Annotated in this window: 37 protein-coding genes and 1 pseudogene (1 of these 38 only partly in view); 19 read left to right on the top strand and 19 right to left on the bottom strand. The window is 55.4% G+C overall.

Annotated features, from left to right (window positions below):
* Positions 1–208: pseudogene (locus tag UF64_RS20495) on the top strand (IS110 family transposase); the annotation flags it as partial.
* Here the strand turns inward: UF64_RS20495 and UF64_RS04955 are convergent.
* Positions 205–1,323 carry an anhydro-N-acetylmuramic acid kinase gene (locus UF64_RS04955; RefSeq protein ID WP_044827506.1) on the bottom strand — a complete coding sequence of 373 codons (1,119 nt, stop codon included), beginning with the start codon at positions 1,321–1,323 and terminating at the stop codon, positions 205–207. The pseudogene UF64_RS20495 and the gene UF64_RS04955 overlap by 4 nt on opposite strands.
* Before the next feature lie 188 nt (positions 1,324–1,511).
* On the opposite strand from UF64_RS04955, the gene tyrS reads away from it, so the two are divergent.
* Positions 1,512–2,765 (top strand): tyrosine--tRNA ligase, encoded by a 1,254-nt coding sequence (tyrS, locus tag UF64_RS04950; RefSeq protein ID WP_044827505.1) that lies wholly within the window; start codon positions 1,512–1,514, stop codon positions 2,763–2,765.
* 78 nt (positions 2,766–2,843) lie between these two features.
* On the opposite strand, the gene UF64_RS04945 is transcribed toward tyrS, so the two are convergent.
* Positions 2,844–6,380: an AsmA-like C-terminal domain-containing protein gene (locus tag UF64_RS04945; RefSeq protein ID WP_044827504.1), complete on the bottom strand. Its 3,537-nt coding sequence runs from the start codon at positions 6,378–6,380 to the stop codon at positions 2,844–2,846.
* Positions 6,381–6,654: 274 nt separating this feature from the next.
* On the opposite strand from UF64_RS04945, the gene UF64_RS04940 reads away from it, so the two are divergent.
* Together UF64_RS04940 and bcp are read left to right on the top strand one after the other, a co-directional pair.
* Complete coding sequence (locus tag UF64_RS04940) at positions 6,655–9,630, top strand: bifunctional [glutamine synthetase] adenylyltransferase/[glutamine synthetase]-adenylyl-L-tyrosine phosphorylase (RefSeq protein WP_044827503.1); 2,976 nt, start codon at positions 6,655–6,657, stop codon at positions 9,628–9,630.
* 101 nt (positions 9,631–9,731) lie between these two features.
* Positions 9,732–10,196: a thioredoxin-dependent thiol peroxidase gene (gene bcp / locus UF64_RS04935; RefSeq protein WP_044827502.1), complete on the top strand. Its 465-nt coding sequence runs from the start codon at positions 9,732–9,734 to the stop codon at positions 10,194–10,196.
* Here bcp and UF64_RS20135 read toward each other — a convergent pair.
* Positions 10,183–10,368, bottom strand: coding sequence for a hypothetical protein (locus tag UF64_RS20135; protein WP_152630607.1), 186 nt, complete (start codon positions 10,366–10,368; stop codon positions 10,183–10,185). The two genes, bcp and UF64_RS20135, sit on opposite strands and share 14 nt — an antisense overlap.
* Before the next feature lie 55 nt (positions 10,369–10,423).
* Between UF64_RS20135 and UF64_RS04930 the strand changes: the two genes are divergently transcribed.
* From UF64_RS04930 to adhP, 3 genes are all read left to right on the top strand, one after another.
* A complete protein-coding gene (locus tag UF64_RS04930; protein WP_044827530.1) occupies positions 10,424–11,194 on the top strand; it encodes a response regulator in 771 nt (256 codons plus the stop codon).
* 136 nt (positions 11,195–11,330) lie between these two features.
* Entirely contained in the window at positions 11,331–12,158 is an 828-nt protein-coding gene (locus UF64_RS04925) for a ferritin-like domain-containing protein (RefSeq protein ID WP_044827529.1), read from the top strand.
* 138 nt (positions 12,159–12,296) lie between these two features.
* Positions 12,297–13,319 carry an alcohol dehydrogenase AdhP gene (adhP, locus tag UF64_RS04920; RefSeq protein ID WP_044827501.1) on the top strand — a complete coding sequence of 341 codons (1,023 nt, stop codon included), beginning with the start codon at positions 12,297–12,299 and terminating at the stop codon, positions 13,317–13,319.
* Positions 13,320–13,383: 64 nt separating this feature from the next.
* On the opposite strand, the gene UF64_RS04915 is transcribed toward adhP, so the two are convergent.
* The 3 genes from UF64_RS04915 to UF64_RS04905 form a co-directional block, all read right to left on the bottom strand.
* Positions 13,384–14,016, bottom strand: coding sequence for a glutathione S-transferase family protein (locus tag UF64_RS04915; protein ID WP_200892638.1), 633 nt, complete (start codon positions 14,014–14,016; stop codon positions 13,384–13,386).
* 113 nt (positions 14,017–14,129) lie between these two features.
* Complete coding sequence (locus UF64_RS04910; RefSeq protein WP_235284966.1) at positions 14,130–14,651, bottom strand: methylated-DNA--[protein]-cysteine S-methyltransferase; 522 nt, start codon at positions 14,649–14,651, stop codon at positions 14,130–14,132.
* Between the two features lie 2 nt (positions 14,652–14,653).
* Positions 14,654–16,171: a DNA-3-methyladenine glycosylase 2 family protein gene (locus tag UF64_RS04905; RefSeq protein WP_235284965.1), complete on the bottom strand. Its 1,518-nt coding sequence runs from the start codon at positions 16,169–16,171 to the stop codon at positions 14,654–14,656.
* Between the two features lie 243 nt (positions 16,172–16,414).
* On the opposite strand from UF64_RS04905, the gene UF64_RS19870 reads away from it, so the two are divergent.
* Positions 16,415–18,553 carry a methyl-accepting chemotaxis protein gene (locus UF64_RS19870; RefSeq protein WP_082049532.1) on the top strand — a complete coding sequence of 713 codons (2,139 nt, stop codon included), beginning with the start codon at positions 16,415–16,417 and terminating at the stop codon, positions 18,551–18,553.
* 63 nt (positions 18,554–18,616) lie between these two features.
* On the opposite strand, the gene UF64_RS04895 is transcribed toward UF64_RS19870, so the two are convergent.
* From UF64_RS04895 to UF64_RS04875, 5 genes are all read right to left on the bottom strand, one after another.
* Entirely contained in the window at positions 18,617–19,222 is a 606-nt protein-coding gene (locus UF64_RS04895) for a nucleoside deaminase (RefSeq protein WP_044827527.1), read from the bottom strand.
* 118 nt (positions 19,223–19,340) lie between these two features.
* A complete protein-coding gene (locus tag UF64_RS04890) occupies positions 19,341–19,595 on the bottom strand; it encodes a hypothetical protein (protein ID WP_044827497.1) in 255 nt (84 codons plus the stop codon).
* A 254-nt stretch (positions 19,596–19,849) separates the two neighbouring features.
* A protein-coding gene (gene prfB / locus UF64_RS04885) for a peptide chain release factor 2 (RefSeq protein WP_152630606.1) occupies positions 19,850–20,978 on the bottom strand; the annotation gives its coding sequence in 2 pieces (ribosomal slippage) (positions 19,850–20,908 and positions 20,910–20,978; 1,128 coding nt in all).
* Positions 20,979–21,163: 185 nt separating this feature from the next.
* Positions 21,164–23,587, bottom strand: coding sequence for a penicillin-binding protein 1A (locus UF64_RS04880; RefSeq protein ID WP_044827495.1), 2,424 nt, complete (start codon positions 23,585–23,587; stop codon positions 21,164–21,166).
* Positions 23,588–23,855: 268 nt separating this feature from the next.
* The gene (locus UF64_RS04875) at positions 23,856–25,109 is read right to left on the bottom strand and encodes an N-acetylmuramoyl-L-alanine amidase (RefSeq protein ID WP_052657454.1); all 1,254 of its coding nucleotides are present in this window, start codon (positions 25,107–25,109) and stop codon (positions 23,856–23,858) included.
* 682 nt (positions 25,110–25,791) lie between these two features.
* Between UF64_RS04875 and UF64_RS04870 the strand changes: the two genes are divergently transcribed.
* A complete protein-coding gene (locus UF64_RS04870) occupies positions 25,792–28,785 on the top strand; it encodes a ribonuclease E/G (RefSeq protein WP_044827494.1) in 2,994 nt (997 codons plus the stop codon).
* A 117-nt stretch (positions 28,786–28,902) separates the two neighbouring features.
* Positions 28,903–29,265, top strand: a complete 363-nt coding sequence (locus tag UF64_RS04865; RefSeq protein ID WP_044827493.1) for a hypothetical protein — start codon at positions 28,903–28,905, stop codon at positions 29,263–29,265.
* 14 nt (positions 29,266–29,279) lie between these two features.
* Here UF64_RS04865 and UF64_RS04860 read toward each other — a convergent pair whose 3' ends face one another.
* Together UF64_RS04860 and UF64_RS04855 are read right to left on the bottom strand one after the other, a co-directional pair.
* Complete coding sequence (locus tag UF64_RS04860; protein ID WP_044827492.1) at positions 29,280–30,431, bottom strand: pyridoxal phosphate-dependent aminotransferase; 1,152 nt, start codon at positions 30,429–30,431, stop codon at positions 29,280–29,282.
* 70 nt (positions 30,432–30,501) lie between these two features.
* Positions 30,502–31,890: a gamma-glutamyltransferase gene (locus UF64_RS04855; RefSeq protein ID WP_044827491.1), complete on the bottom strand. Its 1,389-nt coding sequence runs from the start codon at positions 31,888–31,890 to the stop codon at positions 30,502–30,504.
* Here UF64_RS04855 and UF64_RS04850 point away from each other — a divergent pair.
* From UF64_RS04850 to UF64_RS04840, 3 genes are all read left to right on the top strand, one after another.
* On the top strand, positions 31,823–33,250 hold the full coding sequence (locus UF64_RS04850; RefSeq protein ID WP_369792938.1) for a M48 family metalloprotease: 1,428 nt from the start codon (positions 31,823–31,825) through the stop codon (positions 33,248–33,250). The genes UF64_RS04855 and UF64_RS04850 overlap by 68 nt on opposite strands.
* Before the next feature lie 107 nt (positions 33,251–33,357).
* Positions 33,358–33,954: a hypothetical protein gene (locus UF64_RS04845; RefSeq protein ID WP_044827489.1), complete on the top strand. Its 597-nt coding sequence runs from the start codon at positions 33,358–33,360 to the stop codon at positions 33,952–33,954.
* Between the two features lie 88 nt (positions 33,955–34,042).
* Positions 34,043–34,804: a DsbA family protein gene (locus tag UF64_RS04840; protein WP_044827488.1), complete on the top strand. Its 762-nt coding sequence runs from the start codon at positions 34,043–34,045 to the stop codon at positions 34,802–34,804.
* A 135-nt stretch (positions 34,805–34,939) separates the two neighbouring features.
* Here the strand turns inward: UF64_RS04840 and thiS are convergent, their stop codons facing one another.
* Positions 34,940–35,935 (bottom strand): sulfur carrier protein ThiS, encoded by a 996-nt coding sequence (thiS, locus tag UF64_RS04835; RefSeq protein WP_044827487.1) that lies wholly within the window; start codon positions 35,933–35,935, stop codon positions 34,940–34,942.
* A 286-nt stretch (positions 35,936–36,221) separates the two neighbouring features.
* Between thiS and UF64_RS04830 the strand changes: the two genes are divergently transcribed.
* The 5 genes from UF64_RS04830 (at position 36,222) to UF64_RS04810 (ending at position 39,732) form a co-directional block, all read left to right on the top strand.
* Positions 36,222–36,509, top strand: coding sequence for a type II 3-dehydroquinate dehydratase (locus UF64_RS04830; RefSeq protein ID WP_161794595.1), 288 nt, complete (start codon positions 36,222–36,224; stop codon positions 36,507–36,509).
* 10 nt (positions 36,510–36,519) lie between these two features.
* Positions 36,520–36,969, top strand: coding sequence for an acetyl-CoA carboxylase biotin carboxyl carrier protein (gene accB, locus UF64_RS04825; RefSeq protein WP_044827486.1), 450 nt, complete (start codon positions 36,520–36,522; stop codon positions 36,967–36,969).
* 17 nt (positions 36,970–36,986) lie between these two features.
* Positions 36,987–38,336, top strand: coding sequence for an acetyl-CoA carboxylase biotin carboxylase subunit (accC, locus tag UF64_RS04820; RefSeq protein WP_044827485.1), 1,350 nt, complete (start codon positions 36,987–36,989; stop codon positions 38,334–38,336).
* Positions 38,337–38,538: 202 nt separating this feature from the next.
* Positions 38,539–39,204 (top strand): leucyl/phenylalanyl-tRNA--protein transferase, encoded by a 666-nt coding sequence (gene aat / locus UF64_RS04815; RefSeq protein ID WP_044827484.1) that lies wholly within the window; start codon positions 38,539–38,541, stop codon positions 39,202–39,204.
* Positions 39,205–39,249: 45 nt separating this feature from the next.
* Positions 39,250–39,732 (top strand): GNAT family N-acetyltransferase, encoded by a 483-nt coding sequence (locus UF64_RS04810; RefSeq protein ID WP_044827483.1) that lies wholly within the window; start codon positions 39,250–39,252, stop codon positions 39,730–39,732.
* 80 nt (positions 39,733–39,812) lie between these two features.
* On the opposite strand, the gene serA is transcribed toward UF64_RS04810, so the two are convergent.
* Positions 39,813–41,054, bottom strand: coding sequence for a phosphoglycerate dehydrogenase (serA, locus tag UF64_RS04805; RefSeq protein WP_044827482.1), 1,242 nt, complete (start codon positions 41,052–41,054; stop codon positions 39,813–39,815).
* A 244-nt stretch (positions 41,055–41,298) separates the two neighbouring features.
* Here serA and UF64_RS04800 point away from each other — a divergent pair, with 244 nt between their 5' ends.
* Positions 41,299–42,459: a GNAT family N-acetyltransferase gene (locus UF64_RS04800; RefSeq protein WP_044827524.1), complete on the top strand. Its 1,161-nt coding sequence runs from the start codon at positions 41,299–41,301 to the stop codon at positions 42,457–42,459.
* A 78-nt stretch (positions 42,460–42,537) separates the two neighbouring features.
* Here the strand turns inward: UF64_RS04800 and UF64_RS04795 are convergent, their stop codons facing one another.
* The 4 genes from UF64_RS04795 to clpA all read right to left on the bottom strand — a co-directional run.
* The gene (locus UF64_RS04795; RefSeq protein WP_044827481.1) at positions 42,538–44,220 is read right to left on the bottom strand and encodes a methyl-accepting chemotaxis protein; all 1,683 of its coding nucleotides are present in this window, start codon (positions 44,218–44,220) and stop codon (positions 42,538–42,540) included.
* A gap of 11 nt (positions 44,221–44,231) precedes the next feature.
* Entirely contained in the window at positions 44,232–44,849 is a 618-nt protein-coding gene (locus tag UF64_RS04790; protein ID WP_044827480.1) for a hypothetical protein, read from the bottom strand.
* A gap of 555 nt (positions 44,850–45,404) precedes the next feature.
* Complete coding sequence (locus tag UF64_RS04785; RefSeq protein WP_044827479.1) at positions 45,405–45,947, bottom strand: hypothetical protein; 543 nt, start codon at positions 45,945–45,947, stop codon at positions 45,405–45,407.
* A gap of 105 nt (positions 45,948–46,052) precedes the next feature.
* A protein-coding gene (gene clpA, locus UF64_RS04780) for an ATP-dependent Clp protease ATP-binding subunit ClpA (RefSeq protein WP_044827478.1) crosses the window boundary here: on the bottom strand, positions 46,053–46,074 show its final stretch. Its footprint extends 2,297 nt past the window's final position; 22 of the gene's 2,319 nt are visible here — the last part of the coding sequence; the start codon falls outside the window, past its right edge; the stop codon is at positions 46,053–46,055.

Genomic DNA, 46,074 nt, shown 5'->3' with positions numbered 1-46,074 from the left:
TGGCGGCGGACGTTTGGAAGTGCGCAATGCTCTTTACTATGCTGCATTACCGGCAATACGCTTCGATCCTCTGCTACGCGACTTCTACAAACGCCTGACTGAAAACGGAAAACCCGGCAAGGTTGCTGTGATTGCTGTCGTCAGAAAAATGGTCACCATCCTCAATGCGAGAATGCGTGACCATTATGCTTTAATACTTGACGGCTAATACCGCTGCTTTTTTGTGGGGTAAAGCTTGCCACCGCAACAGGGCTCCGGAACGCCTGTGGTTCCAGGGAAGCTGAGCGGCAAGTCACGCAAATGGCGGACCGCCAGGAAACCGAAACATTCCGCCTCAACCGCGTCACCATCCCAATCCAGTTCATCAACAGATCGCACCGGCACGCCAAGACGGCTACCAAGCGTTTCCATGATGTAATCGTTATGACGTCCGCCCCCACATACAAACCAGCTTTGCGGTGCCGCCGGCAGATGGTTTACCCCGGCCACAATGGCCGCCACCGTGCAATTGGCCAGTGTCGCCGCCCCATCCGGGACATTCAGCTTGGCTTCAACCACCAGACCGTCAATGCGTGCGGCCATATCTTCGCGATCAAGAGATTTGGGCGGGATGCGATCAAAGTATGGGTCTTCAAGGAATTTGACCTCGACCATCGGATCGCCGGTGCCGGATGCCGCCGTCGCCCCGTTGAGATCAACCGGATTACCGGTATGGCGCAGCATCCAGTCATCAAGGCGCGCATTACCCGGCCCACAATCAAAGGCCAGCAGTTGGTCATCGGCATCAATATAGGTCAAGTTGGATACCCCGCCGATATTCAGAACCGCCACAGGCAAATCCACACCGGCACTTTTGATCAGGGCAGCGTGATAGACAGGGGCCAGCGGTGCGCCCTCCCCACCGGCCGCAACATCGGCCAGTCTGAAATCGGCAACCACCGGGATACCGGTTTTTTCCGCCAACATATGCGGCGTTCCGATCTGGCGCGTGATGCCATTGCCCGGTTCGTGAAAGACGGTCTGTCCATGAAAACCGATCACGCCAATTTTGCCCACTGCAACACCGGCCTTATCAAGCAGGATATTAACAGCATCAACATGGACCTGAGTGAGGTCATCGGCAACGACATGCTCGCTGTTGGTCGCACTGCGATTACCAAAACAGGCCCGCATGCGTTCGCGGAGTTCCGGTGCATAGGGCACAAAGACAGACTGGCCGGTCCGGCGCACCTCGATGCCATCGGTTTCAATCAGTGCCGCATCCACCCCGTCAAGAGAGGTGCCGCTCATCATGCCGATTGCCGTGATCCAGCCTTGTGTCATGTTGTGCTCCGTACCGCGAAAATTGTTGGTTTGGCGCAGCCTAACGGGAAATTATCGCGAATTCGTTACCCGGATGGCAGATCTGCTCGCCGATGCGTTGCCGAGCGGATGTTTTCTGTGCTAGATCATCGCCTCCGCACATAAAGGCGGGTCGAATTATCTATCACAACCAACATAGCGCAAAAACCATGACTGAACTGAAGTCTGATTTTCTCCGCGTCATGAATGACCGCGGTTACATCCACCAATGTACTGATCTTGAAGGCCTTGATGCCTATGCATCGGATAACACGGTGGTGTGCTATGTGGGCTATGATTGCACTGCAGACAGCCTGCATGTCGGATCGCTTGTGTCGATCATGATGCTGCGCTGGTTGCAGAAAACCGGCCATAAGCCGATCGTCCTGATGGGCGGCGGCACAACGCGCGTTGGTGACCCGACCGGTCGTGACGATGCGCGCCCGGTTCTGACTGACGAAATCATTGGCGCCAACATGGCTGGCATCAAAAAGGTCTTCCAGCAGTTCCTGACGTTTGGCGATGGCCCGACCGATGCGGTCATGGTCAACAATGCCGACTGGCTGGACAAGCTGAACTATATCGAGTTCCTGCGGGATTTCGGTCGCCATTTCTCGGTCAACCGCATGCTGGCCTTTGACTCGGTGAAGCTGCGCCTGGAACGTGAACAGTCGCTGAGCTTCCTTGAATTCAACTACATGATCCTGCAGGCCTATGACTTTGTTGAGCTGAACCGCAACTATGGCTGCACGCTGCAGATGGGCGGATCGGACCAGTGGGGCAACATCGTCAATGGTGTCGAACTGGGGCGCCGTGTTGATGAAAAATCGCTGTTTGGTCTGACCACACCGCTGATGACCACCGCGTCGGGTGCCAAGATGGGCAAGACCGCGGCCGGTGCCGTGTGGCTCAACGAAGAACGCCTGTCGTCCTATGACTACTACCAGTTCTGGCGTAACACCGAAGATGCCGACGTGATTAAGTTCATGCGTCTGTTCACCGAAATGTCGCTTGAACAGATTGCCGAATACGCCAAGCTTGAAGGATCGCAGATCAACGAAGCCAAAAAGGTTCTGGCATTCGAGGCCGTTAAGCTTTGCCGCGGCGAAGAAGCTGCCCTTGCAGCGGCCGAGACCGCCCGCAAAACCTTTGAAGAAGGTGTTCTGGCGGATGACCTGCCGACCGTCGAAGTCGCCAAGGCCGATCTTGATGCTGGTATCCCGGCCTTTGATCTGTTCCGTCGCGCCGACCTTGCCAAATCGGGTGGCGACGCGCGCCGCCTGATCAAGGGTGGTGGTGCCAAGATCAATGACGAGAAAGTCAGCGATGAAAACGCAAACATCACGTCGGATGCGCTCAATTCTGATGGCGTGATCAAGGTTTCGGCGGGTAAGAAACGTCACGTTCTGATCAAGCCGGTCTGATCACATCTGCTCCAAACAAAAGCAAAAGCCCCGCCGATCATCGTGCGGGGCTTTTTTGTGTTTGCTTGGATGCCTCGACTAGCCCGGTTCAGCACCGGTAATCAGGTTTCGGAAGACACCCGGCACAAAGGTCGAGAGCGGATTGACCGTAATGTCCGGTTCATCCAGATCGCCCTCAATCGTGTAGGTCGGGGCAAAGATACCACCGCCTTCTTCACCGACCAGAATATCCCCAAGGATCGGGATGGCACCAAGGGCGGAATTCAGCGCATAGATCGGCACGATCGATCCTGCCAGGCGGATTTCCGATTTCGCCAGATCAATCGATCCGTTCGCCGTAACACCTACAGCCGACCCGTTTGCCGCGACCTTGGAAAGTGCGAGCACATCATTCACATAGGTGAATTCACCATTCAGCTCGTTAAAGGAAATGCCATTGCCCTGCAAAACATCACCAAGTCCGGTGAGTGAGGCAGCACTCAGCACACGGGCTGCAATCGGTGCGTTGACGACGCGGAATTCGGCAATGCTGGCCTGACCGCTAAAGGGTTGGGCGAAGTCGCGCTCATCGACCGTTCCTTCAATCGTCATGCGCCCGCCCAGAAGGTTGTCATACTTATCCACCGCACGCAGGAAACGACCGGCATCTTCGCTGGTGAGTGTGACCTTGCGGGTCTGGAAATCTTCGCGGGTGACTTGCGCAAACACATTGGCCCGATCACCAAATGCCCCGTTCAGAACAAGGCGGTCCCATTCCTGTCCGACCGTATGGATGGAACCACGCACATCGGCCAGCAGCTCGCCATTGGCCATGACCATCTGTTCGATATTCAGAAACACCTCGGTGCTGCCACCGCTGCGCTCTGCGCGCTCGCCAATGCCGCCGGTGTTGGCCCCTGAAAGATCGTTGCCCGCGTCATCATCGCCTGCCCCGTCGTCAACGATCCAAGGGGTCGCGATCAATTGGCGGGCGGTGATTTCAAGTTCGCGTTTATCTGTTTCCTGACGCAAAGTGATCTTGCCATCATTCAAAAGCGGCGGCTCACCTTCCTTCAGAAGGAAACCACCCGCCTCAAGCGCGACGAGATAGTGCTGATCAGAAGGTGCTGTGTCCTCGGCAGCATCATCCGCCCCGACACTTTCGATAAAGGGACGCAGATCAAATTGCGCACCGCTCAGATCGACGACCAGCCGGTCGCCTTCTTCCATGCGCACAGAACCCGAGACATCGATATTTTCGCGAAAACGGGTGTTTTCGAGTTCAACAAACCATTTATCGGCCATGGCGTTATCACCGCGCCAGTTGCCATGCCCCTTGGCCTCAAGTGCCGGGGCTGTCACGGCAAAACTGTTCACCGTACCACCGCCATCAAACTGAACGGCGACGTCAAACTTGGCGGACGCCGCCAACCCCGGTTCCTTGCGATAACCAACCGTTTCTATGGGCACGGAAAGCCCGACATTGGCCAGATCGACATCCCCAACGATACGAACGCGATCAGACGCCACACGGATATCAAGATCGCCCTTGGCCATCCCGTTCAGATACGGTCCCGGATCAAGTTCGATATCGGGCAACACGGCAAGATCAAGGTCGCCAGACAGCTTGTAATGGCTTGTCACCGCAGCATTGGCATCAAAGGTCTCGACCCAATTGATGTTGGTTTTTCCCTTGCCGACGGTTGCCGCACCAGCGAGTTCGAGACCCTTGGTGTTGACCTGCAGTTCGAAGCTGCCATCGGCGATATCCATGCCACGAAACGCACCGTCAATCGCTGCATTTTCGATGCGTGAGGCCGCCGCCACATCGACATCATCAAAAGTCACATCACGCAGAAGCGGAAAATGCAGCCGCACACGCGTCGCCTGGTCGCCGCTTATCTTGGCCGGATCAATGCCAAGCCGGGTGGCAAAGCCAAGTGGTTTGGCCTCGATCAGTTCAAGCGCCTTGCGTGCGCTGCCCTGTGCGACGATTTCGATGTCGGCATCAGGTTTCGGTTCATCAAGCTTGGTAAAGATGATGCTGGCATCGGTGACCTGAATGCCTTCGGCCTCGCCGCTATTAACAAAGATGCTGAAACTGGTTTCGTCAAACTCTGCACGTCCGGCAGCATTCAGAACATCGGGCATCTCACCCAGATAATGCACCGTGATGCCTGACATCGTCATCTGACCACCAAGGTCATCAAGAACGACCTCGCCGGCATCATCCTGATGCAGTTCTGTGTGCATGGTCGCCTGATGGACAATACCCTCGGACAGGTTGGTGACAACCCATGTGCGGGCATCATCGCCAACACCTTCGGGCCACAGGCGATCCAGCTCATTGGTCGGAACATCAGTCGCCGACAGGTCAAGATTGACCTGCCACTGCCCGAACGGGTCAAGCACCACGCCCTGCAGTTTCGCCGATGCATCACCGACATTCAGAACAACATCATCAAGGCTGAACCGGCCGGGCACATAGCTTGTGACGATCTGCCCGTCAGTCACGCGATAGGTTGCGCGTATTTCTTCCGGGAATGTAATGACGCCACTTCCAACCGTCAGATCGGTCGATGCCGATATCAGCCCGCCCGTGGCATCAAGGCGGGCATTAAGCTTGCCCGATACCGGTACATAAGCATCATGCAGCTTCTCAAACAGGTCGGAGATGCTGACAAGATCGGCAAGCTCGATCTCGCCAATATCGGCTTCAAGATCAACATCGCCAGTTTCAATGCTGTAATCGCCGGTCACACGAACCTGGGTGGAGATATCCCCCGCACTGACCTGCATGGAGGCCTCTGCCCCGATCCCGAACGCGCGTCGCGACAACAGGATATCGGCCTGCGGTGCGGCCCAGACAATACCGATTTTCTCGTCACGGACTTCAAGGTCAGCATTAACAATCCCGAAGCTTTCGAAATAGGCCGCAGCCGGAATGTCGGTGCGTTCGCCCGACAGAATGGCAAAGATATCATGGAGGACCGGATTGCCAGACCGCTCGACTGGTTCGGCGTCATTCCCCGAAGTTTCGGGATCAGCAATTTGCTGTTCCGCGACAGAATTTGCGGCATCTGGCGCGTCTGGCAGTTCGATCACGACGGACGATCCACGCCCCTTTTCATAGGCTTCGTCAGCGGGTGTGGTTGCACCGTCCCCAACGCCTTCGGTATCTGCGAGTGTCGCGACATCTTCGGCGGCCTCTTCGGCGATGTAGCCGACATCAATGGTGCCATCGGCACTGCGTTCAAGCCGGATGCGCGGGCCGATCAGATTGAGTTCACGAAGCGCCAGCACGCCTTCAAACAGCGCCTTGCTGGAAAACACGACATCGGCTTCGGGAACGTGGAGGATTTCCTGATTATCGGGGCCAAAGATGCTGACCCGGCGCAGGCCGACGTCAAACTTTTCATCCCAACCGCGCCAACGCAAAACGACATCGTCGACCGCCAGCCGGTTATTGCCCATCGATTGATTAAGATGATCGACCAGATACGGGGTCAGCCGGTGCAAAGACACAGGTTCCTGGGACAGTCGCCAGATCGTGACTGCCGCGAACACGCCGACAAACAGGACGATGGCTGATAAAGTCAGCGCCAGCCATCCGGCAAAGGTCTTAACGTGGCGCACTCATTTTACCTTGTGTTCCCGATGTCATATGCAGCGATATCAATAACTTCTATCTTCTGGTGTGGTTGTCGATACGTTACTGACAACCATATTACCTGAAAGTACCAGACCGCTATTGATCTATACCCCTTTTTGTCCGATCACAGAAAAGCTAGAAACAGATAGGTCATCCTGTTGATCAGGACGTCCAACTCCTTGCAGAGATTATGCAATCAGGTGCAACCCTTTGCATAGCGCGGTTTGTGACCATTTCGCAATACAAGGAACGCAAAAAGTGTCTCTTTCCTGGATTTCACAGGATCTGCCCAAAGCCTTCGATTCCGACCGTGTCGCCAACGCGTTCGAACGCTGGAACACACTGGCGGACCGACCGGTATTTGAAAGCCTGTCAGATAAAATTGGCGAGATTGCGTCCAATCCCCAAAAACGCGCGGTTCTTGAGGCGCTGTTTGGCAACAGCCCCTATCTGACCAACCTGTGCCTGCGCGATCCCGACACGGTCTGCGATGTTTTTGACAACGGTCTTGATCAGGCCTTTGCCAATGCACTCGAACCGGTCCATATCAGCGCCGATGCCCGCGACCTTGATCAGGCCACCACCATGGCAACCGTGCGCCGGGCCAAACGCAGGGCGGCACTTGTGATTGCAATGGCCGATATCTGCAAGGCTTGGCCGCTGGATAAAATCACCTCGGCAATCAGTGACACGGCCGAGCAAACGCTTGATTTCACCATGGCGCATTGCCTGTCGGCCATGGCGCGCCTGCGCAAATATGACCTGCCCAATCCGGAAAACCCGCTGGAAGGATCGGGAATCTTTGCCATTGGCATGGGAAAGCTTGGTGCTGGCGAGCTTAACTATTCATCGGATATCGACTTGATCTTCCTGTATGATCAGGATGTCGTGACCTACCTTGATCCTGACCGCATTCAGCAGGACCTGGTGCGCATGGTGCGCGACATCACACGGATCATGGAAGAACGCACCGGTGATGGATATGTCTTCCGCACCGACTTGCGCCTGCGTCCCGACCCGGCATCAACCCCGCCAATCCTGTCGATGATTGCTGCCGAAACATATTACGAAACCGTCGGGCAGAACTGGGAACGTGCGGCCATGATCAAGGCGCGTATCGTTGGAGGGGATCGCAAATCAGGTAACGAATTTCTTGAAATCCTGCGCCCGTTTGTCTGGCGCAAGCATCTTGACTTCATTGCCATTCAGGACATTCATTCGATCAAACGCCAGATCAACGCGCTTAAGGGCGGCAGCAAGATCAACATTCCGGGCCATAACGTTAAACTTGGCCGTGGCGGCATCCGCGAGATCGAATTTTTTGCCCAGACCCAGCAACTGATCTGGGGCGGGCGCGAGATAGCGCTCCGTGGCAAGGCGACCTGCGACACGCTCCGCACCCTGACCAAATTTGGTCAGGTGTCCGAGGAAGTCCGCGATGAAATGGTGGCGGCCTATGAATTCCTGCGCACCGTCGAACACCGCCTGCAAATGATCAATGATCAGCAGACCCAAACCCTGCCCGATACCGATCAGGGCTTGCTGGCACTGGCGACCTTCCTTGGTTATGAAACGCTTGATGCCTTCAAGGCGGACTTGCTGCTTCATCTGCGCAATGTCGAAAACAACTATGCCGAACTGTTCGAGGATGACGTTCCGTTGGCCGGAAGCACGGGAAACCTTGTTTTCACCGGCACTGAGGACGATCCCGACACGCTTGAAAACCTGCGTCAGATGGGCTTTGAAAATGCCGAGAATGTCTCGGTCACGGTGCGCGGATGGCATCATGGGCGTTATCGCGCAACGCGGTCGCGTCGGGCGCGCGAAATCCTGACCGAACTGATGCCGACCCTTTTGGGGGCACTTGGCAAAACCACCAACCCGGATATGGCGTTTCGCGCCTTTGATGATTTCCTCAAAGGTTTGCCGGCTGGGGTGCAGCTGTTCTCGCTGTTTACCGCCAATCCGCAATTGCTGGAACTTCTGGCCCAGATTGCCGGCACCGCTCCGCGCATGGCGAAATATATCGGCCGCAATGCGGCGGTGCTTGATTTCGTTTTGATGGCGGGCTTCCACGAAGAACTGCCCAATGCCGATGCGATGCTGGCAGAACTTGACGCCCGTCTGTCGCGCGAGGACATGGTCGAAGACTGGCTTGATGCCGCACGGCGCTGGGCCAATGACCAGAAATTCCAAATTGATGTCCAAACAATCGAAAACCGTCATACCCCGCATGAGGCTGGCCGCGCCTTGGCCGATGTGGCCGACGTTGCCATTCGCGCGCTTTTCCCGCGCATTGCCGATGACTTTGCCGCCAAACACGGCAAGTTTTCTGACGGCGGGCTTGCGGTCTTTGCGCTCGGCAAACATGGGGGGCAGGAACTTTCGCCCGGTTCGGACCTTGATATGGTGTTTATCTATGAGGCCCTCGAAGACGCCGAAGAGTCCGATGGCGAAAAGCCGCTGACACCCGGGCATTATTACATCCGGCTCAGCCAGCGCTATATCAATGCCCTGTCCGCACCGACGGCCGAAGGGGTTCTGTTTGAAACCGACCTCCGCCTGCGCCCCAGCGGATCCAAGGGGCCGCTTGCCACCCACTTCAAGAGCTTTGAGACCTATCAGAACAACGAAGCCTGGACGTGGGAACATATGGCGCTGACCCGTCTGCGGGCTGTTTACGGGCCCAAGGCGCTGTGTGACAAGGTGCTGGCGACCACCAATGACGTGCTGTGTAAAAAGCGCGATCCCGACCAACTAGTCCGTGCGGTCTATGACATGCGCAACCGCATGGAAGCGGGCAAAGGCGATAATCATCCTTGGGCGATCAAGATGCGCCGCGGCGGGTTGGTCGATCTGGAATTCATTGCGCAATATCTGCAGCTGCGTCATGCCCATGACCATCCCGAAATCCTGTCCCCGACCACGCGGGTGGTTTTCAAAAACCTCGCGACGGCGGGTATTCTTAAATCCGACGAAGCCGAATTTCTTGCCAACTCCTCGTCCTTCTGGCTCGCCTTGCAGGCCATGTTGCGCCTGACCACCGAAGGCCCGTTTGATCCAGAAAAAGCCAGCGAGGATTTGCAAAAAATGCTGGCCAATGCCGGGAAGTGCGACGATTTCGCAAGCCTGCAGGACAAGATGGAAAGCACCGCCACCCGGATCAAAGAGATCTATGACCTCGTGATTGCGGCGCCGGCCGAAAAGATCGCCCCCTCGGATGCACCACAATGATCCAACAGCACTTGCCAAGCTTATAAGGGTTTGTATTTTCAGTATCCCGGTTTGGATGCGGATCGGATCACAAACCAGAACGAATAGACAGAGGATAGACCATGACAGTTGATGTTGGTGACAAGGCCCCGGATTTCGAACTGCCAACCGATGGCAATGGCAGCGTGAAACTGTCTGATCTGGCAGGCAAGCCGGTGGTGATCTATTTCTATCCCAAGGACATGACCCCGGGCTGCACGACCGAGTCCTGTGAATTCCGCGACGCTGAACCTGATTTCAGCGCGGTTGATACTCAGATCATCGGCATTTCCAAAGACAGCGCCGAACGTCACGACAAATTCAAGGCCAAGCATGATCTGAACTTCATTCTCGCCTCCGACGAGAACGGCACCACCTGCGAGGATTATGGTGTCTGGAAGGAAAAGAACATGTATGGCAAAAAATTCATGGGCATCGAGCGATCCACCTTTGTCATTGATGGCAACGGTGTCATTCGCAATGCCTGGCGCAAGGTAAAGGTCAAAGGCCATGTCACCGAGGTTCTTGAGGCCGTCAAAGCCCTTTGAGTTCAACATTTTTCAGCAACAAGGCCCGGCGTTTCAGTGCCGGGCCTTTGTTTTTTTCAGCACAAAAAATGTTTTCTTTCAGGCTTCTGGCAATATCGCAATTTGCTGATTTTGTTGCCATCCCTTGTTTGTCGGGATAAAAATTCGGATATGGGAGTGATGGGTGATGCATTGTCCTCACCTGTTTGATGAAAACTCACCGGCATGCCGGCAAAGCGGGTAATTCAATGAGTAACAATGTTGTCGATCTCGACGATCAGATGCTTTCGGACTTTCGCGATGAAGCCCATGACATCATCAATTCCATCGATGTGATTTTGCAAAACGCGCGCAGCAAGGGTGAGCCGGGTCATCTGACTGCCATCCAGCGCGAAGTTTTCAATCTGCGATACAAGGGCAAGTCCGTTGCCGCACCGCTGATCAACCTGACCAGCCATCGCCTTGCCGACTATGTCACGACGTGCAAGGAACTGAACGAAGGCTCGATCAACGATATTCAGGCCTTTGTCGACAAGATCGAAAACCTGCTTGAAGGCGATATGAGTGCCGGTGGTCAGGACACAGCAGAATTCGTGCGTGAACTCCCGTCCAAACGCGCCCCTGATATCGATCCGAACTGGCTGGCCAAGGCCAATGTCGAAGCGCTTCTGGTCATTCCGCAGCGTTCGATGGCAACCATTCTGGAACGCGAACTAGCTGCTTGCGGTTATCGCAGCTCAGTCACGCAGACCTCGTTCGAGGCGATCGAACTTGCCGTGCGCACCCGCCCGGATTTCATCATCGTTGCCAAAACCATCGATGAGCTGAGCGGTGTTGATCTGGCCAACGCCCTGCAGGCGATGCCAAAAACCCGTGGCATTCCGACCGCCGTTCTGACCTCGGATGCACCGAACCATCCGTCGCTTCAGGATCTGCCATGCCGTACCGCGATCATCCGCAAGGGCAATGCCTTTGGCGAGGATCTGGCAGAGGCACTGGCACGCTTTAACATCACCTAATCGCGCGTTCGATAACTGATTACAAAGGGCGGTCCGGGTTTGAGTAAGGGCCGCCCTTTTTGTTTGCCAATTGACCCGCAGGCGCGCAGATGGCAGACAAAGTGCAGATTTTGCCATCAACACAGACCAGACGATCATGACCAAGCTGACCCTTGCCGAAGCCGCGAAAAAGGCCCTTCTGACCGAAGACGCCACAAAGAAGGCCGATGTCACTGCCGAAATGGCTGCCATGTGGCGCAGTGGCGAGATCAGCGAAGTCGGATCAACCGACCTGCCCGATCGTCCCGGCCGTCCGGCAAAGCCGGAACTACTTCCGCCCAACAAGATGCCCAAGCGCAAAAAGGGCAGCGTTCAGGGCCGTATCGGACTTTTGCATGCACTGGCCCATATTGAGCTCAATGCGATTGATCTGGCGTGGGATCTGTGTGTCCGCTTTCCCGAGGCTGACATGCCGCGCGATTTTCATGATGCCTGGGTTCAGGTGGCCGATGACGAAGCCCGCCATTTCAAAATGATCAGCAAGCGTCTTGGCGAACTTGGCGCGGTCTATGGCGATTTGCCAGCCCACGATGGTCTGTGGCAAACATCGATGGATACGTCCTATGACATTTTGCCGCGTCTGGCCGTCGTACCGATGGTGTTTGAGGCGCGCGGCCTTGATGCCACCCCGCCGACCATTGAACGGCTTTTGGCGCATGGGGATACGGAAAGTGCGCGTATTCTTAAAATCATTGCCCATGATGAAATCGCCCATGTCGCGGCGGGTCGAAAATATTACGAATACATCTGCGATCAGCGCGACCTACCCTATTACACCACCTGGCATGACATGCTGCGCAAGCATTTCCGTGGGCCGCTCAAACCGCCCTTTAATGACGAAGCACGTTATGAGGCCGGCATGCCGCCCGACTATTATCAGGACTATGTCCTTGAACTGCCTGACATTGATGGCGAAAGCGCATAAACAGCGCACAGTCAAAATTAAATCATCAGACAATTGACACACCTCATGGTGGTAGCGCCTTAAATCATCGACACTCCTTGGCGCGATATTTGACGAAAAGCATGATCTTTTCACCGTCATCAGCAAGGAGTTGTCACCATGCCCTCCACCATGAAAGCCGCCGTTGTTCGCGCTTTCGGCGATCCCCTGTCGATTGAAGAAGTCACCGTCCCCAAGGTCACGCCGGGAAAAATCCTGGTCAAGATCGAGGCATCCGGTGTCTGCCACACCGACCTTCACGCCGCCGAAGGCGACTGGCCGGTCAAACCGAACCCGCCCTTTATCCCCGGTCACGAAGGGGTCGGCATTGTTGCCGAAGTTGGCGAAGGCGTTAAATCCGTCAAGGAAGGCGATCGCGTGGGCGTGCCGTGGCTGCATTCGGCCTGTGGTCATTGCCATCACTGCATCACCGGCTGGGAAACCCTGTGCGGTGAGCAGCTTAATACCGGTTATTCCGTCAATGGCGGCTTTGCCGAATATGTTCTGGCTGATCCGGATTATGTCGGCCATCTGCCCGACCCGCTTGAATTCGGCAATGCCGCCCCGGTCCTGTGCGCTGGTGTGACGGTTTATAAGGGGCTCAAGGAAACCGAATGCAAACCCGGCGAGACCGTGGTGATTTCCGGTGTCGGCGGGCTGGGTCATATGGCCGTGCAATATGCCAAGGCCATGGGCATGAAAGTTATCGCCGTTGACATTGCCGACGAGAAACTGAAGCTCGCCAAGGATCTTGGTGCGGACTGGACCCTGAATGCGGCCGAGGCAGATGTTGTCTCCGAAGTCCAAAAGCAGATGGGTGGCGCCAACGGCGTTCTGGTCACCGCTGTTTCGCGCGCGGCCTTCAAACAGGGCGTTGGCATGCTGGGCCGTGGTGGCACCATGGCGCTGTGCGGCCTGCCGCCGGGAACGTTCGAACTTGATATCTTCGATACCGTCCTGTCGCGCAAAACCATCCGTGGATCGATTGTCGGTACCCGTGCGGATCTGCAGGAAGCCCTTGATTTCGCAGGCGACGGCAAAGTGCATTCCCACTTCACGACCGAGCCGATGGAAAACATCAACTCGATCTTTGATCGCATGCGCGATGGCAAGATCGATGGCCGTATCGTCATGTCGATCTGACATTGCCTTTAGGTCCATCAAAATACTCAACACGGGCTTCTGAACGGAAGCCCGTGTTGTTTTTTCAAAGATCATTCGTGCTGTGAGGGTCTTCTGCGTAATAGCGCACCGGCACCTGATTACCGACAATCTTACGGATACGATCAATCCACCCAGTTACCGCCGGAAAAGCGGTCATATCCAGATCAGCTTCGTGGGCGAGATGGGTATAGGCATAAACAGCAATATCAGCGACTGAGTAGAGGTCATTGGCCAAAAACCGCTTGCCGGTCAGATAGCGGTCGAGATTCCCCAAGACACCGCGTGCAGAGGCCCGGCGTTTTTCAAGCTGTCCCTGATTGCGGTCATTCTTTCCTGTCAGGTTCCAATGGCGCAGTGTCGCAATCGTCGACTGGACATAATCAGCTTCGAAAAACAGCCACTGGCTGACCTTGGCACGCTCATAAGGATCATCTGGCAAATAGTCGCTACCTTCCGCCAAATAAATCAGGATGGCATTCGACTCTGCGATGCAACGACCATCATCAAGCTCAAGAACCGGCACCGCCCCCGCCGGGTTCCGTTCAAAGAATGCGTCGGTATGACTTTCGCCTTCAAAGATCGACAGCCATTCAGTGTCGTAGCTGATGCCGAGATGAGCGCAAAGTTGTCGGACCTTCCAAGCATTTTGTGAACCGGGGTAATCATAAAGCTTCACGGCAGTTCCTTTCATAAGACAAAGGGGTTGCGTTCCAGCCCTATCCCTGGCTGGTTGGCAAACTCGGATTTTTGGAATACAGCAGTCAGATTTGATGCTGTGATCGCAAGGTTTCAGGCAGCGTTGGCAAGCATCGTTGCTTCATGATCCAGCAGCCATTTCTTGCGCTCAAGCCCGCCGGCATAACCGGTCAGGGTGCCGTTTGATCCGATCACCCGATGGCACGGCACAATAATCGAAACCGGATTAAGGGCATTGGCCCGGGCCACAGCCCGCACCGCTTTGGGATTGCCCAACTGATCAGCTAATCCTGCATAAGACAGGCTCTGACCACTCGGTATCGAGATCAGCGCATCCCAAACCAATTTCTGAAACGCGGTGCCGACCATATTGATTGAGCCCATCGGCAACGGCCCGACAACGCCTTCGAAATAACTATCGAGCCACTTGATCACTGGTGCGGGTGCTGCTCCGCCCTCCTCCCATTCAAGGTTTTTGAAATGGCGGTTCTGGATGGTGTGCAGGCGGTCATCATTGTCTTCGAAATCGAGATGCACCAGCTTGCAGCCAATGCTCGCGAGCGAAAGTTTGCCGATCGGGCTGGCATAACGCATGACGTTAATCTGGGTGGACATCATCATTCTCCTTCCAATGCGGACCAAAGATACTGCGCGGCGTAGGCCCGCCATGGCCGCCAGTTTTCCGAAATGCTTTCCAGTGCCTTGGGTTTGTCCGGCCCGCCGCCCATGCCTGATGCCTTAAGGATGCCAAGATCGGCGGCCGGAAAAGCATCCGGATCACCAAGCCCACGCAGACCAAAGTAATTCAGCGTCCATGGACCAATCCCCTTGATCGCCGTCATGGTGGCAATCAGCTCATCGCCGGATTTCTGATCGCAGTCCGGGCGGGCAAAAAGCTCAATCACATCCGCAAGGGTTTGCGCCCTGCGCGTGGTCAGGCCAATCGGCATCAGTTCCTGCCCGATCAGGCTTTGCGGCGTCGGGAAGACATGCGTAATGCCGGTTCCGACCACCAGGTCATCTGGTAGGGCTTCACCAAATCGTGCCACCAGCCGCCCCGCCAAAGTCCGCGCTGCCGCGACCGAAACCTGCTGTCCCAAAACCGCCCGCAGGGCCAGTTCAAACCGATCCCAGCATCCCGGCACCCGAAGGCCGGGACGTTTTTCCACCAAGGGGGCAAGCAAGGCATCCTCGGCAAATTGGGCGGTGATTGATGGCACATCGGCATCAAGATCAAAAAGCCTGCGGACCCGTGCGCCGATTTCAAGCACCGCTTCGCGCGCAGGGCCGCGCAGGATGACATCCACGCCACTTTGATCGGCACTGAAATGGCAGATCATCAAGCCAACCCGCCCGTCAAACTTGAACCCGCGTACATAGATGCGGTCACGCACCGTCTCAAGGCCTGGAATGGCACGTGCGCGGAAGAAGGTCAGAAGATAGTCGGCATCAAACGGTTGGCGGGCGCGCAGACGTAAAATCAGATCGTCATTGCGCGCAGCAAACGGATCATCCGTGATGGGCTTGTCCAATGCCTTGGTTTTGACGCCCCGGCGAAATGCGGTTGGCGCCTGCCCATAGGCCTGCTTCATCGCATCATTAAACCGGCGCAAACTGCCAAAACCGGCAATATCGGCGATTTCGGTCATGGTCAGATTACTATCGACAATCAACTGACGGGCACGGAGCAATCGCCGTGCCTTGGCATGTTCCTGCGGGGTGACACCGGTATGGTCCTTGAAGATGCGGCGCAAATGCCGGTCGCCAACACCAAGCCGGTCTGCCAGATCGGCGATCGAGCCATCTTCAAGCGCGCCCTGATCAATCAGGCGCACCGCACGGGCCACGGTTGCATGCACACCGGCACTTGCCGGGCTGCCCGGTGCGGCTTCTGGCCGGCAGCGCAGACAGGGGCGAAAGCCATGGGCAATGGCGGCCTCGGCACTGGGATAGAATTCGACATTGTCGCGCTTGGGCGTGACGGCCGGGCAGATCGGGCGACAGAAAATCCCGGTGGTCCGAACGGCGGTGTAAAACCGCCCGTCAAACCGACGGTCCCGGGTTTTGAGTGCCTGATAGCAGATATCGTTATTGAGCTGTTCCATGCCACGCAGTTTAGCAGAACCGGCAAACAAAACTCGCCAGATTCGGACTCAGACGTTTCAACTTTATTTTGCACGCAGAACCATCAAACTCTTCAACTTTTGCGTTTAGTCACCAAATACTCAACAAACAAGCATTATCCCTAAATGGGGATGTTTTGGCGTCGTCAACAGAACTAAAAACTATACCAACGGTTAATTTTGACGCTGTCGAAACCTGGGCGAAAGCCCCCCAGAGTTCGGAAACGGGCGACGGGCACTGCGAGAGGAAATGTCATGAAACGTATTTCGGTGAAGCTGCCGACAATTATTGCGTGCCTGATCCTGCTAACCGCGCTGAGCGCGGGTGGCATCCTGTCTTTTGAACTCTGGGTGACCCAGAAAACCGAGGTTCACAACAAACTTCTGGCACTGACAGATGCTCGTAAAAACGCTATTCAGTCCTATCTGCAGGCGATTGAGGAAGACCTGATCGTCGAAGCAGACAGTGGTTATACGCGTGATGCTCTTAAGGCATTTACCCAAGGTTGGGATCGCCTGGATGGCAACCCGATGACAGCGCTTCAGAAGCTTTACATCTCGGACAACAGCCATCCGCTTGGAGAAAAGCACCTTCTGACCGACGCTGGCGACGGATCGGACTGGAGCCAGGCACACCGAACCTATCACCCGCATTTTCGCGAGTTCCTTGAGCTCAAGGGATACTACGACATCTTCCTGATCCGTGCTGATGGGGAACTTGTTTATTCCGTCTTCAAGGAAGCTGACTTTGCCACCAACCTTAATGACGGCAAATGGGCGGATACCGATCTTGGTCGCGTGTTTCGCGATACGATGGCGCTGAGTTCCGCAACAGACATCGCCTTTACCGATTTCAGCCCCTATGCGCCCAGTGCAGACGCACCGGCGAGCTTCATCGGACATCAGGTCCGCAGCGAAGCGGGTGAGTTGCTGGGGGCCATGGTCTTCCAGATGCCGATTTCGCGCATCAACAACATCATGAATGTCTCGGTCGGCATGGGCGAAAGTGGCGAGACCTATATCGTTGGCCAAAACGGCTTGATGCGCAGTGATTCGCGCTTTTCCGAGGAAAGCACCATCCTGAAAATCCGGGTGAACGATGCTGCCATGCGGGACGCATTGTCTGGCAATAGCGGCATTCACGAAATTCTTGATTATCGCGGCATCCCGGTCATCTCTGCCTATATGCCGATCCACTTCAATGGTGTCGACTGGATTGTTTTGGGTGAAATCGATACGGCCGAAGCATTCGGTCCGGTTTATAGCGCCCTGATGATTGCCGCCGTGATCGTCGCCATTGTGACAGCACTTGGCGTTGCCGGCAGCATCCTGTTTGCCCGTTCGGTCACCAAACCGATTGAGAAGATTGTCGGCAACCTCGGCCAGCTTGCCGATGGCAAACTTGATACCGAGGTCTTTGGCACCAGCCGTGCCGATGAAATTGGCGACATTGCCAAGGCAACCGAAGTCTTTAAAAAGAACATGATCCGGGCCAAGGAACTCGAAAGCGAGGCCGAAAAGGCCAAGGAACGTGCGGCGGCAGAAAAGCGTGAGCAGATGAACAAGCTTGCCGATGCCTTCCAGGACAATGTTGGCTCCATCGTCAGGGTTGTGGCGTCTGCCGCGACCGAGCTTGAAGCAACCGCCCAGAGCCTGACCGCGATGATGGAACAGACCAACACACAGGCAACCTCGGTCTCAAATGCCTCTGGCCTTGCCAGTGCCAATGTCGAAACCGTGGCGTCCGCCTGCGAAGAGATGGCCACATCTATTCGTGAAATCAGTGCGCAGGTTCAAAATGCCACCCATATCACGACGCGTGCGACCGAAACCGCGACCTCGACGCGCGAAACCGCGACCGGCCTTGCCGACTCTGTGCGCGAAATTTCCAGTGTGGTGGAACTGATCCAGGACATCGCCGAGCAAACCAATCTTCTGGCACTCAACGCCACGATCGAAGCCGCACGTGCAGGCGATGCCGGCAAGGGATTTGTGGTTGTCGCGCAGGAAGTCAAAAACCTCGCCAGCCAGACGGCCCGTGCGACCGAAAACATCACAGCACAAATCGAAAAGGTTCAACGCATTACCAACACCATGGTAACTGCGGTCGACGAGATCAGTGATGTTATTGAAAACAACAAGCAAAGCTCGACCGTGATTTCGGCTGCTGTGGAGCAACAAGACGCCACCACGAACGAAATCACCCATAACATTGCCCTTGCCGCCAACGGCACGCAGGAAGTCGCCAACGCGATTACCGATGTCACCAAGGCCGCAACCGAAGGCAGCCATTCCGCTGCCCAGGTTCTTGCCAGCGCGCAGGAGCTTTCGCAATCGGCAAGCAGGCTTGGCAAGGAAGTCGACAGCTTCATCGCAACTGTCCGGGCAGCCTGATCAAATCGCTCGACCAAGTCAAAACGTGCTCCGTTTAATCACGGAGCACGTTTTTTTTAGGGATTAGTTCAACGGGATATCGTTATCCGCCTTGGTGTCCTGATACTGGGCAGAGAGCCGATCATATTCGTCCGAGATCTCTTTGGCCCGCGCGAGATAGGCGGTCTTCTGATCACTTGGCATCTCTGCGACCATACCCATCATCGAATGGCTGTCCCAGAACGCGTTGGATTTGTTGTATTCGCCGTCTTCAAGGGTGAAGACCTCCTTCATGATTTTCAGATCATGGGGGATGGCAAAGGCATCGCGCGAATCTTCATACGAGAAGAAGTAATAGAAATTATCAAACCCGGCCCAGGTAATGGCCGAAAGGCACATTGAGCACGGCTCGTGCGTTGATAGAAAGATCAGCTCCGAAGTCGCAGGGCGCTGATCAGAGGGCATTTCATAGAACCGCTTCAGGCAATGGACTTCACCATGCCACAGCGGATTTTCGGTTTCATTGTTGGTTTCAGCAATCACCAGCGACAAATCATCCTTGCGCAGGATCGCCGCCCCGAAAAGCTTGTTACCGCCCGATACCCCCGCGCGTGTTTTCGGCAAGATATCGTCTTCGAGGACAGAAAACAGGCGGTCGAGGATTTTCTGATCAGTCTTGGTATCGGTCATGTTGGCGGCCCCGGATGGCGATGAATGCGTATCATGCCATTTCATCGCGTCCGGGCCGCCAAGCCAACCTGTTTTTCGCTTTTAATCGCGCTAAACAGCGTATTGATCCGTTTGACAATCAAAGACCGCGCAAGATGCCGTCACTGTCAGGTAGCTGCCGACTTTCCGGCGGAACCGGGATATAGAAATCACGATCAAGCAGTGTGTTGATCGAAATCAGGGTTGGGGATTTGGTATCACGCACCTTGGTAATCAGCGCATGATCAACCGGTGCCATTTCGCGGATTTTGATGACTTCGAAAATCGGACCGTTGGGTGTAGCGAGTTTGAACTGGTCGCCGACCGCGACCGGACCATGGGACTGATGGGCCATTTGGATCTTCCCGTGAGAGTATGGATGTTTGCTCCGCACAACCCGCCAGTGCCCCGTGCTATGCCGGTGATTTGTTGTTTTTGACAGGCCGCGCTTGACCGTACTCTTGCAGAGCTATTCGGCAATTCTGTGACAGAAATGGGATTTTTGCGGACTTTGGTCGGTTTTCTTGTCGTTTTGATCCGCGCAAAGAAAAACACCCCACCGAATGATCAGCGGGGTGTTTGCAAATTCAGGCAGGATCAAAAGACCGATCAATCGATATCTTCGATTTCCCCGGCAGAACCCGTGACCTTGGCGGCAAGGGCTGCTGCCATAAAGGCATCAAGATCGCCGTTCAGAACACCCTGGGTATCAGACGTTTCAGTCCCCGTACGCAGATCCTTGATCATCTGATAAGGCTGCAGGACATAGGATCTGATCTGATGGCCCCAACCGATGTCGGTTTTGCTGTCTTCGACTGCCTGTGCTTCGGCTTCGCGCTTTTTCAGCTCAGCCTCATACAGACGGGCTTTCAGCATCTTCATCGCCGTTTCGCGGTTTTTATGCTGCGAACGGTCGTTCTGACACTGGGCAACAATACCGGTCGGAATATGGGTCATACGCACAGCAGAATCGGTTCTGTTAACGTGCTGACCACCGGCACCCGATGCGCGATAGGTATCGACACGAAGATCCTTATCCAGGATTTCGATTTCGATATCGTCGTCAATCACAGGATAAACCCAAACAGACGAGAAGCTGGTATGGCGACGCGCAGAACTGTCATAGGGTGAAATTCGCACCAGACGATGCACACCCACCTCGTTCTTGAGCCAGCCATAGGCATTATGACCGGTGATCTTGTAGGTCACCGATTTGATGCCGGCTTCCTCGCCATCACTTTCTTCAAGCATCTCGAGTTTGTAACCCTTGGACTCTGCCCAACGGTAATACATGCGCGCCATCATTGATGCCCAATCCTGTGCCTCTGTCCCGCCGGCACCGGCATGGATTTCGAGATAGGCATCATTGGAATCGGCTTCGCCCGAAAGCAGGCTTTCAAGTTCGCGCTTTGCGGCGATCTCGCGGATCGAACGCAGGGCTGCTTCGCCCTCCTCGACCGTTTCGCTGTCGTCCTCGGCCTCGCCAAGTTCGATCAGTTCGATACTGTCTTCAAGCTCCTGGGCGAGCTTTTTATAGCCATTGATGGCGTCATCAAGCTGGGTACGTTCACGCATGACTTTCTGCGCGTTCGCCGCATTGTCCCAAAGGGTCGGGTCTTCGGCGAGTGCGTTCAGTTCGTCGAGGCGTCTAAGAGCGTTATCCCAGTCAAAGATGCCTCCTCAGCAGTGCCATCGACTGCTTGATTTCATCGACCAATGCCTGTGCTTCAGCGCGCATTGATGTCTCCGTTATTCGTCTGAAAATCTGTTTCGTCGCATCGATGATGCGGCAATGTCGGCGTGGCTTATAACAGTTTTTGTCCCGGTTGAAACCCCTGCAACCATGCAAAAACCCGGCGCGGTTGATGCGCCGGGTTCATGTCGTTTCCATCAGGAAAAACTGATCGATCCGGGAATGGCGGCTTAGTAAATGCCGCCCGGCCCGGCAACGGCACCGCCGCTGCTGTCCGATGCGCCCGAACCGCTATAGCCACCGTCAATGACGCTGTCATTTGAAGCCGGGATGGTGCCGGGTTTGAACGCTTCCCAGATCACATCCTGATCGCCCGGACGGGCAGGAAGACCGGTGCGGGCCTCAACCCGGACCATGCGGATGCCCGGCGGGGTACGGAACGGAATGGCCTTGGTGCCTTCAAGTGCACCGCGCATGAATTCCTTCCAGATCGGGGCTGCGGCACTGGCACCCTGTTCCTTGTCACCAAGGGATCGGTTGTCATCAAAGCCGACATAAACACCAACCGCCAAGTCAGGCGAGAAACCGACAAACCAGGCATCGCGTGAATCATTGGTCGTGCCGGTCTTGCCGGCCAATGGATAGCCAAGCTCTGCAATGCGCCGCCCGGTCCCGCGCGACACAACACCTTCCATGATATGCACCATCTGGAACGCACTGGCCGGATCGGTCAGCTGTTCGCGGGTATCGGGAAGGTCCGGCGGCATCTGATTACGGAATGCCACGTCCTGACACTGGGCACACTCGCGCTCGTCCCGGCGGTAAATCACATTGCCGCGACGGTCCTGAATACGGTCAATCAGGGTCGGCGTAATTTCCTTGCCGCCATTGACCAGTTCGGCATAGGCAGCGGTCAGGCGCATGACGGTGGTTTCGGCCGCACCAAGCGACATCGAAAGAACATCTGGCATTTCATCAACAATGCCAAACCGTTCGGCGTAATCGACCACAGTCGGCATGCCGATGGTCTGGGCCAAACGCACGGTCATCAGGTTACGCGATTTTTCAATCCCCAGACGCATGGTCGAAGGACCATAGAACTGGCCGCTATAGTTACCCGGCTTCCACTTGCCAAGTCCCGGCCCCTGATCGATCACGAACGGCGCATCAAGCACCAGTGTCGATGGGGTAAAGCCCTTATCAAGGGCGGCGAGATAAACAAACGGCTTGAAGGCCGAGCCCGGCTGACGACGGGCCTGGGTTGCACGGTTGAATTTCGAAAGGTCATGCGAAAAACCACCCGACATCGCCAGAACACGGCCGGTATGCGGGTCCATCGCCACCAGACCACCATTCACATTCGGGATTTGACGCAGGCCATAGGTATTGGGCGGCAGTTGTTCGCCATCAAGCTCGGCGAAATGTTTGACGTAAATGACATCGCCGGGTTTAAGGACATCCGACGGGCTATTCACAACAGCACCCAGCGTCTGCCCCTTTTGCCACGGGCGCGCCCATGTCAGGAAGCGCAGCGGAATGCGGCCCTGCTCGCCATTCAGAAGGCCGAGTTTTGCTTCATTGGCGTCGGTATCAAGGACAACCGCGCGATCCCACGGGATATCAGCCGGTGTTTCGACTTCGCGCAGAGTCTGCTGCCAGTTGCCGGACAGATCAATATTGGTGATCGGACCGCGCCAGCCATGACGACGGTCATATTCGACCAACCCGTCAAACAGCGCCTTGTCCGCGATATCCTGCAAACGTGGAACCACGGTGGACCGCACCGAAAGGCCGCCATCATAAAGCATGCCCTCGCCATAGCGATCAACAAGCTGGCGACGGACTTCCTCTGCAAAGAAATCGGCCTGATAGGTATCAACCGATTCACGACTTTTACCAACGAGCGGGGATGACCACGCCGCCTGTGCCTCAGCCTCGGTGATGTATTTTTCTTCCAGCATCCGGCCAATCACCCAGTTACGGCGCGCCTTGGCTTCATCATGGTTACGGACCGGGTGATAGTTCGAAGGTGCCTTTGGCAGGGCGGCAAGATAGGCCGCTTCTTCGACATTCAGCTCATCAAGCGACTTGTCGAAATAACGCAAGGCTGCTGCAGCCACGCCATAGCTGCCACTGCCGAGGTAAATCTCGTTCAGATACAACTCAAGGATATGTTCCTTGGAAAAGGCCCGCTCGATCCTGAAGGACAGGATGGCTTCCTTGATTTTACGCTCATACGAAACTTCGTTGGTCAGAAGGAAGTTCTTGGCGACCTGCTGGGTGATCGTCGATGCGCCAACCGGGCGTTTGCCTGTCCCCAAATTGACAACGTTGGTGACAGCGGCGCGCAGGACAGACGCAAAATCGATACCCGGGTGGGAAAAGAAGTTCTTGTCCTCGGCCGCGACAAAGGCATCAACAACCTTGTGCGGGATAGCCGAAATCGGCACGAAAACGCGCTTTTCACGGGCATATTCGGCAATCAGTGCCCCGTCAGATGCATGAACGCGTGTCATGACCTCGGGCTCGTAATTTTCAAGCTGGGTGTAATCGGGAAGTCCCTGACCAAAATGCCAGAAGATCGCCAGCATACCGGCACCGCCCGCAACCGCCATCAAGAACAGAAAGCCGAAAATACTAAGTAAAATACGCATGTAAGCAGGTCTTTTTCATTTTGTTGGCCTGATCCGACAAGGGGGCATATTCATGCACTCTTATCGGAAATGCAATGTCCCGGCAGACATTTCGCCCGTCTGTGCCGAAAACCCGGATTTGCCCGCATTATAGCGGCAAAATAATGACGAGGTTGTGACAGCCGCCACGCCCGGCAGCTTTTATTTCAGAAACAGCGCGCACAACCACCCTCAATCAACGCCGCAAAGGCCGGATTGATCCCAAAGGCAGCAAACGCGAACCCAGCTTTTAGAACTTGTGCTTCTCGAAATAGATATCAATTGCCCGCATGACGGCATCGGCAATCTTTTTGCGATGGGCCGGGCTTTGCAACAGCTTGGCATCCGTCGCGTTTGACAAATATCCCATTTCAAACAGGGCGGAGGGGATATCAGGTGCCTTCAGAACCGCAAAACCGGCAAATCGATGGGTGCGGCGTTGCAATTCAATGCTTTGGGCAAGCTGGGTGACCATGTTGGCCGCCAAGGTTGCCGACAGGTTCATGGTTTCCCGCTGTGCCAGATCAATCAGGATGCTCTGCACCAGCGTGTTTTCATCAGAAAGATCAATACCGGCGATGACGTCGGCCTTGTTTTCCTTTGATGCCAAGGCGGCGGCCTCTTTATCCGATGCGTTTTCAGACAGGGTATAGACCGATGCGCCGCGATGCTTGGGATTGCCGATGGAATCTGCATGCAGGGAAATGAACAGATCCGCCCCGGCCTTGCGCGCGATGTCCACGCGTTGACGGAGTTTCAGGAACACATCCTTGTCGCGCGTCAAAAGCACGCGATAGCGCCCCGATGCTGTCAATGTTTCGGCAAGCTGGCGGGCAGCAGCAAGGGTCAGGTCCTTTTCATAGACATTACCCACCCCGATGGCACCGGGATCAACCCCGCCATGGCCGGCATCAATCGCAATCAACGGCTTTTCATCGCCACCCCGGCCGGATTGAACAGCGACATCCACACTTTGTTCGGTGGCGCTGGTGTCGTTACGGCTGCGTGCGGAATAGGCTTCCATGCTTTGGCGCGAAGCCGTCAGGAAGGCGTCACGTTGTGTCGGTTTAATATCCACGACTAGTCGGTTGGGCTTCCCGCCACCGGGCGGCAGGGAGAAAATCTTGGACACCAGTGACGGCTGCGCAATATCGAGAACGACACGGAACGTGCCCGGTTTAAACAGACCATAGCGCAGACCGGAAATAAGCCCACCACCCGACGTCACCTTACCCGGAGGCGCATTCCAGTCAATTTCAGGCATATCGATGATGATGCGATACGGATCGGGCAGCAGGAAATAGGTAAAGTCGACATCCTGATCAAGGTCGATCACAAAGCGGGTGTAATCAGGATAAACGCCCAAACGCGCGCCAAGCACCTTGGCCGGTTGGGCCGATGCCGTTGATGCGATCATCTGGGCTGCAAACACCAGCGCAAACAGCACCATCATCGACCTGCCGATTTTGGCCAGGATCGATCGCGATGATGCGTTTTTCGTCATGGAAAGTGAATTCGCGTGCTGTGAATGCATGTGTCGTTTCAGCGCCTGTTACCCTGCAAGAGTATCTGTTCACCGCTTATAGCAATGCGTTGGTTAACGGGCAATTGACCAACACCAGAACTTGGTGATCGCGTCTTTCAACTTTCCGCGATGACAAAGGCAAATGATGACACGGCAAAAACAGTGTCTTTTCATATATTTGCCGGAAATAAATCGCCAAAAGGAAAATGGCGCGGATTTCTGTGTGTTTTTACAAGTTACTGTCAGAAAGTCGTCACATCGCGCAACAAAACTGTTTGTAGCATACGCATAAAAGAGATATGTTGCACCCGAGATTCCTAATAGCTTTGTGGTAAGTAATCAAAATGCCACCAGGCTGAGGACGCGACGAGTGCAGTTCTTACGGTCGGTGTCTCGGTGACGCGGCAATTCCCGCTCCCGATAGAGCCCTCCTCAAAAAGGCTGTCTTGGCGCGCTCGAAAAGACACGCAATCTAATTCTTTTGTTTCAACACCAAAACCAGGTCCAACCGGAAGAGCAGCCGACACGCGATGACCCAGATACATACAGGACATATCGCGACCTTTATGGGCGGCGCCTCCGGACACGCCGGTTTGTTTGCATATCAGCGCAATTGCGCCCGTAGCATTGAACTGGCGGGGCCTACAGGAACAGGTTCCGAATGGTCAAACGCATGCTTATTGATGCAACGCACGCGGAAGAAAGCCGCGTCGTTGTTATTAACGGAAATCGCCTAGAAGAATACGACGTCGAAACTTCGACGAAAAAACAGATCAAGGGTAATATCTACCTCGCGAAAGTCACGCGGGTAGAACCGTCGCTTCAGGCGGCCTTTGTTGACTACGGCGGAAACCGTCACGGGTTCCTTGCCTTTAGCGAAATCCATTCCGACTATTACCAAATTCCGGTTGCCGACCGCGAGGCGATTGCTCAAAGCAACGCACAGGTCAAGGACGCCGAGATCGTCGAAGACAATATCGGCGATGGCGAAGACAGCCCGAAAAAAGAAAAGAAACCGTCGCGTTCCCGTTCGCGCCGCAAACCGCGCGCAAAGGATAAGGACGAAGCATCCGACACGTCTGATGCAGAAGCCCAAGACGCCGGCGCAACGACCGAGGCCCCTGCCCAGTCTGATGCAACTTCCGACGCACCTTCTGACGCCGCAGCCGACAATGCCGGTTCTGGCGAGGAAGAAGAAGCCAAGCCGCGCCGTCGTCGTCCGCGCAACCGTCGCAAGAAAAGCGACGAGGTCGAAGCAGCCGGTTCGGACGCAGATGCAAGCACCACTTCCGAAGGCAGCGACGATAACGGATCAGATGGTGATGACACCCCGACCGGCGGCAACGCTGCGATGTCGGCAGAGATCGCCGAACTTGACGTTGATGTCGATGCCGAAGGCGATGATGCCAACGAAGTGACCGCACTTGATGCGACCGCCGATGTTGAAGAAGACATCGAAGACCTTGGCGGTGACGACAGCGACGAATTCGTCGAATCGCACAGCCGTCAGCTTCAGAAACGCTACAAGATCCAGGAAGTCATCAAACGCCGCCAGATCATTCTGGTTCAGGTCGTCAAGGAAGAGCGCGGCAACAAGGGTGCTGCTCTTTCGACCTTCCTGTCGCTGGCCGGTCGTTATTGTGTCCTTATGCCAAACACCCCGCGTGGTGGCGGCATTTCGCGCAAGATCACCAATGCCAAGGACCGCAAGCGTCTGAAATCCATTCTGGCAGAGCTTGAGATTCCTGATGGCATGGCGGTTATCGTTCGTACCGCCGGTGCCGAACGGACCAAAGCCGAAATCAAGCGCGACTTCGATTATCTGATGCGTCTGTGGGATCGTATCCGCGAAACCACCCTTCAGAGCCAGGCACCATGCCTGATTTACGAAGAAGCCGATCTGATCAAACGTTCCATCCGTGACCTTTATGCACGTGATGTCGATGAAGTGCTGGTCGAAGGTGACGAAGGTTACCGGGTTGCCAAAGACTTCATGAAAATGCTGATGCCGTCGCATGCCAAGCGTGTGCAGCCCTACAAGGATCAGGGCGTACCGCTGTTCCACCGTTTCCAGGTGGAAAGCCAGCTTGATGCGATGCTCAACCCGGTCGTACAGCTTAAATCCGGTGGTTATCTTGTTATCAACCCGACCGAAGCACTGGTCGCGGTTGACGTTAACTCCGGCCGTTCGACCCGCGAACGCAACATCGAAGAAACTGCTTACAAGACCAACCTTGAAGCGGCCGAAGAACTGGCACGCCAGCTGCGCCTACGTGACCTTGCTGGTCTGATCGTTGTCGACTTCATCGACATGGAAGACCACCGCAACCAGGCATCCGTCGAGCGCAAGCTGAAAGAAGCAATGCGCAACGACCGTGCCCGTCTGCAGATCGGTCGCATCAGCCCGTTTGGTCTGCTTGAAATGTCGCGTCAGCGCCTGCGTCCGTCGCTGGTCGAAAGCGCGTTTGAAGTTTGCACCCACTGTCGTGGTGTCGGCCTTGTCCGTTCGATCGAAAGTGCAGCCCTTCATCTGCTGCGCGTGATCGAGGAAGAAGGCATGCGTCGCCGTTCCGGCGCGCTGACCGTCCATGTCGCAAGTGAAGTCGCGCTTTATATCCTGAACCGCAAACGTGACTCGCTTGGTGAAATCGAAAGCCGTTATGGCTTCAGCGTCATGATCTTTGGTGATGACAGCCTGATTTCGCCGGACCACCGGATCGAGCGCACCCGTGCGAAAAAGGGTGACGAAGTCGAAGAAACCTCGGCCGTCCTCAATACAGACAGCGTTTCGCTAACCGCGATTGAAAATCCGGTTGATACGGATGACGAAGAAGATGACATCGAACGCAGCGAAGATGACGATCAGGGCGGCAAGCGCCGTCGTCGTCGCCGTCGCCGCCGTGGCCGCAACGATGACCGCGATGATCGCAATAACGATCACCAGCAGGATGCATCGGGCGACAGTGATGATGCGTCTGACAACAATGATCGCAACAGTAATGACGACGACGATGATGATGATGACAGCAACCGCAAGCGCCGCCGTCGCGGCAAACGTGGTGGTCGCCGTCGTTCGCGCCGTCAGGACTTTGATGGCAACCGTACCCGTTCGCCTGCTGATGATCCGGCCCTGACGGCTGCTCGCCGCAACCGCGATCACGAAGCACCGGACGGTGCCGCCGAAGACACCGTGATCGACGCCGACAGCGAAGGTCAGGATGCAGACAGCTTCGATCAGGAAGGCGTTCGCACCGGACGTTCGCGCAGCACCACTGCCCCGGCCCCGGCCCGTCCGCGTCGTGATCGCAATGACAACCGTCGCAATCGTCGTGACCGCAACACCCGTTCGGATCGCAATGACGAGGGCAACGAACGCGATGTAAAAAACATCCCGATCCAGTCTGGCCCGGCCCCGGAAGCACAGTCGGAAGCACCGAGCGAAGCAAAACCGGAAGCGGCAAGCACTCCGGCCGCTGCCCCGGCAGAAGTCAGCACCCCGGCTCCAAAAAAGGAAGCTCCGAAGGCAGAAGCCCCGGCAGAAAAAGCTGCTGAACCGGCTCCTGCCCCGGCACCGGAAGCAGCCCCTGCTGCGGAACCGGCAAAGGATGAAAAGCCGAAGCCGAAAAAGCGCGGCTGGTGGAGCCTTGGTCGCTGATTTCGTTCGATCAAAAAAAGAAAAAAGACCGCTGAAATTCAGCGGTCTTTTTTTTGTTTAAAGCTTCAGCGCTTTTGGGGATGATTTACAGCAGATTGGCGCAAGAGGCAGAGAGTTATGGAAAAGAAGATATTTCATCCTCAGATGACGTTCAAAAGATGGGGCAAACTCCTTGGCGCAATTATCGCCTTGGATATAGCCGCCGCTTTCGTCTTCTACGCCCTTACGTTGCTCAAAATATTGGACATAGACGCACTTCACCAATTTTCATTGCCAATCATAATTCTTGTTTGTGCGACAATTTTTTCCGCGTTCTGCTGCCTTGGTTCGATACTGCATAGCTATTTTTATGCGTCCTTCGCCAAACGCGGCAGTTACTCTATGACGGACAAAGTTCGGCAAACACCCCTCACCCTATACCTCATCAAAGAGGTCGTCGAAAAAGCTGACAGCCAGGGACTAGAGGGGCGTTACCGATAAGTCTGGAAGAGAATTTACCGCTTCCAGTTCTGAAGCGCCTTGACCGCGCCGATCATGGTTTCTTCGCTGTGCGCAAACGAGAAGCGGACATAGCCCTTGCCGCGCATCCGGTCGAAATCGGTGCCGGGCGTCGTCGCAACACCGGTTTCTTCAAGCATCTGTTTGCAGAAGGCTTCGCTGTCGCTGGTCAGTTCGCGGACATCGGCATAAAGGTAAAACGCACCATCGGCCGGGGCAAATTTGGTGAAACCGGCCTTGGGCAAACCTTCGAGCAGGATTTCACGATTGCGCGCATAGGCCGCGATATTGGCCTGTAGCTCGTCCTCACAATCAAATGCCGCCACCGCGGCCAGCTGTGACAATGCCGGGGCCGAGATAAACAGGTTCTGCTGCAGGCATTCGACCGCACGCATCAGATCAGGTGGCACAATCGCCCAACCCAGACGCCAGCCGGTCATGGAAAAGTATTTCGAGAAGCTGTTGATGATGATCGCCTCATCACCGAATTCAAGGGCGGTGCATTCCGCCACATCGCCAAATGAAATACCCTGATAGATCTCGTCACTGATCAGGCGAATGCCGTTATCACGGCAATAGGTCGCCAGTTCGCGGTAGGTCTCGACATCAATCATGCTGCCAGCCGGGTTGGACGGGCTGGCAACGATCAGGCCATCGACCGGCTCATCAAGATCACGCAGCATCTGAACGGTCGGCTGATAATGGGTATCCGGTCCTGCGGGCAGATTGACGGTATCAATGCCAAGCGCGCTCAGGATGTTGTGATAGGCGGGATAACCGGGGGCAGCCATCGCAACCCGGTCACCCGCGTCAAAGGCCGCCAAAAACGCCAGCACAAAGATAGAGGAAGACCCACTGGCGACACAAACCCGCGCCGGATCGACCGAAACACCAAACTTGGTCTTGTAATGCCCGGCAATCGCTTCGCGCAGCGGGTCAATGCCCATGGCATTGGTATAGCCAATCAGATCAGACTCAAGCGCCTTGGCTGCGGCTTCGCGCACCTTGCGCGGTGCCGGGGTTCCGGGCTGGCCGACTTCGAGGTGATAGACAGCCTTGCCTTCCTTTTCGCGCGCATTGGCCGCGCGCATGACATCCATCACGATAAAGGGCGAAATTGCGCCGCGAAGGGATTGTTTCAATGCCATTTGTGGGGTCCTGACATGGGTTCAAGAACAACAGGGCAGGTTGTTCCCTGCCCTGTTGGTTGATCTTTGATTAGCGGGTTCCGGCCATGCCGCCACCAGCCGGATCGGCAAGGAACTGGCAGCTTTCCGGATGAGGTGGCGTACCTTCAAGGCACTTGATGACATTAACCGAAGACGCCCCATTGGAATTAAGCGCGACACCGGATGCGGCACCACTACCAATCAGGTCTTCGGCCATGGTGGCAATCTGTTTGGTTGCACCGGCTGGCGTGCCTGTTCCGGCAATGCCGTAATAGTATTCCCAGACAAACGGGTTCACCATCAGTGCCGGGCCCATCAGCGGGGGCGAAACCATCGCAGCATCGCCAGCGGCAAGGTTAAGACCAAAGGCGTCTGCGCCAAGCCCCGCACCAAACGGCTTGTTCATGGTCGTCACACAGGCAACTGCATTGGCCGCCCGATCCACCACGACAAAGCCACTGCGTCCGGCATTGGCCTGAGCTGCCTCGGTCCCCGATGCGATATCCGCGAGATACCGGTTGAGGATATCGGCAAGCTCACCGCCCTCGCTGATCACCGAGGCGCCGGAATTGGCGCGCGGCGGATAGGCAAGATAAAGCGTTTCGTTGCCAACCTTGACCTCGGTCGCGGTTTTCCATTGCGGACGATAGGTGCGCATGTCTTCGGCGGTAAGCGTGCCACCCGCCGCAGTCACGGCATTGGCGATATCGGCACCCAATGCACCATTATAAAACTCGCCCGGTCCCTTGACGCGAAGCGAAGTCAGAAGGGCTGCAAGGTTGACCGCACGAATACGATCGCCGACTTCCAACATTTTGCCATCAGGCATGAAGGTGGCGCGCAGTGCCGGGCTGGCTTCGATCCGAGCCCGGTTGGCTTCGATATCATTAACCAGCGAGCGCGAGACCGGCACACCCAGGCGAGCATATTGTTCAGCCGCACTGATCAGCGAGCCCCACTGCAAACGACCATAACGGGCACTCAGCGCGTAAAGGCCGCGCGGTACGGTCGGGACCGTGGTTGCGGTTTGATCAGAGCCGGTGCGGGTCCCCGGACGCGGCCAGAAATCAAGGACTTCGACCTTCTTGGTCGCACGGTCATGCACGACACAAACCCCGCCGCCACCGATACCGGCAACAGATGGCTTGGTCACGGTCATAGTGGCATAAAGTGCAACGGCCGCGTCCGCCGCCGTCCCGCCAGCCGACAAAACATCGCGGGCATTGCGCACTGCGCGCGGCTCGTCGGCAACCACGCCACCGAAGTAGCCAGAGACTGCCCCTATTTGACCAATATTTTCTGTTTCATTAGCACTACATGCAGCAAGACCGGCAGTCATTGCGATTGCGAACGCGATCCGCCATGATGGCTTGCGCGTCGGCACGGAACCGACATCAATCGAACGAAAATATGGAACGCACATTTTGCTCAGACGCATTATTACTCTCACTGCCATTTTCCTTGTTGCCCTGCCTAGCACGGTTTTCGCGCAGGGTCGCTCTTTTATCCGCGATACAGAGATCGAGGAAACCCTCCGAATGTATGCCACGCCCATTTTCAGGGCGGCTGGCCTCGATCCGAATGGCGTGTCAGTTTATATCGTTTCCGACAACAGCTTGAACGCATTTGTTGCCGGGGGCCAAAAGCTTTTTATCAATACTGGGCTGCTGTTAAAAGCAGAGACTCCAGAACAGGTTATCGGGGTGATGGCCCACGAGACCGGTCACATTGCCGGCGGCCATCTTTCGCGTGTTCATGACCAGCTGCGCAACGCGTCTGCGATCTCCATTCTGTCCACCATTGCCGGTGTTGCTGCAGGTGTTGCTGCAGGCCGTTCTGACGTTGGCACGGCCGCCATTCTGGGTGGTCAGAACGTCGCAACCCGTAACTTCCTTGCCTATTCCCGTACCCAGGAAAGCAGTGCTGACCAAGCCGGTGTGAAGTTCCTCACCAATGCGGGAATTTCATCGCGCGGGATGCTCGAATTCATGCAAACCCTTGAAGGTCAGGAATTGCTGAGTACCGCCAGCCAGGACCCGTATCTGCGAAGCCACCCGCTGACCGTCGAGCGTGTCGATTTCCTTAAAAATTACGTCAACAACTCACCGCTCAAGGACACCAAGGTCAGCCCGGAACTTTACGAGCGCCATGCCCGCATGCGCGCCAAGCTGTTTGCCTTTACCAACCACATCCAGAATACGATGCGCACCTACCCGGAAAGCGATACAAGCATTCCGGCGCGCTATGCACGTTCCATCGCCTATTACCGCGACTCACAGCTTGAACCAGCACTTGAGATCATCGAAGGCCTGATCGCCGAAGAACCATCGAACCCGTATTTCGAGGAACTGAAAGGTCAGATTCTTCTGGAATTCGGTCGTGCACGCGATGCCATCCCGCCATTGCAGCAGGCAACTGATCTTTCCAATGGCGCACCGTTGATCCGGTTGCTTCTGGCACATGCGATGATCGAAACCGGTGACGAAGCCTATCTTGCGCCAGCCAAGGAAAATCTGATCGGAGTATTGTCACGCGAACGTGGCAATGCATCAGCATGGCGTTTCCGTGCCATTGTCGAAAACCGTTTGGGCAACGAAGGCGAAGCGTCGCTTTCACAGGCGGAATACAGCCTTTTGACCGGTGATCGACAGGCCGCAAGTTATCACGCGGTACAGGCAGACCGGAAACTTGAAAAAGGAACGGCAACCTGGCTGCGCGCGCAGGATATATTGCAGGCTACAAACCCTGACGGTGTTCCAGGCAAGAGCGAGGGTGAAGGCAAGGACAAACCCAATTGAGCACGCCCCACAGCGCTGTCCCACACAACACGTCCCCCAAGGCCCGTGCGTTCACACGCAGGGGCCTTTTGGCGTCTGTGATCGGAACAGCAGGGACACTGGGAACCATGAGCTTGATTAGCGGTTTGGCCGGGTGTTCCCTACCCGGTGCCGGTGTGGATGTTGGCGGTGATTTGAAACTGCTTTATGCGCCATTTTCGCTTAGCAACCCGCCGCGCTATTGGCAGGTGGGCCAGAATGGCGATCCCGGGCCACTCAGTTGGGAAGACAAGGACGGGCGCATTGCTCTTGCCGCCCGACCGGGACTGGGATCATTTGAAATCGGCCGACGGACCAACGTCATCGTTCTGGCGTCTCCGTTCCTGTCCTTTGACTGGCAATTTAACAGTGCCGCACAGGTCGGCGATGTTGAACTGGTTCTGGGTTTCCGGCGACAAGCACAAGGCAACTGGACCGAAAACGATCTTGGATCGGGTAAACCGGGGGTCGATCATGAAGTCCGCATTGCGATTGGCCAGTATTCGGTGCGTTACGGGGAATGGCACCGGGAATACTTTGATCTGGCAACACTTTATCGGCGCTATTGGCCAGATGCGCCCGCAGACGAGGTGCGGCTTGTCTGGATCGGGCTTGTGTCGGGTACGGATCATGCCCCGGTAGAGAACAGTGTCACACACCTAACGCATATTTTACTTTCCCGTTAGCAACCAGATCACGTATCAAAAACCATCACATTCAATCAGGGTCAGGTACATCCCGTCACCACTGACCAGAGAGACAAAAGGACGCCCTATGACTTCCCAGATCGCAAAACGCTTTGTTGCAGGTACGGCTCTTGGCATGAGCATGCTGTTTGGTGCAAATGTTGCCATCGCTGACGACGCGCTTAGCACCGACCAGAAAGCTGAAATCGAAGGCGTTATCGAACAGTATCTGCTTGAAAACCCGGACGTTCTGCTGCGTGCCATCCAGAATGTTCAGACCTGGCAGGCGGCTGAGCAGTCCCGCCAGCAGGCAGAAGCCATCGTTCCGGTCTGGGATGCGCTTGTGGCGGACAGCACCGTTCCGTCCATCGGCCCGGTGGATGCCCCGGTCACCGTGATCGAGTTCTTTGATTATCACTGCGGATATTGCAAACGCGCCTTTGATGGCGTGAAGGAAATTGTCGAAAACAGTGACGGCAAGGTCCGCACCCTGTTTATCGAATTCCCGATCCTCCGCGAGGAAAGCACCCTTGCCGCGCGCGCGGCCCTTGCCGCTGCCAAGCAGGGCAAATACATGGAAACCCACGAAGCCTTCATGACCAACCGCGGCCTTCTTGATCAGGACCGCATCAATGAACTGGCCGCAGGTGCCGGTGTTGATGTCGACCAGATGCTTGAAGATATGAAGGCACCTGAAATCACGGGCATGATTGCGCAATATTCGGCGATGGCCCGTGCGGTTGGCATTTCGGGCACCCCGGCCTTCTTGATCAACGGCACGATGGTATCGGGTGCGGATATGGATCGCGTCAATGCGCTGGTCGATGCCGGCCTGAAGGACGCTTCCTGATCCAGACAGGCAGGCATCCCGAAACGGCCAACATGTGCAGTTTGGTTGTTTCGCCGTCTTAATAAAAAAAGCCAAGGGCCGTTTCACAATCGAAACGGCCCTTTTATTTTGTCGTATTTCGCAAGCAATTGCTGATCAGATGATCCCGGCCAGTGGCGAAGACGGATCGGCATATTTCTTTTTCGGCATGCGGCCAGCCAGGAAGGATTCACGCCCGGCAATGATGGCATGTTTCATTGCACGCGCCATGCGGATCGGGTCCTTTGCCCCGGCGATGGCCGTGTTCATCAAAACACCGTCACAGCCAAGCTCCATTGCAACCGCGGCGTCTGATGCGGTCCCGACCCCGGCATCAACCAGAACCGGCACATTGGCGTTTTCCTTGATCAGCGCGATATTGACCGGGTTCAAAATACCCATGCCGGACCCAATCAGGGAACCCAGCGGCATGATCGCGCAGCAGCCCATATCTTCGAGCATCTTGGCCTGAATGGGGTCATCGCTGCAGTAAACCATGACATCAAAGCCATCCTTGATCAGTGCATCGGCCGCCTTGAGCGTTTCAGGCATATTGGGATAGAGCGTTGCCTGATCGCCCAGCACTTCGAGCTTTACCAGGTTCCAACCACCTGCTTCACGTGCAAGGCGCAGTGTCCGCACCGCATCATCGGCCGTAAAGCAGCCCGCGGTATTGGGCAGATAAGTGTATTTTTTCGGATCGACATAATCGACCAGCATCGGCTGGTTCGGATCGATCAGGTTTACACGGCGCACAGCAACGGTGACGATTTCCGCCCCCGATGCCTCAATCGCGATTTTGGTTTCTTCAAAATCCTTGTATTTGCCCGTACCGACAAGAAGACGCGATGAGAATTTCTTGCCCGCAACGACGAAACCATCGTCGTCAGCAGCGGCCAAACCGGCCTCATGTGAACCGCCGCCGATGAAATGGACGATTTCGAATTTGTCGCCTTCGGCAAGCGGAGTTTCGCCGTAAGCGGTTTTGGGAACGATTTCCAGATTGCGCTCAACCGCGACCTTGGTCTGGGCGATTCCAAGTTCGCCAAGAAGTTCGGCAACGTTTCCGGCATTTTCGATGGTGCGGTCTTCACCGTTGATCGTCAGACGCATCTTTTCGTTTCATCCCTTTGGTATCAAAATCTTCACGATTGCCGCGCAGTATGCGCAGCACATTCGCCTGAAGCAAGCTGTCTTGCGTACCTTTTTGGCTTTGTCCACATACCCGATCCCACGGACCAGACATAAGCCAGACCTATTCGCCATCAAGGCGGCGTTGCAAAGGCCAATGCAAAGTTGCGTCAGACTTTAGTCGTGTTATAAACGCAACACCAAATGTTGGGCATGCAGGGACTGGATGCCCTGCGGACAGAAGTGCATCGAATGCCCCGAAGCAAGAATGGAAGTGAACGAGTTGACTGGTTTTAGACAAAACCGACAAGAAGACTCTGGCATTCTTGGCAATGCTAAGGCATATACGCACACATCGGTTGCGAACCTTGATTCTTTCGCCGCTTCTGCGTTGGCGAAATTCGGGTTTCATCTGTCCAACATTCAAAAGCGGAATGCATTCAGACACGAATTATACGTCTCGAAAGCTTTAAACGGCATGATCTATGGCTTTGGCTCCCGGAGCACCAAGAACGCCCTGGATGCCATGCGCGGATTGATCCACACACCATCATAAAGATATCGAAATGAGCAAGTTCAACATCGACAATGACGCCATTCGCCAGCTCGCAGAGCTGCTGGACGACACCAATCTGACCGAAATTGAAGTTGCCGCAGGTGACAACCGCATTCGCGTTGCCCGTCAGGGCACCATGGTTGCTGCTCCGGCTGCCGCCCCTGCTGCTGCGCCGGCACCGGCTGCGGCACCTGCTGCTGCGGCACCGTCTGATGCCGGATCCCACCCGGGTGCGGTCAAATCGCCGATGGTCGGCGTTGTCTATTTCGCACCGGAACCGGGTGCAGCACCGTTCATCTCGGTTGGCTCCTCGGTTTCCGAAGGTCAGACCCTGATGCTGATCGAAGCGATGAAGACCTTCAACCCGATCCGCGCCCCGAAATCGGGCAAGGTCACCCAGATTCTGGCGACCGACGGCCATCCGGTCGAATATGACGAGCCGCTAGTCATTATTGAATAAGCCGGGGTATCAACCGCATGTTCGACAAAATCCTGATTGCCAACCGTGGTGAAATCGCGCTTCGTATTCAGCGCGCCTGCCGCGAAATGGGCATCAAAACTGTCGCGGTGCATTCCACTGCCGATGCGGACGCCATGCATGTGCGTCTGGCCGACGAATCGGTCTGCATCGGTCCGGCAGCATCCAAAGACAGCTATCTCAATATTCCGGCCATTCTTTCGGCTGCTGAAATCACCGGCGCCGAAGCCATCCATCCGGGATATGGCTTCCTGTCGGAAAGTGCCGATTTCGCATCCATGGTCGAAGAGCACGGCTTTACCTTCATCGGTCCGACGCCGGAACATATCCGCACCATGGGTGACAAGATCACGGCAAAACAGACCGCCGAGAAACTTGGCATTCCGTGTGTGCCGGGGTCCGATGGTGAAATCACCACCGTTGACGAAGCCCGCAAATGCGCCAAGGACATCGGATATCCAGTCCTGATCAAGGCATCGGGCGGCGGCGGCGGTCGTGGCATGAAAGTGGTCGAGCGCGAAGAAGACCTTGCCGAAGCCTTTTCCATGACCCGTAAGGAAGCATTACAGAACTTTGGCAATGCCGCCGTTTACATGGAAAAGTACCTTGGCAAACCGCGCCACATCGAATTGCAGGTCATTGGTGACATGCATGGCAACGCGGTTCACCTGTTTGAACGCGATTGCTCCTTGCAGCGTCGTCACCAGAAGGTGCTTGAAGAAGCTCCGTCTCCGACCCTGACACCGGAAGAACGCGAACGCATCGGTTCCACCGTTGCCAATGCCATGATCGGCATGGGCTACCGCAATGCCGGCACGATCGAGTTCCTGTATGAAAATGGCGAGTTCTATTTCATCGAAATGAACACCCGCCTGCAGGTCGAACACCCGGTAACCGAAATGATTTCCGGTGTTGACCTTGTGCGTGAACAGATCCGTGTTGCAGCCGGTCTTGAGCTGTCATTCAAGCAGGAAGACCTTGAAATTCATGGTCATGCAATTGAATGCCGTATCAATGCCGAAGATCCGCAGACCTTCGTTCCGTCACCGGGCAAGATCAAGGAATATCATGCACCGGGCGGTCTTGGCGTGCGTGTCGATAGCGGCATCTATACCGGTTATTCGATCCCGCCTTATTACGACAGCATGATCGCAAAGCTGATTGTCCATGGTCGCGACCGTGAAGAATGCATGATGCGCCTGCGCCGTGCGCTGGCGGAATATGCGATTGGCGGCATCAAAACCACCATCCCGCTGCATCAGACGCTTCTGTCCAACCCGGACATCCAGAAAGGGGATTACGACATCCACTGGCTGGAAAAGTTCATGGGCATGAAAAAAACGCTGTGATCAGTGCATAAACCCATTTCAAACGGGAACCTTCGGGTTCCCGTTTTTTGTTTCCGATCCACATCAAAACGTTAATCAAGCTTCCCTATTATAAAAGCCCGGTTCAGACTGGGATGTGTGATGACCTTGTCGGGACCGACCGGGTATCTCATATGTAAACAGACACCAGACAAACAGGACCAGAGCAATTATCACTGCGATCATGTCAAACCAGCTGACCCCTGATCTTTTGATCCGAGCCTATTCCGTCGGCCTGTTTCCGATGGCCGAAAGCCATGATGATCCAACGCTTTACTGGATCGATCCGGAATGGCGTGGTGTCTTGCCGCTTGATGGCTTCCACGTGCCGCGCAGCCTGCGCAAGGAAGTGCGCAAAGGCACCTATAAAATCCATGTCGATCGTGCCTTTCCCGACGTGATCCGCGCCTGTGCGGAGCCAACCGATACCCGTGATGACACCTGGATTAACAGCAACATCCTTGATGCCTATTGCGCGCTTCACAAGATGGGCTGTGCCCATTCGATCGAGGCATGGAAAGACGGTGAGTTGGTTGGTGGTCTTTATGGCGTGAGCCTCGGCAAGGCGTTCTTTGGCGAAAGCATGTTTTCACGCGCGACCAATGCATCAAAGGTCGCCCTGGTCTATCTGGTTGCCCTGATGCGTCAGGGCGGCTACAGCCTGCTTGATACGCAGTTCGTCAATGATCACCTCAAACAGTTCGGGGTCGAGGAAATCCCGCGTGAGCGGTATCGCAACGAACTGGCCAAGGCCCTGACGGGGCGTGCCAACCTTCCGTTCGAAGTTGATCCGGAAATCCTTGAAGAAACGCTGACGGGCGGCGATAGTGAGGCTCATCTGCAGCCGTGAAGTCTGCAGCGCCCACCACGACCTCCACACCACGACGAGTTCCACATGAATATTCGCCCCGCCACCGAACAAGACATCCCAGCCATCCTTGATATCGTCGCACCGATCCTGCGGGCCGGTGATACCTATGCCATTGATAGCGACATGACCGACGACGACGTCATTGCCTATTGGATGGGAAAGGACAAGGTCACTCTGGTGGCCGAGGAAGACGGCAAGGTGGTCGGCACCTATTACATCCGCCAAAACCAGGGCGGCGGCGGATCGCATGTGTGTAATTGCGGCTATATGACCTCGCCTGCTGCCAGCGGCCGGGGTATTGCGCGGCGCATGTGTGAAGACTCGCTTGTGCGCGCCAAGGAACTTGGCTACCGCGCCATGCAGTTCAATTTCGTGATCGCCAGCAACGCTGCCGCTGTTCACTTGTGGCCGAAACTCGGCTTTGAGATTGTCGGTCGCCTGCCCGGCGCCTTCATGCATCCGACATTGGGCGAAACCGACGCGCTGGTGATGTATCGCAAGCTTTAAGCAAATCACACAAGACAAACAAAAAGGGCGGGGACCATCTGGCACCCGCCCTTTTGTATTTCTAAACCGATCTGTTCAGATCAGAACAGGAAGCGGACGCGAAGGGTCCCTTCGATGGCAGACAGTTCCTTGCGAACGCCCTCGCCCGGTTTGATTTCCTTGTCGACTTCGACGACCACATAGCCAACGCCGCCTTCGGAACGCAGATACTGACCGCTGATGTTGATGCCGCGGCGGGCAAACACATCGTTGATCTTAAGCAGCACGCCCGGAACGTTGCGGTGAATGTGCATGAAGCGGGTATGGGTGCGGTCCTTGACCGGAAGCGAGACTTCCGGGAAGTTCACAGCCCCAAGGGTCGAACCGTTATCGGAATAGGTGATCAGCTTGTCTGCGACCTCGATCCCGATATTTTCCTGCGCTTCCTGCGTGGAGCCACCGATATGCGGGGTCAGGATCACGTTGTCCATGCCACGCAGCGGGCTCTCGAACTGTTCGTCCTTGCCAGCCGGCTCGACCGGGAACACGTCAAGCGCCGCACCGGCCAGATGACCGCTTTCAAGGGCGGCGGCCAGGTCGTCGATGACGATGACATTGCCACGTGCGGCATTGATCAGATGCGCGCCCTTTTTCATCTTGGCGATTTCGGCAGCGGTGATCATGTTCTTGGTCTGCTCGTTGGCCGGGACATGCAACGATACGACATCAGACTTTTCCAGAAGTTCATCCATCGACGAGCAGGAATTGGCGTTACCCATGGCAAGCTTGTTGACCACGTCAAAATAAATGACGTTCATGCCAAGCGATTCCGCCAGGACCGAAAGCTGCGAACCGATATGGCCATAGCCGATGATGCCCAGCGTCTTGCCACGTGCCTCATAGGAACCATGGGCGTTTTTCAACCAGCCACCTTCATGGGCAGCCGCATTGCGCTTCGGGATGCCACGCAGAAGCATGATGATCTGGCCCAGCACCAGCTCGGCAACCGAACGGGTGTTGGAATACGGTGCGTTGAACACCGGAATGCCGCGCATGGCAGCAGCCTGCAGATCGACCTGGTTGGTGCCGATGCAGAAACAGCCGATCGAGGTCAGCTTGGATGCGGCATCAATGACTTCTTCGGTAAGTTTGGTACGGGAACGAATGCCCAAAAAGTGCGCTTCGGAGACAACGGACTTCAGTTCGTCCGCGTCGAGCGCAGCAGGGTAATGGTCGACATTAGAGTAGCCGGCCTCTTTGAACATCTTTACAGCGTTTTCATGGATACCTTCGAGCAGGACAACCTTGATCTTGTCCTTCTCCAACGAAAGTTTGCTGTTCACGGCGCACCATCCTTTTCTTCGCGAGGGCGACACGGGAAAATCCCCGAGCCGTTTTTCAAACCGTTTAAAATCGGCCTGTGGCACAATGAAATAGGACTTCGCGGCACGTCCGTCAAAGGCTTTCCCTTGCGTAAATACGCATTGCGCCTATCTTCTGAACGCATATACCGGCTAATGCGTATGAAAATCAGGCCCCTTCAACGGGCCGTTGTCACCTTTGGGGACCCGCTTCGGGGAACTTGCTTTGCCTGTCGAAATCAGAACCGTCACCGATATTCATCAAATCGGCCAACAGAACTGGGACAACTGCGCGGGGTCAGACAACCCGTTTGTCAGTTTTGCCTTTCTATCGGCTATGGAAGACAGCGGATCGACCACGGCCGAAACCGGCTGGCAACCCTTCCATCTGGTGGCCGAGGATGAAATAGGTTCCGTCATCGGCATTGTGCCGCTTTATGTCAAAGGCCATTCTTACGGCGAGTATGTTTTTGACTGGGCCTGGGCAGAGGCCTATGAGCGGGCTGGCGGGCGCTATTACCCTAAACTGCAATCAGCAGTCCCCTTTTCACCCGTCCCCGGCCCAAGACTGCTTGTCGCAAAGGATCACCCGGATCCCGAAGGTGTGCGCAATGCGTTGATCAACGGCATGACGATCCTGCCCGAAAAGCTTGGCATGGCGACCTTGCATGTCACGTTTTGCAGTGGCGATGAAAGCAGGCAGATGGAACAGGCCGGGTTTCTTGCGCGCACCGGCATGCAATATCATTGGCGTAATCGAGACTATCAGAATTTCGATGATTTCCTGGGTGCGCTTAATTCGCGCAAACGCAAGAACCTGCGCAAGGAACGCAAACAGGTTCTTGAGGCCGGTTACAGCTTTAAGGCCCTGCGCGGCGATGATCTGAAACCCCATCATTGGGACCGGTTTTATCATTTCTATCGTGACACATCGGATCGCAAATGGGGTCAGGCCTATCTGACGCGTGACTTCTTTGATTTGCTCCATGAGCGCATTCGCGATCGCACGGTTCTGGTCTGCGCGTTCAATGATGGGGAAATGGTCGCCGGCGCGCTGAACATGATTGGCTCGGAAACGCTTTATGGCCGTAACTGGGGCACGATTGATCGCACCCGGCTTTTGCATTTCGAGACCTGTTACTATCAAGCCATTGATATCGCGATCGAACACGGCCTTAAAACGGTCGAGGCCGGCGCGCAGGGCGAACACAAGATCCAGCGCGGCTACGAACCCGTCATCACCCATTCTGCCCACTTGATTGCCGACCCGGGCCTCAAGCGCGCGGTCGCGCAGTTTCTGAGGCAGGAACGCGACCATATTGATCAGGATCGCGACTATATCCTGTCGGAACACAGCCCCTATCGGCAGGAACAGCCGGGCTCGTAACCCGGCCGCGATGCGACATACCAAAAAAGAAAAGGCGCGGGAAATTCCCGCGCCTTTTGTCGTGATATGTCTTGTCCGTCAGACGGTACGGACGTCATTCAGGAAGCCGTTGACATGGCTGCGAAGCTCATCATTGGCAGCAGCCAATCGTCCAACGCTGTCGAGCTGACCGCTTGAGAGATCACCACTCTCGGTCGTTGCATCAGCAACGTTTTTAACTGCGTTGGTGATGGCGACGTTACCGTTGGCAGCCCCTTCGACACTGCGCGAGATTTCCTCGGTTGCAGCGCCCTGCTCTTCAACCGCACTGGCAACAACCGACATCAGCTCATCAATCTTGGTGATGGTGTCGGCAAAGCCACGCACAGCCTCGGAAGCAGCACCGGTTTCGCTTTGCATCTCGGCAATCTTGGCAGTGATCTGCTCGGTCGCCTTGACGGTCTGGGAAGCAAGGTTTTTGACCTCGCCAGCCACCACCGCAAAGCCTTTACCAGCTTCGCCTGCACGGGCCGATTCAATGGTTGCGTTAAGGGCCAGCAGGTTGGTCTGATCGGCAATGTCACTGATCAGGTTGACAACCTCGCCAACGCTTTGCGCGGCATCATTGAGTTTCGCAACGCGTTCGTTGGTGCGTTCGGTTTCGCCCACCGCGACCTGCGTGATTTCAGTTACACGTGCAATCTGCGACGAGATTTCTGAAATCGAGGCCGACAGCTGTGCGGTTGCAGAAGCCACGGTCTCGATGTTGGTAGAAGACTCTTGCGCCTGCTCTGCCACATCCTGGGCATCCTGGTTGGCACGCTGGGCATGCGAAGTCAGCGTTTCAGATGCCGAACGGACATCATCAAGCGCTGCGTTCACTGCATGCAGAACATCCTGGATTTTTTCATCAAAGCCCTTGGTCAACGTCCCCATGCGCTGGCTACGTTCAACCTGACGTTTGGCTTCGACTTTTTCCTGCTCGGCCATGCGGGCACGTTCACGGGCGTTCTCGCGGAAGACTTCAAGCGATTTGGCCATCGCACCAACTTCATCCGCACGCTTCATATCAAGCGTTTCGATATCAAGGTTACCAGCAGCCAGGTTCCCCATGGCTTCGGTCATCTTGCGGATCGGCGTTGCGATCATGCGTGAAAGTGTACCACCGAACAGAACCGCCATCGCGATCAGCAGGACGACTCCGGCGCCCAAAGTTACCTGGAAGATGGTCATTGCGTTTGCCACTTCCGCCTCGACTTCGAGAACTAGTTCATCAATGTTCTTGGCAAGTTCACCTGCGATCATGGTCACTTGGTCTGCCAGTTCACGTGGCTCACCAGATGCTTCGATCGCACGGGCGTGGTTGACCGTCAGGTAGTGACGCATCAGCTGTGCCTGCTGAACCGCGATTTCTTCCCAGCGATCGATCGCGCCATCCATTTCTTCAATCAGTGCTGCAACCTCGGGGTTGATCACTTCATAAGTTTTGAGAACGTCGGTACGGGTATCAATCTCTTCAAGTGAGGCTTCATAACCAGTCAAACCAGCCCGATCTCCGGTGGTCAGGAAATACACCAGTTCCTGACGCGCAATCAGATACGCACGATCAAGGTTGCGATAGTCGCGCTCAAACTCGGACAGGTAATCGCGTTGATCGTTCGCACTGTTGACCTTCATGGTTGCGAAAATACCAGCACCTGCGACCATCAAAATGACGGCGATCATGATGGCAAAACAGGTCATCAGCTTTGCCGGGATAGAGAGGTTTTCAAAGAATTTCATAGCTATTCTCCCTACAGGCCACGACGACGTGCAAGTTCATTGAGATTGACCTCGATGGTCACGGCACCGATCGGCTGACGGTCCGCATCGCTCATTGTCATGTTGAGCTGCGACAGCCAGGCGTCAGAATTTTCGTTGTATTCGGCTTCATCAATGAAAACCGCATCAGGGCCATTCGGATAGGTGTTCTGAAACTTCGCCTCATCCCCCTGCCAGAAATCGGAAGTAATCGAGCTCTGCCCGACATTCAGCCCCACAGAGTCCATCACAAAGATTTCGGCATACATCCCGCCAGAGCGCGCCTGCACCTGTGTCAGGTAGCCCGACAGCGGGTTGGTCAGGATTGCTGCAACCAACGGCTGATCTTCGGCCTCGCGTTCTGCGCGCCATTGTTGGTCCGCAGCATCAATCTGATCCTGCGTCATATCCTTACGCAGCTTGTTCTGCGACGTAATGGAAAGCGACACAACCGGATTGGCAAGCCATTCGCGGATGTCGCGGATAAACTGATCAGTGATGAGCGCGTTGGGATCCCCCGGCAACTCTGCCTTGGCAAATGCAGCATGCGGCACAGCAAGCACTGCTGCTGTAAGCATCCCGGCCAAAGCCACACCACACTTGGACTTCATTCATTTTACTCCCTAGTCTATGCCGACGGCGAAGGTTGACTATCTATTAGTATAGAATCTTATACAAAGGATATAACACGAATACAACCTTTTTTAGAATCCAAGGGAACGTGGAGCCGCATGAGAGGAGCTTCCACATGTCCTATATGTGGATTGCGCGCACCAAAACAACAGTGCGATCGGCAGAAACTGGGGAAATGGAGAGCCCGGAAATCAGGCAAGAAAAAAGCGGCGGTATAAGACCGCCGCTGAGTTTGGTTGGGACACGAGCAAACTGCAGAAGATTACGTTGTTCCAGGCGCGATACGCGCCCCTGCAAAGAACAACTGTCCACCCGGAACCAAGCAGGATGTGTGCCAACTTTCGAAAAACCTTTGAAATCGCCGGTTTTCCGGGAAATTTCGGTACATCCCCTTCCGAGTAAAATTACATTAACTCATAATCTTTGCATTTCAAAATGCAAAGATTGCAAAATGCGAATTTCTATTTTTGCATTTTGCAAATACCCACCTATACTTTAGAGAATTGCGTTATTTGCAAGCAACTTATGGCACGCTAGCTGGTGCGTTTTTTCTTTCTTGGTTTATTGAAATTCAGCAGTGCGGGCGCCTTCTCGATGATTTCTTCGAGAATGTCTTTGGCGGTATCAAGGTCTTCCTTAGCGGAGTCGTCGAGCTGACTGATATAGCGCGGATCAGAGATCATCCGCTCTGCCTCATAGAGGGTGCGCAACTCGCTCTGGAACATTTCGCGCGCCCCAAGCGGCAGGTGTTCCTTGGCACTCATGATAAAGAAGAACTTCAGGCTGGTCTTGATGACAAGACGAAGCATCAAGACCTGCAGCTTATGGAACTGTTCTTCAAGCTCTTCTTTCTTGGGATGGCTTTCGAGCTTGTTCATCCGCTCCGTGATCACAATCGACAATGCCTTGAAGTTATCCACTTCTTCTCGAAACGGGCGATAGCCGGTGACATCGGACTTATCGGCGTTCTTTTCAAGCACGTCCGCGAGCGAGATCAGCTTACGCGCGCGCAGCTCAAGCCGGGAAAGGAACTCCTCGACTTCGTTTCGAAATTTTCTTTGTGCAGCCTGGCTCATGATATTCTGGCGTTCTTGATATGATTATGCCCGGGAACAGTATTCCCGGGCACCAATCTATATTGCCAATGATTAACAACAACCTGAAAACCGGTAAAGGCGTTTTCAGCCTGCCATTTCCGGGTCT

The organism is Thalassospira sp. HJ (assembly GCF_000948415.1).
Classification (GTDB): Bacteria; Pseudomonadota; Alphaproteobacteria; order Rhodospirillales; family Thalassospiraceae; genus Thalassospira.
The sequence above is the reverse complement of the archived record's forward strand: the minus strand, read 5'-3'. Positions and strand labels throughout refer to the sequence as shown.

Coding starts and splice junctions, on each gene's coding strand:
- UF64_RS04790 (WP_044827480.1), bottom strand. CDS start 44,849: ATGAAGTCCAAGTGTGGTGTGGCTTTGGCCGGGATGCTTACAGCAGCA.
- UF64_RS04860 (WP_044827492.1), bottom strand. CDS start 30,431: ATGGCATTGAAACAATCCCTTCGCGGCGCAATTTCGCCCTTTATCGTG.
- accB (WP_044827486.1), top strand. CDS start 36,520: ATGAGCAAGTTCAACATCGACAATGACGCCATTCGCCAGCTCGCAGAG.
- UF64_RS04855 (WP_044827491.1), bottom strand. CDS start 31,890: ATGCGTCTGAGCAAAATGTGCGTTCCATATTTTCGTTCGATTGATGTC.
- UF64_RS04865 (WP_044827493.1), top strand. CDS start 28,903: ATGGAAAAGAAGATATTTCATCCTCAGATGACGTTCAAAAGATGGGGC.
- UF64_RS04910 (WP_235284966.1), bottom strand. CDS start 14,651: ATGTCCACCCAGATTAACGTCATGCGTTATGCCAGCCCGATCGGCAAA.
- UF64_RS04830 (WP_161794595.1), top strand. CDS start 36,222: ATGGAAGTGAACGAGTTGACTGGTTTTAGACAAAACCGACAAGAAGAC.
- thiS (WP_044827487.1), bottom strand. CDS start 35,935: ATGCGTCTGACGATCAACGGTGAAGACCGCACCATCGAAAATGCCGGA.
- UF64_RS19870 (WP_082049532.1), top strand. CDS start 16,415: ATGAAACGTATTTCGGTGAAGCTGCCGACAATTATTGCGTGCCTGATC.
- UF64_RS04880 (WP_044827495.1), bottom strand. CDS start 23,587: ATGCGTATTTTACTTAGTATTTTCGGCTTTCTGTTCTTGATGGCGGTT.
- UF64_RS04930 (WP_044827530.1), top strand. CDS start 10,424: ATGAGTAACAATGTTGTCGATCTCGACGATCAGATGCTTTCGGACTTT.
- UF64_RS04785 (WP_044827479.1), bottom strand. CDS start 45,947: ATGAGCCAGGCTGCACAAAGAAAATTTCGAAACGAAGTCGAGGAGTTC.
- aat (WP_044827484.1), top strand. CDS start 38,539: ATGTCAAACCAGCTGACCCCTGATCTTTTGATCCGAGCCTATTCCGTC.
- UF64_RS04875 (WP_052657454.1), bottom strand. CDS start 25,109: ATGACGAAAAACGCATCATCGCGATCGATCCTGGCCAAAATCGGCAGG.
- UF64_RS04955 (WP_044827506.1), bottom strand. CDS start 1,323: ATGACACAAGGCTGGATCACGGCAATCGGCATGATGAGCGGCACCTCT.
- adhP (WP_044827501.1), top strand. CDS start 12,297: ATGCCCTCCACCATGAAAGCCGCCGTTGTTCGCGCTTTCGGCGATCCC.
- UF64_RS04890 (WP_044827497.1), bottom strand. CDS start 19,595: ATGGCCCATCAGTCCCATGGTCCGGTCGCGGTCGGCGACCAGTTCAAA.
- bcp (WP_044827502.1), top strand. CDS start 9,732: ATGACAGTTGATGTTGGTGACAAGGCCCCGGATTTCGAACTGCCAACC.
- UF64_RS04840 (WP_044827488.1), top strand. CDS start 34,043: ATGACTTCCCAGATCGCAAAACGCTTTGTTGCAGGTACGGCTCTTGGC.
- UF64_RS04810 (WP_044827483.1), top strand. CDS start 39,250: ATGAATATTCGCCCCGCCACCGAACAAGACATCCCAGCCATCCTTGAT.
- UF64_RS04925 (WP_044827529.1), top strand. CDS start 11,331: ATGACCAAGCTGACCCTTGCCGAAGCCGCGAAAAAGGCCCTTCTGACC.
- accC (WP_044827485.1), top strand. CDS start 36,987: ATGTTCGACAAAATCCTGATTGCCAACCGTGGTGAAATCGCGCTTCGT.
- tyrS (WP_044827505.1), top strand. CDS start 1,512: ATGACTGAACTGAAGTCTGATTTTCTCCGCGTCATGAATGACCGCGGT.
- UF64_RS20135 (WP_152630607.1), bottom strand. CDS start 10,368: ATGCATCACCCATCACTCCCATATCCGAATTTTTATCCCGACAAACAA.
- UF64_RS04795 (WP_044827481.1), bottom strand. CDS start 44,220: ATGAAATTCTTTGAAAACCTCTCTATCCCGGCAAAGCTGATGACCTGT.
- UF64_RS04870 (WP_044827494.1), top strand. CDS start 25,792: ATGGTCAAACGCATGCTTATTGATGCAACGCACGCGGAAGAAAGCCGC.
- UF64_RS04895 (WP_044827527.1), bottom strand. CDS start 19,222: ATGACCGATACCAAGACTGATCAGAAAATCCTCGACCGCCTGTTTTCT.
- UF64_RS04845 (WP_044827489.1), top strand. CDS start 33,358: ATGAGCTTGATTAGCGGTTTGGCCGGGTGTTCCCTACCCGGTGCCGGT.